Origin of the sequence: Streptomyces bambusae (assembly GCF_020532645.1) — a bacterium.
Taxonomy (GTDB): domain Bacteria; phylum Actinomycetota; class Actinomycetes; order Streptomycetales; family Streptomycetaceae; genus Streptomyces; species Streptomyces bambusae.
Genome location: NZ_JAJAUZ010000061.1, coordinates 1 through 41,542, shown reverse-complemented (window position 1 = coordinate 41,542; position 41,542 = coordinate 1). Strand labels below are relative to the sequence as shown.

Here is a 41,542-nt window from a genome sequence, read left to right as displayed (position 1 = left end):
GCACGGGGGTGCTCCGGGCCCGATCCGGCACCCGAATCGAAGGAAACCGGGGCATCGAACGCCGCTTTCCTCGTGGCCCGGCGCAGCGCGCGGAGCAGCGTCCCGCCCAGGGCCATGGTCAGGACGACCGTGAGCGCGGCCCGGCCCAGGTCCCAGCCGAGGGACGTGGCCGCGCAGTACGCGAGGAACCGGACCAGGTTCTCCGCCACCGGATCGCCCGGGTGGAAGGACACACCGGAGCCCATGCCCTGGAGCAGCACCCAGCCCTGGAGGTTCATCACCGTGCCGTACGCGAAGGAGCCCGCGAAGCCGTACGCCGCGAGCATCACCAGCTCCGTACGGCCGCGGATCCGGTCCGGGCCCGGCAGCAGGCCCGCGCCCAGGGCGAACCAGCCCAGCGCCAGCATCTGGAACGGCATCCACGGACCGACCCCGCCGGTCAGCAGGGCCGACGCGAACATGGTGACGGCCCCCAGGACGAAGCCGAAGCCGGGGCCGAGGACGCGGCCGCTCAGCACCATCAGGAAGAACATGGGTTCCAGGCCGGCGGTGCCCGCGCCCAGCGGGCGCAGGGCGGCGCCGACGGCGGCCAGGACGCCGAGCATCGCCACCGCCTTGGCGTCCATGCCGTTGTCGGCGATCGTCGCCACCACCACCGCGACCAGCAGCGGGAGCAGCGCGGCGAACAGCCAGGGGGCGTCCTGCGAGTGCGCCAGCCCGGACTGCCGGTCGGCGAGCAGGGGCCAGCCGAAGGCGGCGATGCCGATGAGGGTGACGAGGACCAGGGCGGCGGCCGCGCGGGGGCCGATGCGGACCGGGCGGCTCATGCGTCTGCCTCCGGTGGGACCGGGGCTTCCCGGCCGGCCAGGGCGGCGGCCACCTGGGAGACGGTGAGCCAGTGGCCGGGGGCGAGGATCTTGGCGACCTGCGGGGCGAAGGCGGGAGAGGAGACCACGACCTCGGCCGTCGGACCGTCCGCGACGATCTCCCCGCCGGCCAGGATCACCACGCGCTGCGCCAGCTCGGCGGCGAGCTCCACGTCGTGGGTGGCCAGCACGATGGAGTGGCCGGCGGCGGCCAGGCCGCGCAGCACCTCGACCAGCCGGGTCTTCGCGGCGTAGTCGAGGCCGCGGGTCGGCTCGTCGAGGAGCAGCAGGCCGGGGCGGCCGGTGAGGACGAGGGCCAGGGCGAGGGCGAGGCGCTGGCCCTCGGAGAGGTCGCGGGGGTGGGTGTCGTCCGGTACGCCGGGCAGCAGGGCGGACACCAGGTCGCGGCAGGTGCCGGGGGTGGCGCGGGCGTCCGCGTCGGCCGCCTCGCATTCGGCGGCGACGGTGTCGGCGTACAGGATGTCGCGGGGGTCCTGGGGGACGAGGCCGACGTGGTGGACCATGTCGGCGGGCGGGGTGCGGTGGGGGGCGCGGCCGGCCACCCGCACCTCGCCGGTGGTGGGCTCGATCATGCCGGCGAGGGTGGCGAGCAGGGTGGACTTGCCGGCGCCGTTCCTGCCCATGAGCGCGATGGTCTCGCCCTTGCCGATGGCCAGGGTGAGGTGGCGCAGGACCTCTGCCCTTCCTCGGCGGACGGTGATGTTCCTGGCGTGGGTCGCCGGGTCCCCCTGTACGGAGGGTGGGGGCGGGGGTGCGGTGCGGAGGCGGGAGAGGAGGGGGCGGCGGGTCGTGGGGGCGCTGCCGGTGGGGTGGGGCGGGTGGACGGCCGTGTGCACGGGGGCGCTTCCCCCGGACCCCCGCGCCTCAAAGGCCCGCGGGGCTGGGGTTTGCCCGACCGGGACCGGAAAGGCGTCCGACAGGCGCGCGCGCAGCGGGGCGGCTCGGCGGCGGGCGTCGCGGACCGAGAGGGGGAGGGGGGCCCAGTGGGCGAGGCGGCCGAGGGTGACCACCGGGGGGTGGACCGGGGAGACGGCCATGATCTCGGCGGGGGTGCCGAGGAGGGGAGTGGCGGCGGGGGCGGGGATGAGGAGGACGCGGTCGGCGTACTGGACGACGCGTTCCAGGCGGTGCTCGGCCATGAGGACCGTGGTGCCGAGGTCGTGGACGAGGCGCTGCAGGACGGCCAGGACCTCCTCGGCCGCCGCCGGGTCCAGCGCGGACGTCGGCTCGTCCAGGACCAGGACCTGCGGGTGCGGGGTGAGCACGGAGCCGATCGCCACCCGCTGCTGCTGGCCGCCGGACAGGCTCGCGAGCGGGCGGTCGCGCAGGTCGCCCAGGCCCAGCAGGTCGAGCGTCTCCTCGACCCGGCGCCGCATGACCGCCGGGGCCAGGCCCAGCGACTCCATGCCGTACGCCAGCTCGTCCTCGACCGTGTCCGTCACGAAGTGCGCGAGCGGGTCCTGGCCCACGGTGCCGACCACGTCGGCGAGCTCGCGCGGCATGTGGGTACGGGTGTCCCGGCCCGCGACCGTCACCCGGCCGCGCAGCGTCCCCCCGGTGAAGTGCGGGACCAGCCCGGAGACGGCGCCGAGCAGGGTGGACTTGCCGACCCCGGACGGGCCGACGAGCAGCACCAGCTCGCCCTCGGGGACGACCAGGTCCACGTCCTTGAGGGTGGGCGCGTCGGCACCGTCGTAGGTGACCGACACCCGGTCGAAACGGATCACGGGGATTCCTTGGCTGGGGCGGGCGGCAGCGGGGCGACGAAGGCGGGGAGCAGGCCGATGAGGATGCCGGCGGCCGGCCACAGCGGCAGGCCGGGCGTGACCAGCGGCACCACCCCGGGCTGCAGCCCGGCCGGATCGAGGCTGCCGGCCCGGATCAGTACGGCGGCCACGGCCGCGCCGGACCCGGCCACCAGCCAGGACCGGAGGCCCCACCGGTCGGGGCGGTAGCGGGTACGGATGCTGCGCCGGCCGCCGAGGCGGAGCCCGGCCAGCGCGAGGACCAGGCCGCCGACCAGGACCGGCGTACCGAAGCGGGCGCCGTCGGCGGCGAGCAGGCCGTACGTGCCGGCGCACATGCCGAGCAGGCCGCCGAGGGTGAGGAGGTTGGTGGTGTGCCGGACCGCGGGCGGGACCGCGGCGGTCCGGCCGTAGCCGCGGGCGTCCATGGCGGCGGCCATCGCGACGGATCGTTCGAGGGCGCCCTCCAGGACCGGCAGGCCGATCTGGAGGATCGCCTTCACACCGCCGGTCGGGCGGCCGCGCAGCCGGCGGGCGTTCCGCAGCCGCACCACGTCCGCGACCATGTTCGGCGCGAACGTCATCGCGACGACCACCGCCACGCCCGCCTCGTACAGGGCGGCCGGCAGGGACTTCAGCAGCCGGGCCGGGTTGGCGAGCGAGTTCGCGGCGCCGACGCAGATGAGGAGGGTGGCGAGGCGGATGCCGTCGTAGGCGGCGAAGACCAGCTGCTCGGCGGTCACCCGGCCGCCGAAGCGGACACCCTGGGCCCAGGCGGGCAGGGGGACCTCGGGCAGGGTGAAGAGCAGGTGGGTGCCGGGGATGGGCGAGCCGAGCACCACGGAGAACACGAGCCGCAGCCCCAGGACGAACAGTCCGAGCTTGACGAAGGCGCCGTACGAGCGGGCCCACGGCGCGTCGGTCCGCCGGGCCGCGACGACGTACCCGGCCACTCCGATGATCATGCCGAGCAGCAGCGGGTTGGTGGTCCGCGAGGCGGCCGTGGCCAGCCCCAGGGCCCACAGCCACCAGGCTCCGGCATGCAGCGCATTGCTCCGGCTCGCTTCGGGGGCGGACCATCGCCCGGCCCGGCGCCCGCCGTTCCCGGCTCCGCCGGTGGGGGTGCCCGGGGCCGGGCGGGGCGCGCGCGTTCCGCCCCGACGGGCCTTCACGTACAGGTCGGGCGGCAGGACGTCGCGGCCGTCCCGGGCCGGGGCGCCGGGCTGGGGCGGCTGCGCGGCGGTGGGTGCGGGGGCGCTGCCCCCGGACCCCTGCGCCTCAATCGCCGGCGGGGCTGGGGATGTGCCGGGCGGGGCCGGGGATGTGCCGGGCGGGGTTGGAAATGCGCCGGGCGGGGGTGGGGTGGGGGGTTGGGCCGGGGTGGTGGTGGGGTGGGTCATCGGGAGCGGCGGCGGCGGGATTGCCAGACGGCGGCTGCGGCCAGGGCGGCGAGGGCGGCCAGACCGACGGGCAGGGTGAGGGAGGGGCCGCCGTCGGACTGCTTCGGGGAGGCGGTCGCGGCGGGGCGGTCGGAGACCTGCTCCGCGCAGCCCTGCCGCGGGTAGCCCGAGATCGCGCACAGCAGGGCCGCGCTGTCGTAGCGGAGCGGCTTCGCCACCGCGGCGAGGGCATCGGCGGCCGTCGCGGACTCGTCGACCGTCGCGCAGGCGGTACGGGGCGCCGGCTGCGGCGGGGTCTCGCCGGACGGGGCGTCCGCGGCCGTGCCGAAGTCGACGACCAGGGCGATCCGCTTGTGATCCGCCCGTTCCGGCACGGCCGCGCAGATCTTCGCGAAGTCCGCCGCCGCCCGCGGCTGCGCCGCCTTCGCGGAGTCCTCGCTCACCGCGAACCGGAACCCGACGGTGTCCCCGTCGGCGGGCCGGAGCTGGGCCGGGCCCTGGGTGGCGTACGTCCAGGTGCCGGCGCCGCCCTCCCAGAAGGACCAGTACCGGTACCCGGCCGCGGCGGCCGTCCCCGTTCCCGGCAGGGCCGCCAAGACCCCGGCCAGGAGCAGCACGGCCGCCGCGCGCAGCCGTCGGGTCACGGCTGCTGCCGCTTCCGGCGGCCGCTCAGCAGGATGCCGATGCCCACACCGGCCGCGCCGCCGGCGCCGACGATCCACCAGACCTTCCCGTCGCCCGTCTCGACCGTGTCGTTCTCGTCGCCCGCCGTGCCGGACGCCGACACGGCCTCCGGACCCTGCGCGCCCAGCTGCCTCACCAGGTCGGTGCCGCCGAACGCCCGCGGGTCGGCGCCGCCGGCGTGCGCGGCCAGGATGAGCTGCGCGTAACCGGCCGGGCCGGCGGTCTTCGCCCAGGCGGCGGAGTTCTTCTCCAGCCAGGCCAGCGGCTTGGCGGCGGCCGCCTTGTGGCCGCCGGCGGCCAGCGCGACGACGGCGTCGGCGGTGTTGCCGTAGTCCGGCTGGTCGGTGGCGCCGGGCATGGCGGACATCAGGTGGTCGCCGGTCTTCGCCATGGTCGTGGTCAGGTAGTCGGCGGCGCCCATCGCGGACTGCGCGGCGTCCTTCGGACCGCGCTTGCAGGCGATCGGCTTCGACGCGACCGGCACGTCCGTCTTCGGGGGCGCGACGACCAGGCCCTTGCCGAGCACGCCCAGTGCGGCCGCGGCGGTCGCGTCCGCGTTGGCGGCCAGCTTGCCCTTCTTGTCCGGCTGGTACGCGAAGGCGCCCATGTCGGCGGCCTTGGACACGCCGTCCTGCACGCAGGCCAGCTGGAGCACGGTCAGCGCCTGGTAGGGGCCGTTGTCCTTCTTCGAGCGGACCGACTCCGGCCGCTCGCCGGCCGCGGCGAGGGCGCCCACGACGATCGCGGTGGAGTTGGCGTCGCTGGGCGCGCCCGGGCCGGGGCTGTAGGCCCAGCCGCCGTCCTCGTTCTGCACGGACTTCAGCCAGGCGACGGCCTTCTTGACGGCGGCGTCGTGGCCGCCGAGCGCGGCGAGGGCCTGCACGGCGGCGGCGGTCGCGTTCGAGTCGGCCATCGCCTTGGCGTCGCAGGGCTTCGCGGGGGCGGCGCGGAACGCGGTGAACGAGCCGTTCGCGCACTGCTGCCCGGCCAGCCAGTCCACGGCCTGGCCGGCCGGCTTGAGGCCGACGGTGTCCTGGGCGAGGAAGGCCAGCGACTGGCGCCACACGCCGTCGTACGTCGGGTCGCCCTGCCCGTACAGGCCGGACGGGATCACCGGGGCGGGGGAGGGTGCGGCGAAGGCGGCGGGGGCGGCGGCCACGCAGAGCACGGCGGTTGCGGCGAGCGCGGCGGCGCTGCGGCGGACGGTCATGGCGGGCGATGCCTCTCCTGCTGGGGAGCGGAGCGGGCACGCGGGAGTACCGGGCTCCGGCTCCGTACTCCTCGACGGTGCCGGCCACCGGGACCGGCGGCGCGAGCCGTGCACCTCCGCGCCGGGCATTCCGGCTCGCCGCCCGGGGGGCGGCTCACGGCTGCGGGTCAGCGCCGGTTTCCCACCGGTCTTCCCCCGGAGCGGAGTGTTGACGACCGCCCCACTCTACCGGCCCGTAACGCCCGCCTCCCAGCCCCCGGGCTTACCTCGCGCGCCCGGGGCGGCCCTGCCCCGGGCGCGGGGACGCGGTCAGACCGCCCGGTAGCGGACCGGGTCGGTGCCCGGGACCGGCTCGGCGCGGCCCAGTTTCACCAGGCGGCGGAGATGCGCCTCGGCCTCGGAGACGGCGATGTTGCGGGAGCCGTACGGGATCTGCGCCCAGGGGCGGTTCCACTCCATGCGTTCCGCCAGGCCCCACGGGGTGAGCGGGTCGCGCAGCAGGCGCCACAGGTCTTCGAGGCGCTCCTCGTGGTGGGCGAGGAGCTCCCGGACCCGGGCCGGGGCGTCGGTGAAGGCGTGCTGGTGGGCCGGGAGGACCTCGGCCGCGCCGAGCCGGCCGATCCGCTCCAGGGAGTCCAGGTAGTCGCCGAGGGGGTCGGTGACCTGGACGACCCCGTTCTCGTCGGGGGCCTCGTACAGGCCGATGTGCGGGGAGATGCCGGGCAGCAGGTGGTCGCCGGAGAACAGGCGGCCGTTGCCGGGCAGGTTCGCCGGGTGCGCCTCCTCCAGGTGCAGGCAGACGTGGCCGGGGGTGTGCCCGGGGGTCCAGACCGCCCGCAGCCGCCGCCCGGCCAGCGGCAGCAGGGCGCCGGGCTCGATCTCGCGGTCGGGCAGGGCGGCGCGCAGCCCCGGCAGGGTCCGCATCCGGCCCGTCTGCCGGGCGGCGCGCAGCGGGGCGAGGTGGTCCTCGGGGGCGCCGGCGGCGGCGAGCTTGTCGCCGAGGTAGTCGAGCCAGACGGCCGGCTCGGCGTCCCTGGTGCGCCGGACCACGGCCGCGTCGGCGGCGTGCATGGCGATCCAGGCGCCGGACTCCTCGCGGACCCGGCCGGACAGGCCGTGGTGGTCGGGGTGGTGGTGGGTGATGACCACGCCGTGCACGTCCCCGGGGCTGAGGCCCAGCGCGCCGAGGCCCGCGACCAGGGTGTCCCAGGAGTCGGGGTCGTCCCACCCGGTGTCGACGAGAACCGGCCCGCGGTCGGTGTCGAGGACGTGGACGAGGGTGTGGCCGAGCGGGTTGTCGGGGATGGGCACGCTGATGGCGTGGACCCCGCCGCCGTGGTCCCGTACCTCTCCCGCCCGCGGCGGTGCGTCCGCGCCCTGCGGTGCTCGTGGTTCCTCCGGCATGGCAGCCCCCTGTTCTGGATCGTGCACGGGACCACCGTAACGAGAACTCGTTCCAGTGGTAGCCCAAGTCGACCATCCCGTGCGGGTTCTGACCAGTCGTCGGATGGGGTCGCCGGGATCGGGGTCCGGGCGTTCCGTCCGGGCCGTGGACTCCTGGAACTAGAACTGGTATCAGTTCTGAAACAGCGTCAGGGAAGATCCGGGGCGGCCGCAGGAGGCATCAGCCATGACCGAGTTCGTGGAACACGGAAAGCTGTTCATCGGCGGGGAGTGGGCCGATCCCCTGGGGACGGAGACCATCGAGGTCGTCTCGCCGCACACCGAGCAGGTCATCGGGCGGGTCCCGCACGCCTCCCGGGAGGACGTCGACCGGGCCGTCGCCGCCGCCCGGCAGGCGTTCGACCAGGGGCCCTGGCCGCGGATGGGCCTCGACGAGCGGATCGCGGTGGTCACCCGGATCAAGGACGCGATCGCCGTCCGGCACGAGGAGATCGCCCGCTCGATCAGCTCCCAGAACGGCTCCCCGTACTCCTGGAGCGTCCTGGCCCAGGCCCTCGGCCCGATGATGGTCTACGACGCCGCCGTCACCGTGGCCCGCGAGTTCACGTACGAGGAGTACCGGCAGGGCGTGCTCGGCCCGATCGTGGTGCGCCGGGAGCCGGTCGGCGTGGTCGCGGCCGTCGTGCCGTGGAACGTGCCGCAGTTCGTCGCCGCCGCCAAGCTCGGACCGGCGCTCCTCGCCGGCTGCTCGGTGATCCTCAAGCCGTCCCCCGAGTCGCCGCTCGACTCCTACCTGCTCGCCGAGATCGCCGCCGAGGCCGGGGTGCCGGAGGGCGTGCTGTCCGTGCTGCCCGCCGACCGCGAGGTCAGCGAGTACCTGGTCGGGCACCCCGGCGTGGACAAGGTCGCCTTCACCGGGTCGGTCGCCGCCGGCAAGAGGGTCATGGAGGTCGCCGCCCGCAACCTCACCCGGGTCACTCTGGAACTCGGCGGCAAGTCCGCCGCCGTGATCCTCCCCGACGCCGACCTCGCCACCGCGGTCCCCGGGCTCGTCCAGTCCGCCTGGGTGAACAACGGGCAGGCGTGCGTGGCCCAGACCCGCATCCTCGCCCCGCGCAGCCGCTACGACGAGGTCGCCGAGGCCCTCGCGGCGGCCGCCGGCGCACTGGTCGTCGGCGACCCGCTGGACCCCGCCACCCAGGTCGGCCCGCTGGTGGCCCGGCGGCAGCAGCAGCGCTCCCTCGACTACATCCGGCTCGGCCAGGAGGAGGGCGCGAAGGTCCTCGCCGGCGGCGGGGTGCCGCGCGGGCAGGAACGCGGCTGGTACGTCGAACCCACCCTGTTCGGCGACGTCGACAACGGCATGCGGATCGCCCGCGAGGAGATCTTCGGCCCGGTCGTCTGCCTGCTGCCGTACGGCACCGAGGAGGAGGCGGCGGCCATCGCCGACGACTCCGACTACGGCCTCAGCGGCAGCGTCTGGACCGCGGACGTGGAACACGGCATCGACTTCGCGCGCCGCGTGCGCACCGGCACGTACAACGTCAACACCTTCAGCCTCGACATGATGGGCCCCTTCGGCGGCTACAAGAACAGCGGTCTGGGCCGCGAGTTCGGCCCCGAGGGCCTCGGCGAGTACCTGGAGCACAAGATGATCCACCTGCCGGCCGGCCACCAGCCCGGGGCGGGTGCCTGATGGGGGACCGCTGGCACGTCGAGGTGGACCGCGGCGTCTGCATCGGCTCGGGCATGTGCCTCACCCACGCACCGGGCGGCTTCACCCTCGACTCGGCCCGCCAGTCGCACCCGGTGACCCCCGACACCGACGCCAGCGAACCCCTCCTGACGGCCGCCGAGAGCTGCCCGGTCGAAGCCATCCTCATCACCCTCCGCGACTCGGGCGAACCGGTGTTCCCGCCGGAGGAGTAGCCGCCACCCCTGCCGCACGCCCGTGCTGAGCCCGCCGGCCCGCCGGCCCGCCCGGCCCGTGTGCCACACTCCTGCGACACCCCGGACGCATCTGTTCCGGGGGTTCGCAAGGGGTGGAAGCGCATGTACGGCATGAAATGGGCGGCGCCGGCCGTCGGAGCGGTCCTGCTGCTGGCGGGCTGCAGCGGTGGCGGCGGGGCCGCCGAGGGGGGCGGCAAGGAGACGGCGGCCGCCACGAAGAGCGCGTTCGGGCGGAAGACCGTCCAGGGCGAGATCAACGACGCCACGAAGGCCGCCGGGCTGCCCGACAGCGGGCGGCCGAAGGGCGAGCTGCCCGCCTCCGCACCCGCTTCGGCCACGGCGAAGGAGAAGCTGACGTACCGGGCGCTGGCGTGCACCGCGCCGTGGCAGTGGCTCGACATGGGCCTGCCCGGCGAGAAGGCGGTGGACCCGGCCAAGGCGTACGACAAGGCCGTCGCCGAGCTCACCGCACGCGGCTGGCAGGACGAGGGCCGCAGCGAGACGAAGCCGGACCCGAAGAGCACGTCCGTGCAGACCGTGCTGACCAAGCAGGGCTGGACCCTGTACGCACGCCACCACGCCTTGAAGTCGATGCACTCGGTGTCCTTCACCGCCACCGAAGACGCCTGCATGCGCGGTTTCACGCCGAAGGAGCAGGAGCAGCTGCTGGAGGAGGAAGGCCGCGCCCCGGGCACGGGCGCCGGCACGGCCGACTGACGCCCCGCACGGCCGGCTGACGCCCGCACGAGCCGGCGGCCGGGAGGAACCGGCCGCCGCGCCTCACCCCGGCCGCTGGGATCCGGCCTTTTCCGGAGCGGTCAGTTCGATCAGCCGGCACACCGTCTCGATGTCGATCTTCACCTGTGCGATCGACGCCCGCCCCGACAGCCAGGTGATCAGCGCCGAGTGCCAGGTGTGCTCGATGACGCGGACCGCGGACAGCTGCTCCGCGGTCGGCGGCCCGTCCAGGCCCATCGCGTCCAGGATGATGGCCGTGGTCAGCCGGGACACGGTGTCCACCTCCGGGCTGACGCTGCGGTCCGCGAACGTCAGCGCCCGGACCATCGCGTCCGCGAGGTGCGGCTCCCGCTGCAGCGCCCGGAACGCCCGCATCAGCGTCTCCGCGACTCGCTCCGAGGGGTCCTCACCGGCCGGCGGGCGCTTGCGCAGCGTCGTGTGCATGTGCTGGAGCTGGTCCTGCATCGTCGCCACCAGCAGGTGCACCTTCGACGGGAAGTACCGGTACAGCGTGCCCAGCGCCACGCTGGACGACTCGGCGACCTCCCGCATCTGGACCGCGTCGAAGCCGCCCCGGCTGGCCAGCTGCGCACTCGCGTGCAGGATCCGCCGCCGGCGCGCCTCCTGCCGCTCGGTCAGGGGCGGAGAGGCGGGGGTGACGGCCTTGGCTTCCGCTGTCATGTGTCCCATCTCTTCCGCGTGTCCGTGAGCTCCGGTGGCTCAGCATGGCAGGACCGCCGGTGGTGGCGCGAATCACCTGCTCCGCCTCTTACGGTGTGGTTTCCGGCCGGTAGATTCAATGCTCCGCGACGGATCAAGTCTGAAACTTGTTCTAGATTATCCGAGCGGTTACGCTCCGCCGAAAGTGCAGCGAGAAGGGGGCCGGGAGTGACCGCTGAGGCCATGGTGGAGAGCCCTTTCGCGGGTTCCGCCGCTGACGGCGACCGGCCGTTGCGCATCGCACTCCTCACGTACAAAGGGAACCCGTTCTGCGGCGGCCAGGGCGTCTACGTCCGGCACCTCTCCCGCGAACTGGCCCGCCTCGGCCACACCGTCGAAGTGATCGGCGCGCAGCCCTACGCCGTCCTCGACGAGGTCACCGACGGAGTCCCCGGCGGCGGCCTGTCCCTCACCGAGCTGCCCAGCCTCGACCTGTACCGCCAGCCCGACCCGTTCCGCACGCCCGGGCGCGGCGAGTACCGCGACTGGATCGACGCGCTGGAGGTCGCCACCATGTGGACCGGCGGCTTCCCCGAGCCGCTGACCTTCTCGCTGCGCGCCCGCCGCCACCTGGCCGCCCGCCGCGGCGAGTTCGACGTCGTCCACGACAACCAGACCCTCGGCTACGGGCTGCTCGCCGACCTCGGCGCGCCCCTGGTCACCACCATCCACCACCCGATCACCGTCGACCGGCAGCTGGAGCTGGACGCCGCCAAGGACCGCAAGCGGCGCGCCTCCGTCCGCCGCTGGTACGCCTTCACGCGCATGCAGGCCCGGGTCGCCCGCCGGCTGCCGTCCGTGCTGACCGTCTCCGGCTCCTCGCGCCAGGAGATAGCCGACCACCTCGGTGTCCGCGACGACCGCATCCACGTCGTCCACATCGGCGCCGACACCGAGCTGTGGTCCCCGGACCCGGCCGTCGCCCGGGTGCCCGGCCGGATCGTCACCACCTCCAGCGCCGACGTCCCGCTCAAGGGGCTCGTGTACCTGATCGAGGCCCTCGCCAAGCTCCGCACCGAGCAGCCCGGCGCCCACCTCGTCGTCGTCGGCAAGCGCGCCGAGCGCGGCCCGGTCGCCAAGGCCATCGAGACGTACGGGCTCCAGGACGCCGTCCGGTTCGTCAAGGGCATCACCGACGCCGAGCTCGTCGACCTGGTCCGCAGCGCCGAGGTCGCCTGCGTGCCCTCCCTCTACGAGGGCTTCTCGCTGCCCGCCGCCGAGGCCATGGCCACCGGCACCCCGCTGGTCGCCACCACCGGCGGCGCGATCCCCGAGGTCGCCGGACCCGACGGCGAGACCTGCCTGGCCGTGCCCACGGGCGATGCCGGGGCGCTCGCCGGCGCCCTCGGCCGGCTGCTCGGCGACCCGGAGCTGCGCGCCCGCCTCGGCGAGGCCGGCCGGGCCCGGGTGCTGGAGAAGTTCACGTGGGCCAAGGCCGCCGAGGGCACCGTCGCGCACTACCGGGCGGCCATCGCCCGCGCCGGCTCCACCCGTACCACCGGCACCGCCCGCACCACCGGCTCCGCCCGCTGATCCGAGGCCCCAGGACCACCCCGCGATGACGCACCACCCCCACTCCCTCGACCGCGAAGGCAGGACCTCGTGCTGACCGTCGATTTCTCCCGGTTCCCGCTCGCCGCCGGCGACCGCGTACTCGATCTGGGCTGCGGCGCCGGCCGGCACGCCTTCGAGTGCTACCGGCGCGGCGCCCAGGTGGTCGCCCTCGACCGCAACGGCGAGGAGATCCGCGAGGTCGCCAAGTGGTTCGCCGCGATGAAGGAGGCCGGGGAGGCGCCCGCCGGGGCCACCGCCACCGCCATGGAGGGCGACGCGCTCGCCCTGCCGTTCCCCGACGAGTCGTTCGACGTCGTCATCATCTCCGAGGTCATGGAGCACATCCCCGACGACAAGGGCGTGCTCGCCGAGATGGTGCGCGTCCTGCGGCCGGGCGGCCGGATCGCCATCACCGTCCCGCGGTACGGCCCCGAGAAGATCTGCTGGGCGCTCTCCGACGCGTACCACGAGGTCGAGGGCGGCCACATCCGCATCTACAAGGCCGACGAACTCCTCGGCAAGATGGAGCAGGCCGGCCTCAAGCCGTACGGCACCCACCACGCGCACGGGCTGCACTCCCCGTACTGGTGGCTCAAGTGCGCCTTCGGCGTGGACAACGACAAGGCGCTGCCGGTCAAGGCGTACCACAAGCTCCTGGTCTGGGACATCATGAAGAAGCCGCTGGCCACCCGGCTCGCCGAGCAGGCGCTCAACCCCGTCATCGGCAAGAGCTTCGTGGCGTACGCGACCAAGCCGCACCTGCCCGCCGGCGCCGCCCAGTGAGCTCGCCCGGGCGTACCGAACACCTGGTCCTGCCCGGCGTGCTGACGGCCGACCAGGCCGCCGAGACCGTCGCCGGCATCCTCGCCGTCCAGCGCACGGACGGTGCGATCCCGTGGTTCCGCGGGCACCACCTCGACCCGTGGGACCACACCGAGGCCGCCATGGCCCTGGACGCCGCCGGCGAGCACGCGGCCGCCGAACGCGCCTACGCCTGGCTGGCCCGGCACCAGAACGCCGACGGCTCCTGGTACGCGGCCTACGCCGACCGGCCCGAGGGCGTGGACACCACCACCCCGCAGGACGGCGGCAAGGAGAGCAACTTCAGCGCGTACGTCGCGGTCGGCGTCTGGCACCACTACCTGGCGACCGGCGACGACACCTTCCTCGACCGCATGTGGCCGGTGGTCTACGCGGCCGTGGAGTTCGTCCTCGGCCTCCAGCAGCCGGGCGGGCAGATCGGCTGGAAGCGCGAGCCCGACGGCACCGCCGTCGCCGACGCGCTGCTGACCGGCTCCTCGTCCGTGCACCAGGCGCTGCGCTGCGCACTGGCCATCGCCGAGCACCGCGAGGAGCCGCAGCCGGACTGGGAGCTCGCGGCCGGTGCGCTGGCGCACGCGATACGCCGGCACCCCGAGCGGTTCCTCGACAAGGACCGCTACTCCATGGACTGGTACTACCCGGTCCTCGGCGGGGCGCTCACCGGCGCGGAGGCCAAAGCGCGCATCGAGGCCCGCTGGGACGAGTTCGTCGTCCCGGACCTCGGCGTCCGCTGCGTCCTGCCGAACCCGTGGGTGACCGGCGGCGAGAGCTGCGAACTGGCCCTCGCCCTCTGGGCGATGGGCGAGTCGGACCGCGCCCTGGACATCCTCCGCTCCATCACCCACCTGCGCGCCGACGGCGGCATGTACTGGACCGGCTACGTCTACGAGGACCGCGCGGTCTGGCCCGTCGAGCAGACCACCTGGACCGCCGGCTCCCTGCTGCTCGCCGTGGCCGCACTGGGCGGGGACGAGGCGACGACGGCCGTGTTCGGCGGTACGGAGCTTCCGGCAGGGCTCGATCCGGACTGCTGCGCAGGGGTCTGACGAAGGTCTGACCGGGGCAGGGTGCGGGGTGCCGCGCCGGTGCGCCAGCGGGGCGGTCCGTACGGGTGGCCCGAGTGGCGGGGCGTGGGGTGACGGGTGAACCTGCGGGGGACACCTCACTCCCCCGGAGGACACCGTGTCCATACCGTCCACACCCACGACCAACCGTTTCCGCCGCGGCATGACGGCCTTCGCCCTGTGCACCGCGCTGCTCGCGGGCGCCGCCGGGTGCAGCGACGCCGGCACGACCGGCGCCGGTGCCCGCGGCCAGGGCGGAGCGGTCGCGCTGTCCCTCGCCCCGGCGGCCCGCCCGGACCTCGTCGAGGCGGTACGGGCACAGGCCGCCACGGCCGCCTGGGAGGCGGAGGCCGAGGCCCTGGCGGCCGAGGCCGCGCCGACGGCCACGGCCACCACCGAACAGCGGCGGCTCGCCAAGACGCGCTTCGTCGCCAATGTGGGGCTGGCGGCGGGGGCGACGTACCAGTGGATCGTCAAGCCGTACAAGGCGGGCAAGTTCAAGAAGGGCACGAAGGGGCGCTGGCTCGCCCTCGGGAAGGCCGGGTTGGCCGGTGCGTTCGCATACAACCAGCTGAAGAGGGCGGTGCGGAACGCGGAGGCCGATCCGCTGCTGTCCAAGGCGCTCGCCCCGCTGACGGCCGGGATCGAGTCGCTGAAGGGGCTGGGGACGAAGCTGCGCAAGGGGCAGGTGGGGGACGCGGACATCTCGTCGCTCGAAGGCGTCATCAACGGAGTGAAGGATGCGGGCAAGAGCGCAGGTGCGGAGGTGGTGGACAAGGACGTCACCGTCGGCCAGTTGACCGGCGGCTGACGCCCCGGGGCTCCGCCCCGGACCCCGGTCCTCGAGCGCCGGATCACGAGCCTCGCCGAAGTCAGAGGGCCAGCTCGGCCAGGACGCGGAGGGTGTGGGGGTCGGGGGACGTGACCAGGAGGTCCGTGACGGGGGTGGCGCGCCAGCGGGCCAGGCGTTCGGCGATGCGTTCGCGGGGTCCCACCAGCGAGATCTCGTCGGCGAACGCGTCGGGGACGGCGAGGACCGCCTCTTCCTTGCGCCCGGCGAGGAACAGGTCCTGGATCCGCCGGGCCTCCGCCTCGTACCCCATCCGCCCCATCAGATCCGCGTGGAAGTTCCGCGCCGCATGCCCCATGCCCCCGATGTAGAAGCCGAGCATCGCCTTCACCGGCAGCAGCCCCTCCGCGACGTCGTCGCAGACCTTCGCCCGCACCATCGGGGCGATCATGAATCCGTCCGGCACCGCGGCGAGCGCGTCCTCGTACACGTCCGTCCGGGTGGGCGACCAGTACAGCGGCAGCCATCCGTCCGCGATCCGCACGGTCTGCGCGACGTTCTTCGGCCCCTCGGCCCCCAGCAGCACCGGCAGGTCCGCCCGCAGCGGATGCGTGATCGGCTTCAGCGGTTTGCCGAGCCCCGTGCCGTCCGCCCCCCGGTACGGGTGCGCGTGGAACCGCCCGTCCAGCGCCACCGGCGCCTCGCGCCGCAGCACCTGCCGCACCACGTCCACGTACTCGCGGGTCGCGGTCAGCGGACTGGCGGGGAAGGGCCGCCCGTACCAGCCCTCCACCACCTGCGGGCCGGACAGCCCGAGTCCCAGCATCATCCGCCCGCCGGACAGGTGGTCGAGGGTGAGGGCCTGCATCGCGGTGGCGGTCGGCGTCCGCGCGGCCATCTGGGCGATCGCGGTGCCCAGCCGGATCCGCGAGGTGTGCGCGGCGATCCAGGTCAGGGTGGTGAAGGCGTCCGAACCCCAGGCCTCGGCGGTCCACACCGAGTCGTAGCCGAGCCGTTCCGCCTCGGCGGCCAGGTCGAGATGGGCCGGCTGGGGGCCGCGGCCCCAGTAGCCGAGCGCGAGTCCCAGGCGCATGAGTCCCCTCCGTTGCACCGAATCTGACGGCCAGTCAGGGGACTGTAGGGCAACGGCCCCCAGCCCGGAAGGGCGGGGGGCCGTCGTCGCAGCGGGTGCGCGGGTCAGCCGCGCTGGATGTCCGAGGTGTCCTGGAGGACGCCGCGCCGGCCGTCCTGCGTCTGCGCGACCAGGGCGGCCGGGCCGCGCTGGTCCACCGCGAGGTACCAGGTGCCGGGGGCCAGCTCGGCGATCTGCGCGCCGGAGCCGTCCTCCGCGAACAGCGGACGGGCCGCCGGGACGGCGAACCAGAACGCCGCGAACTCCGCCGCCGGCGCGGGCTGCGCGGCGAGCGGGTCGTGCCCGCCCTGGGCGCCGGGCCCGCCGTGCTGCGGACCGGGACCGCCGTGCTGCGGGGCCGGGTCCTGCTGCCCGCCGAACGGAGCACCGGCCTGCTGGCCGCCGAACGGCTGCTGCTGACCGGGGTAGCCGTACCCGCCGGGCTGCTGCTGGCCGGGCTGTCCCGGCTGGCCGCCGAACGGGGCCGCCGCGGCCGGGGCCGGAGCCGGCAGCAGCGGGCCCTTCAGGGCGGGCACCTTCGAGCCGAAGAGCGTCGCGCCGGTCAGCGCCAGCGTGGCGAGGAAGGCCAGGATGGCGCCCGCGCCCAGGCCGCCGTTGTCCGGGCTGAGGATCAGCGACCACAGCGAGGACCAGGTCGCGGCCACCACCAGCACCGTGCCCCACGCGGTCATCGGCAGGCCGAGCAGCTGGCGGGACTGCGGCTGGAAGCGCGCGGCGAGCAGCAGGCCGGTGCCGATGAAGCCCAGCAGGAAGATCGACGGGAGGACCAGGAAGAACGCGTCGGTGTCCCAGGCGCTCGGCATGTCGATTCCGTCGACGGAGTAGTAGTCGAGGAACGAGGCGATGAACAGCAACGCCGCTGCTCCGATCACCACGCCGTCGCCTCTTGTGAGGGAGCGGATGTTCACTTGGATGTCCTTCTCGTCGTCTCGTCGTCGTGGTGCCGCGGCCGCTGCCAGGGGCGGAGCGAGGCGGCAACCATGGTACGGATGCTCCCCGCGCCGAGTCGGCCGGGGGCGCCCGCCCCCGTCCAGGACTACCCGCCCAGGAACCCGACGATGCCGTCGGCGATGCCCTGTGCCGCCTTCTGCCGCCACTGCGGATCCGTCAGCAGGGCCGCGTCTTTGGCGTCACGCATGTTGCCGCATTCGATGAACACCTTGGGGCGTTTCGACAGGTTGAGGCCGCCGAGATCGCTGCGGACGACCAGTCCGGTTCCGCCGCCCACGTAGTTGGAGGGGGCGAGGCCGGTGGTGCGCAGGTAGTTCCCGGCGATGCGCTCGCCGAGTTCGCGGGACGGGCCGACGATGGCGGCGGTGTCCGCCGCCCCGCCCTTCACCTTGGCGGGGAGGATCACGTGGAAGCCGCGGTTGCCGGCGGAGGAGCCGTCCGCGTGGACGGAGACCACCGCGTCGGCGGCCGCCTCGTTGCCGATCCGGGCCCGCTCGTCGATGCAAGGCCCCCAGGCGCGGTCCGCCTCGTGGGTGAACACGACGCGGGCGCCCTGCCGTTCGAGGATCGTGCGGAGGCGGCGGGACACGTCGAGGCTGAACTCGGCTTCCTTGTATCCGGCGTTGGTGGTCGTGCCGGTGGTGTCGCACTCCTTGCGGGCGGTGCCGATGTCGACGAGCTGGTTGATCTCGCGGGTGTGCTGGAAGTTGGCGGGGTTGTGGCCGGGGTCCACGACGACGGTGCGGCCGGCGAGGGGGGCGGCGGGGTTCGGGGCGGCGGCGGTCGGGGTGGCGGGGCCCGGAGTGGCCGGGGCGGCGCTCGCGGATGCCGATGCCGATGCCGAGGCCGTGCCGGACGGCGGGGTCGGGGTGGCCGCCACCGGGCGCGGCTTGGCGTCGCCGGGGGCGGGCGGGGGTGCGGCGGTGCCGGCGGGCTCGGCGCTGCCGGTGAAGACCTGGGTGAGGACCCAGCCGGCCAGGCATACGGGGGCCAGGGCGGCCAGGGCGACCGTCAGGGTGGAGCGGCGCAGCAGCCGGGGCTGGTGGCGGCCGGGGGGGATGGAGGCGGTGGACTCCGGGGGCGGGGGGCTGTCGTCGTACGGCACGTCGCGATGCTAGTGCCGTGTGCCCGGCCCTGCCCCCCGTTACATCGGCCGGGGGCGCGTCCCCCTCGCCGGGGCTCCGCCCCGCCGCCCCTGGTCCTCAATCGCCGGACGGGCTGGTTGCCGCCCCCGCGGCGTCGGCCCGCCCCGGGGGACCCCCGCGCAGGGGCTCCGCCCCCACACCCCCGCGCCTCAATCGCCGGCGGGGCTTGATTTTCGCCCCGCCGGGTCGGCCCGCCGAGCGGCACCCACCTTTCGGGGCTCCGCCCCGGGGCTTTTGGCCCCGCCGGCGATTGAGGCGCGCGGGGTCCGGGGCGGAGCTCCGAGAGTCAGCCCCGCCGGCGATTGAGGCGGAGCGCTACAGGCCGGTCGTCGTGCGGCGGAGGACTCGGAGGGAGTCCGTCGCGGACGTTTCGGTGAAGGCGCCCGAGGCAAGGGCCCGGCAGTAGATGCGGTAGGGGGCCTGCCCCCCGTCCGCGGGGTCGGGGAAGACGTCGTGGATCACCAGCAGGCCACCGACGGCAAGGTGCGGCACCCAGCCCTCGTAATCCGCCGTCGCGTGCTCGTCCGTGTGGCCGCCGTCGATGAACACGAGGCCCACCGACCCGCCCCAGACCGCCGCCGCCTGCGGCGACCGCCCGACGACCGCGAGGACGTGCTCCTCCAGCCCCGCCTTGTGCAGCGTCCGCCGGAACGTCGGCAGCGTGTCCATCAGCCCGATCTCCGGATCGACCACGGAGGGGTCGTGGTACTCCCACCCCGGCTGCTGCTCCTCGCTGCCCCGGTGGTGGTCCACGGTCACCGCGACCACCCCCGCCTCCCGCGCCGCATCCGCCAGCAGCAGTGTCGAGCGCCCGCAGTACGTGCCGACCTCCAGCAGCGGCAGCCCCAGCGCGGCCGCCTCGGCGGCGGCCTCGTACAGGGCCAGCCCCTCCCGCAGCGGCATGAAGCCCTTGGCGGCCTCGAAGGCGGCAAGGGTCTCCGGCTTGGGTGCCATGGTCTCTCCCGGCGGGTGCGATGGGCGACGGCGCGTACCGCGCCTGACGTGGGCCCTCATGCTGCCCTACCCCCCGGTAATCCACCACGCCGGGTCCCGTCACCAATCTGACCTTCCGTCAGAATGGAACGTGTTCTACTCTGGCCCGCGACCGGCGACCGGACGCACGCGACATCGGGCGGGGATCCGTATGGGCATCGGAATCACAGCGGAGCAGCGGGAGTTGGCCGCAGCCGTACGCGGCTGGGCGGCCCGGACGGTGCCCCCCGAGGAGGTGCGCAAGCTCCTCGACAGCCCGCCCCGGACCGGCGTACGCCCCGGCTACTGGGACGCCATGGCCGCCCAGGGCCTGCTCACCCCGCACCTGGAGGACGGCGCCGGCCTGCCCGACCTGGCCGTCGTCGCCGAGGAGGCCGCCCGCGCCGCCCTGCCCGGCCCGTTCCTGCCGAACGCCCTGGCCGCCGCCGTCCTGGCCGGCGCCGGCGCCCCCGGCCTCGCGGCCGCGCTCGGCGACGGCAGCCGGATCGGGGCGGTGGCCCTGGCCGCCGGCACCCTGACCGCCGTCGCCGTCGAGGGCGGCGGACACCTCCTCGACGGCACCGCCCCGCCGGTCCTCGGCGCCGGCGAGGCCGACCTCGTCGTACTCGCCGCCGAGGCCGCGCACGGCACCCTCTGGTTCGCCGTCGACACCACCGCCCTCGACGTCCGCACCCACGACAGCGCCGACCCCACCCGCCCCACCGCCGAGGTCACCGCCCGCGGCGCCCTGGTGCCCGCGGACCGGCTGCTCGCCGTGGAAGGCGCCCTCGTCCGCGATCTGGCCTGCACCGTCTTCGCCGCCGACGCCTGCGGTACCGCCGCCTGGGCCCTGGAGACGGCCGCCGCCCACGCCAGGGTGCGCGAACAGTTCGGCAGTCCGATCGGCCGCTTCCAGGGCGTCAAGCACCTGTGCGCCGACATGCTGGTCCGCCTCGAACAGGCCCGCGCCCTCGCCTGGGATGCCGCCGCGGCCGCCGATCCGTCCGCCGGCGAGCCGCCCGAGGTCCGCGGCCTGGTCGCCGCCCTCGCCGCCGGCACCGCCCTCGATGCCGCGTACGGCTGCGCCAAGGACTGCATCCAGATCCTCGGCGGCATCGGCTTCACCTGGGAGCACGACGCCCACATCCACCTCCGCCGGGCCCTCGTCGCCCGGCAGCTCCTCGGCCCCGGCGACGGCCACCGCACCCGCGCGGTCCGGCTCGCCGCGGCCGGCGCCCGCCGCGAGCTGCGCCTCGCACTGCCCCCGGAGGCCGACCGGCACCGCGCGCAGGCCCGTACGGCCGCCGCCGCGGCCGCCGGACTCGACCCGGCCGCCGCCCGTCGGGCCCTCGCCCCCACCGGCTACGCCGCCCCCCACCTGCCCCCGCCGTACGGCCTCGGCGCCGGCCCCGTCCAGCAGCTCGCCGTCCAGCAGGAGCTGGCGGCCGCCGGGGTCAAGGTCGCCGACCTGGGCATCGCCACCTGGGTCGTCCCGTCCCTCCTCGCCTACGGCACCCCCGCCCAGCGGGACCGCTACCTCGGGCCCACCCTGCGCGGCGACCTGCTCTGGTGCCAGCTGTTCTCCGAACCCGGCGCCGGCTCCGACCTCGCCTCCCTGCGCACCCGCGCCGAACGGCTGCCGGACGGGCGGTGGCGGGTCAACGGGCAGAAGGTGTGGACGAGTTCCGCGCACACCGCCGACCACGGCATCCTGCTCGCCCGCACCAACCCGGACGCGCCCCGGCACCTCGGGCTCACGTACTTCGTCGTCGACATGAAGCACACCGCCGGGATCACCGTCCGCCCGCTCAAGGAGATCACCGGCGAAGCCCTCTTCAACGAGGTCTTCTTCGACGACGTCCTGCTCCCCGCCGACGCGGTCGTCGGCGACGTGGACGGCGGCTGGCGGGTGGCGCGCCACACCCTCGGCAACGAGCGGGTCCACATGGCCGACCAGATGACCTTCTCCACCGGCCTCGAAGCGCTGATCGCCCGGGCCGGCGCGCTGGACGGCGCCCACCGGGCCCGGATCGGCGCGCTCGCGGCCGAGGCGCACGCCCTGGCCTGCATCGGGCTGCGCACCACCCTCCAGCAGGTGTCCGGACTGGAGCCGGGGGCGGGCGCGTCGATCCGCAAGCTGGTCCAGACCCCGCACCAGCAGCGGACCGCCGAGCTGGTGCTCGAACTGCTCGGGCCGGCGGGCGCGGTCTGCGAGGGGGCGGGGGAGCGGGCGGTGCACGGGATGCTCATGTCCCGCTGCCTGACCATCGCCGGCGGCACCACCCAGGTCCAGCTGAACGTCGTGGCCGAGCGGATCCTCGGCCTCCCCAGGGACTAGGAGTCGTACATCGTGAAGTCGTACATCGTGGGCGTCGGCATGACGAAGTTCGAGAAGCCGGAATCGAGGGACTGGCAGTACTGGGACATGGCGAAGGAGGCCGGACAGGCGGCGCTCGCGGACGCCGGGATCGGGTATGGGCAGGTCCAGCAGGTGCCCGTGGGCTACTGCTTCCAGCCGTCCACGGCCGGGCAGCGGGCGGCGTACGAGCTGGGGCTGACCGGGGTGCCGGTCTACAACGTGAACAACAACTGCGCCACCGGCTCCACCGCCCTGATGACGGCCCGGCAGCTCGTCGAGGGCGGGATCGCGGACTGCGTGCTCGCGCTCGGCTTCGAGAAGATGAAGCGGGGGGCGCTGGGCGGCGCCACGGACGGGGGCGCCCGCGGCGGAGCCGCTGAAGATCTCGGCAAGACCTCGCCGGTGGCCCGGCACTACGGAGTGATGGCGGCCCGGCACGGCTTCGACATGACCCCGCCCACGGCGCAGATCTTCGGGAACGCGGCCCGCGAGCACATGGAGCGGTACGGGACCACAGAGGAGCAGCTGGCGGCGGTCGCCGCGAAGAACCACCGGCACTCGGCGGACAACCCGAACGCGCAGTTCCGCGACGTCTACACGGTCGAGGAGGTCCTCGCCGCGAAGGAGATCCACCGGCCGCTGACGAAGCTGCAGTGCTCGCCGACGTCGGACGGGGCGGCGGCGGCCGTGGTGGTGTCGGAACGGTTCCTCGTGCAGCACGGTCTGCACGGGCGGGCCGTGGAGATCGCCGCCCAGGCGATGACCACCGACACGGGGGAGTCCTTCGCGTCCGGGTCGTGCATCGACGTCGTCGGACGGCCCATGTCCGCGGCGGCGGCCCGCCAGGTGTACGAGCGGTCCGGGCTCGGCATCGAGGACGTCGACGTGATCGAGCTGCACGACTGCTTCTCCGTCAACGAGCTGCTGACGTACGAGGCGCTGGGGATGTGCGGGGAAGGCAAGTCGGGGGAGCTGGTGTCGTCCGGCGGGACGACGTACGGCGGGCGGTGGGTCGTCAATCCGTCGGGCGGCCTGATCTCGAAGGGGCACCCTCTCGGTGCGACCGGGCTTGCGCAGGTCGCGGAGCTGACCTGGCAGCTTCGTGGCGAGGCCGGTGCGCGGCAGGTTGCCGGTGCGCGTGTCGCCCTGGCGCACAACATAGGCCTCGGCGGCGCCGCCGTCGTCACCCTCCTCCGCCACCCCTGACCCCGCCCTGGGGGGCTGCTTCTCGGGGCTCCGCCCCGGACCCCGGTCCTCAAGCGCCGGACGGGCTGGTTTCCCCCTGGCGGAGTGGACCTGCCGAGCGGGTCCCCCCCGGCAGGGGTCCGCCCCCGCACCCCCGCGCCTCAAACGCCGGCGGGGCTGTTTTCGGCGGACGGGCGGGGATGTGTCCTCTGCCTGTGGGCTGGATGGTGCGGGGGCAACTTCCAGCCCCGCCGGCGTTTGAGGCGCGGGGTCCGGGGCGGAGCCCCGGTTCGGGAAGGCCCCGCGGGGTCACGGCCCCGCGGGGGGCGACAGGGCAGGGTCGACCGTGGTCTCGCCGGTCAGGGCGCGGTGGATGGCTGTGGTCAGGTCCGGGACGGGACCGTCACGGAGGACCACTCCGGCCGCACCCGCGGCCAGCGCGGCCGATACCAGGCCCGGCCGCGCCGAAGTCGCCAGCACCAGGACCCGGCATTCCGGCACCGCCTCCGCCAGCGCCCGCACCGAGCCGACGTCATCGACCAGCGCCACGTCCGGACAGGCCAGCACCGCCACCCCTTGGAGGTCCTCCCCGCCCCCCACCTGCGCCACCACGGACAGCCCCGGCTCCATCCCCAGCAACACCGCCAGCGCCCCGTCCCCCGGCGCCAGCAGCACCCGTACCGACCTGCCGGGACGGTGGTCCCGAGGCATCTCGTCCATGCGCCGAACATAGCCCCGGCACCGCCGGCCGGCGACCGGAAGGCACCCCGCACCCGACCCATCTGACGCGATGTCAGCACTCTTCCCAAGTGCCGGACCGTGCGTTATACATTCCCCACCGGCACCTAGAACGCGTTCTAGATCCGGCCCGGAAACGACCTCGGCGCAGCCGACGGTGCGGACGGCCGCGCCGAGGTCTCCCAGACCCGAGAACCCCCGAGGAGCAGCATCCCGATGCCGATCGATGCCGCCAGGGCGCTCGCCGCCGACCCCCGCCGGAGCGAGATCCGCTGGGACCACAAGGACATCCAGCTCTACCACCTCGGCCTAGGCGCCGGCCGCCCCGCGACCGACCCCGACGAGCTGCGCTACACCCTGGAGTCCAAGCTCCACGTGCTGCCCAGCTTCGCCACCGTCGCCGGCGCCGGCATGGCCATGCTCGGCGGCCTCGGCGCGCCCGGCATCGACGTCGACCTCGCCGCCGTCCTGCACGGCGGTCACTCGATCGAGCTGCACCGGCCCATCCCCGTCAAGGGCGAGGCCGTCTCGCACTCCAAGGTCGCCGCGGTCTACGACAAGGGCAAGGCGGCCGTCGTCGTGCTCCGCTCCGAGGTCGCCGACGCCGACGGCCCGCTGTGGACCAGCGACGCCCAGATCTTCGTCCGGGGCGAAGGCGGCTTCGGCGGCGAACGCGGGCCCTCCGCCCGCAGCGAGGACCCCGACCGCGCCCCGGACCGCACCGCCCTGCAGCCCGTCCGCGAGGAGCAGGCCCTGCTCTACCGGCTCTCCGGGGACTGGAACCCGCTGCACGCCGACCCCGAGTTCGCCAAGCTGGCCGGCTTCGACCGGCCGATCCTGCACGGCCTCTGCTCGTACGGCATGACCCTCAAGGCCGTGGTCGACACCGTCCTCGGCGGCGACGTCTCCCGGGTCCGCTCGTACCGCACCCGCTTCGCCGGGATCGCCTTCCCCGGCGAGACGCTGCGGATGCGGATGTGGGAGTCCGAGGGCCGCGTCCAGGTCGCGGTGACCGCCGTCGAACGCGACGACGCCCCGGTCCTCGCCGACACCGTCGTCGCGTACGCGTAATCCCACCCTCAGCACCCGCAGCAGTTCGAGAGGAGCCGCACCGTGCGCGCAGCACTGCAGAGCGAGATCGGGCAGGACAAGCTGGAGGTCGTCGACGACATCGAGGCCGTGGGCTTCGGTCCCGGGAAGGTGAAGATCCGGATCCGGGCCACCGGCCTGTGCCACTCCGACCTGTCCGCGATGAACGGCGTGCTGCCCCAGCCGGCCCCCTTCGTCCCCGGTCACGAGGGCGCCGGCGAGATCGTCGACGTCGGCGACGGGGTCACCGGCGTCAAGCAGGGCGACCGGGTCCTGGTCTGCTGGCTGCCCGCCTGCGGCCAGTGCGCCTCCTGCAAGCGCGGCCAGGGCCACCTGTGCCTGGCCGGTTTCGTGAACGCCGGCACCCCCAACTTCCGGCGCGCGGGCGGTGAGATCTTCGGCTTCGCCGGGACCGGCACCTTCGCCGAGGAGGTCGTGGTCGCGGCGGGCTGCGCCGTGCCGATCCCGGACGACGTGCCGTTCGACATCGCCGCGCTGATCGGCTGCGGCGTCACCACCGGCCTCGGCGCCGCGATCAACACCGCCAAGGTGGAGGCCGGCTCCTCGGTCGCCGTCATCGGCTGCGGCGGCGTCGGGATCTCCACCATCCAGGGCGCCAAGGTGCAGGGCGCGGCGCAGATCGTCGCCGTCGACCCGGTGGCCTCGCGGCGCGAGGCGGCCCTGCGGTTCGGGGCCACCGAGGCGGTCTCCCCGGAGGCGTTCGCCGACGCCAAGCAGCGGATCACCGCCGGCGAGGGCTTCGACTACGTCTTCGAGGTCGTCGGCAAGTCGCAGACCGCGCAGACCGCGTACGAGATGACCCGGCGCGGCGGCACCCTGTGCGTGGTCGGCGCGGGCGCGCTGGACGACAACTTCGCCGTCAACATGTTCTCGCTCTTCTTCGACGAGAAGCGGATCCTGCCCTCCCTGTACGGCGGGGGCGACGTGATCCGTTCGTACGAGCGGGCCATCGCGCTGTGGCGGGCCGGGCGCATCGACCTGGAGGGCCTGATCACCCACCGGGTGCAGCTGGCCGAGATCAACGACGCGCTGGACCAGATGCGGACGGGGACCGCCCTGCGCACGTCCATCTCTCTCTGACGGGTGCCGTCCGCACGGAGCCGGCGCCGGCCGCCGTCCGCTCTCCGCCCTCCGTCTTCCTCCAACCGCAAACCGAGAGGGACCTTGATGTCACTGCCACTTGAGGGGCTGTCCGCCGTCGTCACGGGCGCGGGCCGCGGGCTCGGGCGCGCCGAGGCGGTCGAACTCGCCCGGCTGGGCGCGAGCGTGGTCGTCAACGACTACGGGCAGCCGGGCCGGGACGGCACCGGGGAGGCCTCGGCCGCGCCCGCGGAGGAGGTCGTCGCCGAGATCCGCGCGGCGGGCGGGCAGGCCGTCGCGCACCTCGGGGACGTCGCCGACTTCGAGCAGGCGCGGGAACTGGTCGCGCTGGCGGTGGACACGTTCGGGAAGCTGGACGTCCTCGTGAACAACGCGGGCATCCTGCGGGACCGGATGGTCTTCTCCATGTCGGAGGACGAGTGGGACTCGGTGATCCGGGTCCACCTCAAGGGCCACTTCAACACCACGCGGTTTGCGGCCGCGCACTGGCGGGAGCGCTCGAAGGCGGCCGGCGGGCCGGTGTACGGGCGGATCGTGAACACGTCCTCCGAGGCGTTCCTCGGCGGGTCGGCGGGGCAGCCGAACTACGCGGCGGCCAAGGGCGGGATCGTCGGGCTCACCACCTCCACGGCGCTCGCCCTCGCGAAGTACGGGGTCACGGCCAACGCGATCTGTCCGCGGGCGCGCACGCGGATGACGGAGGACGTGTTCGCCGGCTTCCAGGAGCCGGCGGAGGGAGCGCTCGACGCGCTCGCTCCCGAGCACGTGGCGCCGCTCGTCGGGTACCTGGCCTCGCCGGCCGCGGCGCGCGCGAACGGGCAGCTCTTCGTGGTCCACGGCGGGATCGTCGTGATCATGGAACGGCCGAAGGTGGCGGCGAAGTTCGACACGGCGAAGGAGTCCTTCTCCTACGAGGAGCTGGACGGGCTCCTGACCCCGCACTACGCGTCCCGCCCCGCGGCGGAAACCTTCGCCGCCCCCGAAGTCCTCGGCCTCCGCCACGCCTGACCCCCGCCCGGCCTCCACCCCGAGGCCCCGCTCCGCGCCTCAAATGCCGGCCCGGTGCGGCCGAAGTTCCGGCAGGGGCAAAGCGAGCCCGTCCGGCGTCTGAGGACCGGGGTCCGGGGGCGGAGTCCCGAATGCAGGCCTTGTCCAAGTCCCCCAGGTCAGGCGGCTGCCTGCTCCTCCGCCGGGGACACCGGCGGGGCGGGGCGGCGGTGCCGGCCCCGGGCGGGCGCGGCCAGGTCCTCGGCCGTGGCAGAGGAGCCCCGGTGGCGGCCCCCCGCCGCTCCAGCCGCCTCCATCGTCTCGGTCGTCACATCAGACATGCGGGAAGTCACTCCGAATCGTTCTCACTCCGCCCGCGCCCCCCATGACGCAACGGATCCCCCGGCCCGCCATCCCATCACACGCGACGCGCCGTCAGAAGTATCGGGGTGCCCACTGACAGTGGCCAAAGGGTTTCCACCGCGCCGTGTCGCGGCGCAGCGGCCGTCACCGCCGGGTCAGCGGCGCCTGCTGCAACGGCACCGGCCGCGCCACGGTCGGCCGGGGGGCCACCTTCACCACCGGCGGCGCCTGCGGCACCGTCAGGTGGACCACCCCGCACGGCACCTCCGCCGTCGCGTACGGCAGGCACAGCACCCCCGCAGCCGTCCACCGCCCGGCCCCGCCCAGCCAGCCCGCCGGCGCCGGCAGCCGGAACAGGTGCCGGTCGGCGGGCCGCCACAGCCCCAGCTGGTCCCCCTCCAGCCGCAGCGCCACCGCACAGTTCTCCGGCATCAGGATCTGCCCCGGCTGCACCGCGAACGGCACCGCCCCCGACCCCTCGCCCTTCAGGCACTCGGGGAACCGCACCGGCCGCGCACTCCCCAGCACCCCCCACCCCAGCCGCGGCGACCCCGGCGCATCGGACCGGATCAGCAGCAGCCCGCTGTCCGGATCCGCCAGCAGCAGCCGGTCCTCGCTGTCCTCGGCGATCTGCAGCAGCGGGGTCACCTCCCCGCCCCGCCCCAGGTCCACGGCCACCGCCTTGGTGCGGCTGCCCTGCTCCCGGTCCAGCGCCAGCAGCAGCCCCTCCCGGTCCAGCCAGACCCCGCCCGAGCAGCGCCCCGGCACCACCGCGAGCCGCCGCGGCCCGGTGCCCGCACAGGTCAGCCGCCACACCTCGGCGGTCTCCGCCCGCACCGCCAGCGCGTAGGCGGCCGCCCCGTCCGGAACCGGCGGCAGCAGCGTCACCCGCTCGTAGCCCGCCGCCTCGAACCCGCCCAGCGGCAGCTCGCCCGTACGCGGCCCGGCGGCCGTGCCGCCCGTCGGGTACAGCAGGGCGAACGCGTGCCGGTCGGCCACCCGCCGGTGGATCAGCACCCGCCCGTCGGACAGGGCGAGCACCTCGCTGTCCGGCTCCTCCGGCTGCCCCAGCGGCAGCGGGACCGCGTACGGCTCCGGTCCGTCCAGCGTCCACCGCTCCGGGAAGCGGGCGTCCACGGCCCCGGCGAGCCGGGCGGCGTACGAGCCGTCGGCGGCGATCGCGAGTGCGGGGGCGGGCGCGTACGCGGGCGCAGCGGCGGGTGTCACGGCGGGATCGATGGCACAGGCTGTCATCGGTGCGTCACCTCCGGTGAGGAAGCTAGTTTTCGCACTTCCTGCCGAACAACAACTGCACCTTTCCTTCACACGTACGGGTGGCCGCCCGGCGATTCGCGTGTGAGAAGGGAGGCGCCTGTGCTGCGGGCGGCAGCAGGCCGCCGGGACAGGCCAACGGCCCCACGGACGGTAGCCTTGCCTCCGTGCCCCGCCTCTCTGAAGTCATCGCCGCGCTCGACGCCCTCTGGCCCCCCGCCCGGGCCGAGGAGTGGGACGCCGTCGGCACCGTCTGCGGTGACCCCGACGCCGAGGTGTCCCGGGTCCTCTTCGCCGTGGACCCGGTCCAGGAGATCGCCGACGAGGCGGTGAAGCTGGGTGCCGACCTGCTGGTCACCCACCACCCGCTCTACCTGCGCGGCACCACCACCGTCGCGGCCTCCACCTTCAAGGGCCGGGTCGTGCACACCCTGATCAAGAACGACATCGCGCTGCACGTCGCGCACACCAACGCCGACACCGCCGACCCCGGCGTCTCGGACGCCCTCGCCGGCGCCCTCGACCTGCGCATCACCGGCCCGCTCGTCCCGGACCCGACGGACCCTTCGGGCCGCCGCGGTCTCGGCCGGCTGTGCGTCCTCGACCACCCCGAGACCCTGCGCGAGTTCGCCGCCCGGGCCGCCGCCCGGCTGCCGCGCACCGCCCAGGGCATCCGGGTCGCCGGCGACCCCGACGCACCGATCCGCACCGTCGCGGTCAGCGGCGGCAGCGGCGACAGCCTCTTCGGCCGGGTCAGGGCGGCGGGCGTGGACGCCTTCCTCACCGCCGACCTGCGCCACCACCCGGTGTCCGAGGCCCGCGAGACCAGTCCGCTGGCCCTCGTCGACGCCGCCCACTGGGCCACCGAGTGGCCCTGGTGCGAGCAGGCCGCCGCCCAGCTCGACGCCGTCTCCGAACGCCACGGCTGGGGCCTGCGCACCCACGTGTCGCGTACGGTCACCGACCCGTGGACGGCGCACGCGCCGTCCGAACCCTCCCCGATTTCCCCTTCTTCTCTCTAGGAGCCCCCAACTGAACGCCGAGCCCGCCGACCAGATCCGACTTCTCGACGTCCAGGCGCTGGACGTCCGGCTGTCGCAGCTCGCCCACAAGCGCAAGTCGCTGCCCGAGCACGCCGAGCTCGACTCCCTGAACAAGGACCTCAGCCAGCAGCGCGACCTGCTCGTCGCCGCGCAGACCGAGGAGAGCGACACCCAGCGCGAGCAGACGAAGGCGGAGCAGGACGTCGACCAGGTGCGCCAGCGCGCGGTCCGCGACCAGCAGCGCCTGGACTCCGGTGCGGTGAGCTCGCCGAAGGACCTGGAGAACCTGCAGCGCGAGCTCACCTCCCTCGCCAAGCGCCAGGGCGACCTCGAGGACGTCGTCCTGGAAGTCATGGAGCGCCGCGAGTCCGCCCAGGAGCGCGTCGCCGAGCTGACCGAGCGGGTCTCCGCCCTCCAGGCGAAGACGGACGACGCCACCGGCCGCCGGGACGCCGCGACCGCCGAGATCGACGACGAGACCGCCAAGGTCTCCAAGGACCGCGAGCTGGTCGTCGCCTCCATCCCGGCCGACCTGATCGCCCTGTACGAGAAGATCCGCGTCAAGCAGGCCGGCATCGGCGCCGCCAAGCTGTACCAGCGCCGCTGCCTGGGCTGCCAGATCGAGCTGGACATCGCCGAGGTCAACGAGGTCAAGGCGGCCGCCGCGAACCAGGTGGTCCGGCACGAGAACTGCGGCCGCATCCTGGTCCGTACGGCCGACTCGGGCATCTGATGCCCCGTTTCGTCGTCGAGGCCGACGGCGGGTCCCGGGGCAACCCGGGGCCCGCGGGCTACGGGGCGGTGGTCCTCGACCCCGCCACCGGCGAGACGCTGGCCGAGCGTGCCGAGTACATCGGCGTCGCGACGAACAACGTGGCCGAGTACAAGGGCCTGATCGCCGGACTGGAGGCGGCCGCCGAACTGTCGCCGGAGGCCGTCGTCACGGTCCGGATGGACTCCAAGCTCGTCGTCGAGCAGATGTCGGGCCGCTGGAAGATCAAGCACCCCGACATGAAGCCGCTCGCCGCGGAGGCCGCACGCATCCTGCCCCGCTCCCAGGTGTCGTACGAGTGGATCCCGCGCGAGCGCAACAAGCACGCGGACCGGCTCGCCAACGAGGCCATGGACGCCGGCCGGCAGGGCCGCCGGTGGGAGCCCTCGGCGTCCACCGCCGCCCTCGACTCCGGTGCGGCCCGCAGCCTGGCCGTCCCGCCGCCGGCCGGCCCGGTGGGCGACGCCGCCGCGGGGGCCGCGGCCGCCCGCGCCGCCCTGGCCGCCGCCCGTACGGCGGCCCCGGCCCGCGGTGCGCACGCCGAGGACAGCCTGTTCGCCGACGACACCTTGTTCGCCGAGGAGCCGGAGACGGCCCCGGAGCCGGAGGCGGCCGCCCCGTCCGCGGGCTGGTCCGGACCCGACCTCGGCACGCCCGCGACCTTCGTCCTGCTGCGGCACGGCGAGACGGCCCTGACCCCGGAGAAGCGGTTCTCCGGGAGCGGCGGCAGCGACCCCGAGCTGTCCGCGGCCGGGCTGCGCCAGGCCGACGCGGTCGCGGCGGCGCTGGCCGCCCGCGGCACCGTCGAGGCGATCGTCAGCTCCCCGCTGCAGCGCTGCCGGCAGACCGCCCAGGCGGTCGCCGACCGGCTGGGCCTGCCGGTCACCGTGGACGAGGGGCTGCGCGAGACGGACTTCGGCGCCTGGGAGGGGCTGACGTTCGCCGAGGTCCGCGAGCGGTACCGGGCCGACCTGGACGCCTGGCTGGCCTCGCCGAAGGCCGCCCCCACCGGCGGCGGCGAGAGCTTCGCAACCGTCACGCGGCGGGTCGCGGCGGCCCGGGACCGGCTGCTGGCCGCCCACCGCGGCCGCACGGTGCTGCTCGTGACGCATGTCACGCCGGTCAAGACCCTGGTCCGCTTGGCCCTGGGCGCCCCGCCCGAGTCGCTGTTCCGGATGGAGCTGTCGGCGGCTTCGCTGTCGGCGGTCGCGTACTACGCGGACGGCAACGCCTCGGTCCGGCTGTTCAACGACACCGCCCACCTCCGCTGACCCGGCCTCAAACGGAATCCCGGCCGCGGACTGCACGAGCAGTCCGCGGCCGGGTCCGTACGTCCGGCCGGCCGGAAAACGCCCTTACTCGTGGCTCGCACGTGTGTGCACCATGCGGGGGTTCGCGACGCCTTCACGTCGCCCCCGCATCCACCCCACCGAAGGGATCCGCATGACCCGCATGCGCGCGCTCGCCGTGCCCGTCCTCGCCGCCGCCCTGGGCCTGGCCACCGCGACGACCGCCGGTGCCGCCGCCACGCCCACCATCACCAAGGCCGAGTACGACAAGGTCAAGCTCGGCTCGTCGGTCACCACCCTGCACACCGCGGCCGGCCGCGGCGCGTGCAAGCTGATCGACGACACCACGAGCGGCGGCGTCCGGGTCAAGATCTACAAGTGCAAGGGCGACAAGCCCTTCAGCCAGGCGGACTTCGTGTTCGCCAACAACAAGCTGGAGGCCCGCAGCCAGGTCCTCCTGGACGGCGGCAAGTCCAACGGCCTCATGACCAAGGCCAAGTACCGCAAGATCACCGCCGGCAAGACCATCGCGCAGATGCACGAGATCGCCGGCAAGGGCACCTGCATCCGGGTCGGCCAGAGCGAGGTGCAGGGCTACAAGGTGGCCTCGTACGACTGCGACCAGGCCCGTCCCGCCGGCGCGGCCTCGTTCCTCTTCGAGAACGGCAAGCTCACCACCCGCGCCCAGAGCGGCCTGCGCTAGCAGCGGATCCAGGCGGGAACGGGGCGGAGCCCGGCGGAAGGCGGCAGACGAGTCGGCCTGTACGCCGGGTTCTGTCACCCGGTGACCTCGCGGTCGCCGGGGAGACGGCCATCCATCTAGGACCGGTGTTGCCACCGGCCTCGTGCGGTCTACCCGCGGACTCGGGCGGGCAGCCCTCGATCGTCCGCGCAGAACCGTCCGGAGACGGTTCCTCTTGACCTTGCTCCGGGTGGGGTTTACCTAGCCGCCTGGGTCACCCCAGGCGCTGGTGGTCTCTTACACCACCGTTTCACCCTTACCGGGGGCCGAAGCCCCCGGCGGTCTGTTTTCTGTGGCACTGTCCCGCGGGTCACCCCGGGTGGGCGTTACCCACCACCCTGCCCTGTGGAGCCCGGACGTTCCTCGGCGGAACCCTTGCGGATCCCGACGCGGCCGCCCGGCCGGCTCGTCTGCCGTGGTGACCATGCTACCCGGGCCCGCGGCGCCGCTTGACCTTGCCGCAGCGGCAACGTTTCTACTGGGCCCATGAGGAGCTGGACGCCGATCCGGCCCGGCAGGAGGCGGCGATCCGGGAGCGGCGGCAGCGGCCGGCCGCGCTCCGGCAGGCTGGCGGCGACGACGCCGAGGCGGTGCCGCCCGCGCCGGCCGCGCTGATCGGCCGGGCGCCCGCCACGGATTCCCCGGCGGCCGCCAAGGACCGCGAGCACCTGCTGCTGCTCGACACCCGCGGCGCCGGCGGCCCGGAGCTGTACGAGGCCCGGAGGGCCGGCTGGTGCAGGTGGACGGGGACGGGGTGCTGGACCTGGTCGTCGGCAGCCGGACCACGGTGACGGTCGGACTCGCCCGCCCCCTGCCGGTGGTCCGGCCGCTGGGCGCCCGCGTCGAGGCCCGGGTCCTGCGGTTCCACGCGGACGATCCGGCGGCCCTGGTGGCCGGGGTGCGGGCCGGGCTCCCGGCATGACGAAGGGGCTCGGCGCGCTGCCGGAGCCCCTTCGGGCCGTGCCTACAGCGGCGTGTCCGGTGCCAGGGCGGCGGCGATGCGGCGCCCGATCACCTGGGCCTGGTTGCCCTCGGGCGCGTCCGCCTTCTTGGTGACGGACACCGCGATGGCGAGCCGCTCGGACGGCAGGTAGGCCTGGAGCGCGGCGTAGCCCGAGAACGACGGGTTCTGGACCACCCAGCCGTTGACCACGAGGACGCCCAGGCCGAAGTGCTGCGCCTTCGTCTGCGGGATGCAGACCGTGTCGGGGCACGTGCGGGTGGGGCGGCCGAGGCCGACCGTGCCCGGGTTCAGGAACGTCCGGTACGAGCGGGCCGACAGCAGCTCACCGCGGCCGATGGCCTCCGCGGACCGGGCCACGTCGCAGATGTGGCTGGTGATGACGGCACCCGGCGCGGTGGTCCACGACGGGTTCCAGAACGTCGACTCCTCGTAGAAGCCGCGGTCCGACGTGAACGCGTGCAGGACCGGACGCGGAATGTCCGGGGTGAAGTTGTTCTGCGTGTTCTTCAGCCCCAGCGGTCCCCAGACCCGCTCCTTGAGGAGGCGGTCGATCCGGGTTCCGGTGATCTTCTCCAGCGCGGCGCTGAGCAGCACGTAGTTGGCGTGCGAGTAGCTCCAGTTGGTGCCCGGGTCGTACCAGAACGAGTGGCTGTACGGGTACGCCAGCAGGTCCTGCGGCGTCCAGTGGCGGAACGGGTGCGCGGTCAGCTCGGCCAGGAAGTCCGGGTCGGTGACGTAGTCGTGCAGGCCCGAGGTGTTCGAGGCCAGCATCCGCAGGGTGATCTCGTCGGCCCGCGGCAGGTCCGGCAGCCACTGCTCCACCGTGTCGTCGAGGCGGAGCTTCTTCTCCTCGGCCAGCTGGAGGAGGAGCGTCCCGATGTGCGAGAAGACCACCGAGCCGGCCCGGAAGTGCATGTCCGGCTCGGCCGGCACCTTCGTCATGGACTCGCCGAGGGCCTCCGTCAGCACCTCCTTCCCGTCGAGCGTCACCTTCAGCTCCACGGACTTCAGGTGCAGCTCGGACTTGGCCTTGCGGGCGATGGCCAGCACCTCGCGGGCGTCCCGGCCGAGCGGACGCTCGGTCCGCACGCAGTCCTTCTTGCCGGAGCCGGAGCCGGAGCCCGAGCCGGCGGCCGGGCCCGGTGCGGCGGCGGTGGCGCTCTGGACGGTGAGGGCGAGGAGGGCGGCGCAGAGCAGCGCCGTACGGGTCCGGCCGCGCCGGCGGGCGGGGGAGGCGGTACGCGTCATGCCCTGCACTATGTCGGGATGATCCGCCTGATCCGCCCGAACACACCGCAAACCGGTCAGGAGCCCCCCGTACGCCCCTCAGACCGGGGCGAAGAGGATCTTGGCGGTGCCCGGGTCGGCACGGGTGAGGCGGACCCGGATCCGCTCGCCCAGCGGCAGCAGCCCGTCGGCGGCCTCGATCCGGCCCACCACCGCCGGCTCCTCCAGGTGGACCGTGCCGATCCGCGGCTCCCGCTCCTTCACGTCGATCACCGTCGCGTCGAACACCTCGCCCACCCGGTCCTTCAGCACCGCCGCCTCGACCAGGTCCACGCACTCCCGCTCCACCGTGTTCGACAGCCGGGCCCCCTCCGCCATCTCCTGCGGCAGCCCGTCCAGTGCCGCCAGTACCCACTCCGGCGGCTCCTGCCCCGCGCACACCGCCACGCACAGCTCGCCCGCGTACCGGTCGGCCAGCCGCCGCAGCGGCGCCGTGCAGTGCGTGTACGGGGCCGCCACCGCAGCGTGCACCGACGGCTCCGGCACCGCGCCGTCCCGGAACACCGTGTAGCCCGCGCCGCGCAGCAGGGCCGTGCACTCCTGGAGGAACGCCGCGTGCTTCGGCAGCCGCGGATCGAGCCCGCGCACCAGTTCCGCGTACGGCACGTGGTGCGGCCAGGCGATGCCCAGCGCCTGCGCCGCCCGGCGCAGCCGGCCCACCGCACCGTCCGGGGCCGTCGGCAGGGTGCGCAGGACGCCCGTACCGGACGCCAGCATCATCTCGGCCGCCGCCATGCCCGTCATCAGGGACATCTGCGCGTTCCAGCCGTCCGCGGCCAGCGGCGCCCGGTAGGCGAGCACGAAACCGCCGTCCACGGCCGTGACCTCCTGCTCCGGCACGTTCAGGGACACCCCGCCGCGCTCCGCCTCCAGCGCCTCCCGCAGCTGCCCGACCTCCCGCAGCAGCGCCAGCGGCTCCGAGGCGTTCCCGCCGTCCAGGGCGTGCTGCACCCCGGTGTAGTCCAGCTTCGCCCGGCTGCGCACCACCGCCCGGCGCACCTCCGCGGCCTCCACCCGGCCGTCCGCGTCCAGGTCGTGCCGCCACACCAGGGCCGGGGCGGCATGGTCCGGCAGCAGGCTCGCCGCGCCCTCCGACAGCACCGCCGGGTGGAGCGGGACCTTGCCGTCCGGGAAGTACAGCGTCATCACCCGGCGGTGCGCCTCGCCGTCGAGCGCCCCGCCGGGGGCGACGAACGCGGCCACGTCCGCGATCGCGTAGTGCACCCGGTAGCCGCCGCCCGGCCGCCGCTCCAGGTGCAGGGCCTGGTCCAGGTCGACCGAGGAGGGCGGGTCGATCGTGAAGAACGGGATGTGCGTGGCGTCCTCCGCGGGCAGCCGCGGGTCCTGGGCGGCCCACTGCGCCTCCTCCAGGACCGCCGCCGGGAACTCGCCCGGCACGTCCAGCTCCGCCCGCAGCGAGCGCAGCGCCTCCCGCAGCGGGGCCGCCGCTGCGCCGGTCATGTGCATCTGACGGCGTGGCATGTACCCGAGCGTAGGGGCGGGCGCCCCGACCGGCACGGCGAGAGCCGGTCCGGACCGCGGATACGCTCTTTACGGGGGCCGCACCCCTCGCCCGAACGTACCGAAGGAGAACCCCCGTGCTCGTGCTGCTGCCGCCGTCCGAAGGAAAGGCCGCCGGCGGCCCCGGCGCGCCCCTCAAGCCGGAGGGGCTGTCGCTGCCGGGGCTGGCCGCCGCGCGTGCCGCCGTCCTCGACGAGCTGGTCGAGCTGTGCCTGACCGACGAGGAGCGGGCCCGCGAGGTGCTCGGCCTCAGCGAGGGCCTGCGCGGCGAGGTCGCCAAGAACGCCGAGCTGCGGACCGCGGGCGCGCGGCCGGCCGGCGAGATCTACACCGGGGTGCTGTACGACGCGCTGGGGCTGGCCGGTCTGGACGCGGCGGCCCGGGCCCGGGCGGAGGACTCGCTGCTGGTGTTCTCGGGGCTGTGGGGGGCGGTGCGGATCGGTGACGCGATCCCCTCGTACCGCTGCTCGATGGGCGTGAAGCTGCCGGGGCTGGGGGCGCTGGGGGCGTACTGGCGGGGCCCGATGGCCGCGGTCATGCCGGAGGCGGCGGGCGACGGGCTGGTGCTCGACCTGCGGTCCTCGGCGTATGCGGCCGCCTGGCGGCCGAAGGGGGAGGTGGCGGGCCGCACCGCCACCGTGCGCGTGCTGCACTCCCAGGTCGTCGACGGGGTCGAGAAGCGGTCCGTGGTCAGCCACTTCAACAAGGCGACCAAGGGGCGCCTCGTCCGCGACCTCCTGACGGCGGGCGCGGACCCCGCCGGCCCTGCCGAGCTGCGCACGGCGCTGCTGGATCTCGGCTACACGGTCGAGGGCGAAGCCCCGGCGAAGGCGGGCCGCCCCTGGGCCCTCGACGTGGTCGTCACCGAGATCCACTGACGCCCAAAGCCCCGGGGCTCCGCCCCCGACCCCGCGCCTCGAACGCCGGCGGGGCTGAAGGCCGGGGCGGAGACCCGGCGGTCAGCGGGTGACGGGCCAGGGGGCGGGGTCGTGGTCGGACCGGTCGGCGTGACGCGCACAGGCGTCGGTCAGGGTTTCCAGCAGCGTCAGCGGGTCCGGAAGCGCATGTTCCGGACCGCGGACCCAGTCCACGGCCAGATCACCGGGCAGCCGCGCCGGCGGCACCAGCACGTAGCTGCCCCGGCAGTGCCACCGCAGCCCCGGATGCTCGTCCATCGTCTCGGGATGGCAGTCCAGCTCGCACGGCCACCACTCGTCCTCGTCCTCCGGCGTCCCCCGGGTCGCCGTGAAGAACAGCATCCGCGCGTCCCCGGCCACCCCGCCGGACTCCGCGACCGGCCCGACCTCGACGCCCGCGTCCAGCAGCCGCTCCAGCGCACTGCGTCCCGCCTCCAGCGGCACGTCCAGCACGTCGTGGACCATGCCCGTGGCGGTGATGAAGTTCGCCTGCGGCTGGTTGCGCGCCCACCGCTCGACCTGCGCCCGGTCCGTCGTGGACTGCGTCTGCCAGGCGAAGGACAGGGGGTGCCGGGCCGGGGTCGGACAGCCGATCCGTTCGCACGAACACCGGTAGCCCACCGGATGCGCGGCCGGCGCCAGCGGCAGCCCGGCGGCGGCGACGGCCCGCAGCAGCGCCTCGCGCTCGCGGCCGGGATCGTCCGCGGCCGGCTGCCGAAGCCCCCGCAGCCACTGCGCGAACCTGCCCTGCACGCCGCGTTTCGCGCGGCCGGATTCGGACCCCATGTATCCCCTCACCTCACCGTTGCCCCGGCAGACCAAACCATGGTCCCACCATCCTGCGCCCCGGGTGACCGCACTTCCCAACCGGAGGGCCCGCAGAGCCGCATGTGAGGCGAAAGTCATGTCCTGAGGCCACGGAGCACCTGGTCCACGAGCGCATCGGCGTACGCATGGCTCAGCGGGGCGGTCCGCAGCAGCCAGCGGTGCGTCAGCGGGCCCAGCAGCATCTCCACGGCCAGCCGCACGTCCGCGTCCGCTGCGATCTGCCCCGCGGCCGCCGCCGACCGCAGCCGCTCCTCGTACATGCCCAGCTGCGGCATCAGCAGCTGCTCCGTGAACCGCGCGCCCAGCTCCGGATCGGTCGCCGCGGCCGCCGTCAGCGCCCGCGCCGACGCGTCGTACGACGCGTCGGCCATCTCGTCAACGGTGGCCCGCAGCACCAGCTTCAGGTCGGCCGCCAGGTCTCCGGTGTCGGGGAAGCCGGCCCAGCCGCCCTCCTCGGCGGCCGACCCGGCCAGCGCCAGCGAGGCGTCCAGCAGCACGGCGGCCTTCGACGGCCACCAGCGGTAGATCGTCTGCTTGCCGACCCCGGCGCGGGCGGCGATCGCCTCGACGGTCAGCTTGTTGTAGCCGACCTCGCCGACGAGGGCGAGGGCGGCGTCGAGGATCGCACGGCGGGACCGCTCGCTGCGCCGGGTGGCGTCGGGAGCCTTCGCGGACCCGCCGGTACGGGCGGAACCGCGGCCGGCCGCCGGTCCGGTCGGCGGGGCGGTGATCGGGTCGGACATCGGGTCGGGCATGGCGGAAAACCTAGCGCAACGCTTCGGACAGCTCTTCGACGGGCAAACCACCCGATCAGTTCAGTACAGCGGAGCCCAGAGGAGAGACGATTCTCTTCCCAGCACCACCCGTCCCTCCCGGTGCTTCCCGGTCCGTGTCGTGAGGAGCCTTACGTGCACCGAGACGCAACACCCCGCCGCTACCTGATGTGCCCACCCGCGCACTTCAGGGTCAGCTACTCCATCAACCCGTGGATGGATCCTGCCAAGCCGGTGGACCTTCAGCTCGCCCAGACCCAGTGGGAGGACCTGAGGGACCGCTACCGCGCCCTCGGGCACACCGTCGAGCTCCTCGACGCCCGCCCCGGCCTGCCCGACATGGTCTTCGCCGCCAACGGCGCGACCGTCGTCGACGGCCGGGTGCTCGGCGCCCGCTTCGCCTACGCGGAACGGGCCGCCGAGGCCGAAGCCCACCTGGAGTGGTTCCGCGGCCACGGCTTCACCGAGGTCCACGAGCCCTCGCACATCAACGAGGGCGAGGGCGACTTCGCCGTCACCGCCGGCTGGCTGCTCGCCGGGCGCGGCTTCCGCTCCAGCCCGCTGTCGCACGACGAGGCCCAGGAGTTCTTCGGGCGCCCGGTGATCGGGCTCGACCTCGTCGACCCGCGGTACTACCACCTCGACACCGCGCTGTGCGTGCTCGACGGCGACGAGATCATGTACTACCCGGACGCCTTCTCGCCCGGCAGCCGCGCGGTGCTGCGCCGGCTGTTCCCCGACGCGCTGATCGCCTCGTCGGCCGACGCGGCGGCCCTCGGCCTCAACGCCGTGTCCGACGGCCGGCACGTACTGCTGCCGCAGGCCGCCACCGGTCTCTTCGGGCCGCTGCGCGACCGCGGGTTCGAACCGATCGGCATGGACCTCGGCGAACTCCTCAAGGGCGGCGGCAGCGTCAAGTGCTGCACGCAGGAGCTGCGCCCGGCCGTGTAGACCGGCCGCCCGGGCGGCGGGCCCGGCGGGCAGCCGGGCCGCCCCGGAGGGCGCGGCCGCGGGGGAGCCCCCCCCCCTCAGTCCGCGTCCTCCGGGGGCCAGGAGTCGCCCCACTCGGCGTCCCGGGCCGCCTTGTACAGCGCGCCGTGCCGCTTGGTGACGGTGGCCCGGGTCAGGCCCTCGGACTCCGGCCCGCACAGGTCCAGCAGGACCAGGCCCTTGCGGATCTGCGGCCTGCGGGTGATCCGGGCCGCCGCCGGGGCGGCCGGCAGCCGGGTCGCCGCCACGTAGCTGAACTTCTCGTCCTCGTACGCCAGCGTCCCGCCCTTGATCCGGCGGTGCAGGGAGCTGCGGCTGACCCGGGCGGAGAAGTGGCACCAGTCCTCGCCGACCGCGATCGGGCAGGTGCCGTCGTGCGGGCACGGCGCCGCGATCCGCAGGCCGGCGGCGATCAGCCGGTCTCGGGCCGCCCGGATCCGCAGGTAGCCGTCGGGGGTGCCGGGCTCGATGACGACGACGGTGCCCGCGCGGGCCGCCGCCTCCGCGACGACCGCCTCGCGGCCCTCCTCGGTCAGCTCGCCCAGCACGTACGAGACGGTCACCAGGTCCGCCTCGGGCAGTGCCGACCCGCTGCCGATGACGGCCTTGCGCCAGACCGCGCCGCGCAGCACGTCCGAGCCGGACGCGCCGGCCAGCTCCCGGCCCAGGGCCAGGGCCGGCTCCGCCCAGTCGAGGACGGTGGTCTCGCGCGGCCCCTCCCAGGTGGCGTCCACGGCCCAGGTCGCCGCGCCGGTGCCGCCGCCGACGTCCACGTGCGAGGCGGGCGCCCAGTCCGGCAGTGCGTCCGCCAGCCCGGCGAGGGCCGACCGGACCGCCTCGAAGGTGGCGGGCATCCGGTACGCGGCGTACGCGGCCACGTCGGAGCGGTCGCGCAGCACGGGCGCGTCGGTCGGGGTGTCGCCCCGGTAGTTGGCGATCAGCCGGTCCACGGCCTGCGCGGCCTGCTTCGGCGGCAGGCCGTCGAGGAGGCCGGAGAGCGCGGCGCGCAGGGCGTCGGCGGTGGGGACGGAGAGGTTCACCCCGGGATTTTATGTCCGGCCCGGCGGGCCCTCGCCCCGCGCCCGCTCTCACCTGGTGGAACGTCCCGGGTCAGGCCCGGCTTCTGCCGTACGGTGCGGCTCATGAACGCAAGCGGGAAGAAGATCGCGGTGGTCACCGGCGCGGGCTCCGGCATCGGACGGTCCGTCGCCCTGGAGCTCGCCGCCGCCGGCTGGTCCCTCGCGCTGGCCGGGCGGCGGGCGGAGCCGTTGCAGCGGACCGCGGAGGAGGCGGGCGGCGCGGACGTGCTGTGCGTGCCGGCCGACGTGAGCGTGCCGGGGGACGTGGACGGGCTGTACGCGGCGGTGCGGGAGCGGTTCGGGCGGCTGGACCTGCTCTTCAACAACGCGGGGACGTTCGGGCCGGGCGGGGTGCCGGTGGAGGAGCTCGGGTACGAGGACTGGCGGCGGGTCGTCGACGTCAACCTGACGGGGGCGTTCCTTTGTGCGCAGGGGGCGTTCCGGATGATGAAGGAGCAGGACCCGCAGGGTGGGCGGATCATCAACAACGGGTCCATCTCCGCGCACGTGCCGCGGCCGCACTCGATCGCGTACACGGCGACCAAGCACGCGGTGACCGGGCTGACGAAGTCCCTCTCGCTGGACGGGCGCCGGTACGGGATCGCGTGCGGGCAGGTCGACATCGGGAACGCGGCGACGGACATGACGGCCCGCATGCAGAGCGGGATCCTGCAGGCGGACGGCTCGATGGCGGCCGAGCCGGTGATGTCCGCGGCGGATGTCGCCCGGACGATCCGCCACATGGCGGAGCTGCCGCTCGATGCGAACGTCCAGTTCGCCACGATCATGGCGACCGCCATGCCGTACATCGGGCGCGGCTGACCCCGGGTGCTCCGCCGGCTGCCCACCGGGCGGGGCCCTCCCACGCCCTTCGTCGGCTGGCTGCCGGGCGGGGGCAATTCCAGCCCCTCCGGCGTTTGAGGAGCGGGGTTTGGGGCGGAGCCCCGAGGCAGGCCGGCTGCGCCGTCCCGGGGGGGGCGCCCCGGCCCCCCCGCGGCCCGCCCCCGGGGGGGGGGGGGTTGGGGGGGGGGGG

Annotated in this window: 40 protein-coding genes and 1 other RNA gene; 21 read left to right on the top strand and 20 right to left on the bottom strand. The window is 74.7% G+C overall.

What is annotated here, in order from left to right:
• From LG634_RS30505 to LG634_RS30480, 6 genes are all read right to left on the bottom strand, one after another.
• Window positions 1-827, bottom strand: an 827-nt coding sequence (locus tag LG634_RS30505) for an ECF transporter S component (protein ID WP_226738508.1), incomplete at its 3' end; no start/stop codon positions are given.
• Window positions 824-2,614 carry an ABC transporter ATP-binding protein gene (locus LG634_RS30500; RefSeq protein WP_226738506.1) on the bottom strand — a complete coding sequence of 597 codons (1,791 nt, stop codon included), beginning with the start codon at window positions 2,612-2,614 and terminating at the stop codon, window positions 824-826. The genes LG634_RS30500 and LG634_RS30505, both read right to left, overlap by 4 nt.
• On the bottom strand, window positions 2,611-3,804 hold the full coding sequence (locus LG634_RS30495; protein ID WP_226738504.1) for an energy-coupling factor transporter transmembrane component T: 1,194 nt from the start codon (window positions 3,802-3,804) through the stop codon (window positions 2,611-2,613). The genes LG634_RS30500 and LG634_RS30495 overlap by 4 nt, the downstream gene beginning before the upstream one ends.
• Before the next feature lie 224 nt (window positions 3,805-4,028).
• Entirely contained in the window at window positions 4,029-4,676 is a 648-nt protein-coding gene (locus LG634_RS30490; protein ID WP_226738502.1) for an SCO2322 family protein, read from the bottom strand.
• Window positions 4,673-5,926: an SCO2321 family membrane protein gene (locus LG634_RS30485; protein WP_226738500.1), complete on the bottom strand. Its 1,254-nt coding sequence runs from the start codon at window positions 5,924-5,926 to the stop codon at window positions 4,673-4,675. Before LG634_RS30485 ends, LG634_RS30490 begins: the two co-directional genes overlap by 4 nt.
• A 309-nt stretch (window positions 5,927-6,235) precedes the next feature.
• Window positions 6,236-7,330, bottom strand: coding sequence for a Strvi_7410 family MBL fold metallo-hydrolase (locus tag LG634_RS30480; RefSeq protein ID WP_226738511.1), 1,095 nt, complete (start codon window positions 7,328-7,330; stop codon window positions 6,236-6,238).
• A 226-nt stretch (window positions 7,331-7,556) separates the two neighbouring features.
• Here LG634_RS30480 and LG634_RS30475 point away from each other — a divergent pair, with 226 nt between their 5' ends.
• The 3 genes from LG634_RS30475 (at window position 7,557) to LG634_RS30465 (ending at window position 9,997) form a co-directional block, all read left to right on the top strand.
• A complete protein-coding gene (locus tag LG634_RS30475) occupies window positions 7,557-9,026 on the top strand; it encodes an aldehyde dehydrogenase (RefSeq protein WP_226738498.1) in 1,470 nt (489 codons plus the stop codon).
• Window positions 9,026-9,259 carry a ferredoxin gene (locus tag LG634_RS30470; RefSeq protein ID WP_226738496.1) on the top strand — a complete coding sequence of 78 codons (234 nt, stop codon included), beginning with the start codon at window positions 9,026-9,028 and terminating at the stop codon, window positions 9,257-9,259. Before LG634_RS30475 ends, LG634_RS30470 begins: the two co-directional genes overlap by 1 nt.
• A gap of 123 nt (window positions 9,260-9,382) precedes the next feature.
• Window positions 9,383-9,997: a hypothetical protein gene (locus LG634_RS30465; RefSeq protein WP_226738494.1), complete on the top strand. Its 615-nt coding sequence runs from the start codon at window positions 9,383-9,385 to the stop codon at window positions 9,995-9,997.
• A gap of 63 nt (window positions 9,998-10,060) precedes the next feature.
• Here LG634_RS30465 and LG634_RS30460 read toward each other — a convergent pair whose 3' ends face one another.
• Window positions 10,061-10,699, bottom strand: coding sequence for a TetR family transcriptional regulator (locus LG634_RS30460; RefSeq protein ID WP_226738493.1), 639 nt, complete (start codon window positions 10,697-10,699; stop codon window positions 10,061-10,063).
• Window positions 10,700-10,906: 207 nt separating this feature from the next.
• Between LG634_RS30460 and LG634_RS30455 the strand changes: the two genes are divergently transcribed.
• From LG634_RS30455 to LG634_RS30440, 4 genes are all read left to right on the top strand, one after another.
• Window positions 10,907-12,271: a glycosyltransferase family 4 protein gene (locus LG634_RS30455; RefSeq protein ID WP_308072709.1), complete on the top strand. Its 1,365-nt coding sequence runs from the start codon at window positions 10,907-10,909 to the stop codon at window positions 12,269-12,271.
• A gap of 69 nt (window positions 12,272-12,340) precedes the next feature.
• Complete coding sequence (locus LG634_RS30450; RefSeq protein WP_226738492.1) at window positions 12,341-13,075, top strand: class I SAM-dependent methyltransferase; 735 nt, start codon at window positions 12,341-12,343, stop codon at window positions 13,073-13,075.
• Window positions 13,072-14,160, top strand: coding sequence for a glycoside hydrolase family 15 protein (locus tag LG634_RS30445; RefSeq protein WP_226738490.1), 1,089 nt, complete (start codon window positions 13,072-13,074; stop codon window positions 14,158-14,160). The genes LG634_RS30450 and LG634_RS30445 overlap by 4 nt, the downstream gene beginning before the upstream one ends.
• Window positions 14,161-14,341: 181 nt before the next feature.
• Window positions 14,342-14,989, top strand: a complete 648-nt coding sequence (locus LG634_RS30440) for a hypothetical protein (protein WP_264203800.1) — start codon at window positions 14,342-14,344, stop codon at window positions 14,987-14,989.
• A gap of 61 nt (window positions 14,990-15,050) precedes the next feature.
• On the opposite strand, the gene LG634_RS30435 is transcribed toward LG634_RS30440, so the two are convergent.
• The 4 genes from LG634_RS30435 to LG634_RS30420 form a co-directional block, all read right to left on the bottom strand.
• The gene (locus tag LG634_RS30435; RefSeq protein WP_226738486.1) at window positions 15,051-16,061 is read right to left on the bottom strand and encodes an LLM class F420-dependent oxidoreductase; all 1,011 of its coding nucleotides are present in this window, start codon (window positions 16,059-16,061) and stop codon (window positions 15,051-15,053) included.
• Window positions 16,062-16,165: 104 nt separating this feature from the next.
• Entirely contained in the window at window positions 16,166-17,029 is an 864-nt protein-coding gene (locus LG634_RS30430) for a hypothetical protein (protein ID WP_226738484.1), read from the bottom strand.
• Window positions 17,030-17,157: 128 nt separating this feature from the next.
• Window positions 17,158-18,177: an N-acetylmuramoyl-L-alanine amidase gene (locus LG634_RS30425; protein WP_226738482.1), complete on the bottom strand. Its 1,020-nt coding sequence runs from the start codon at window positions 18,175-18,177 to the stop codon at window positions 17,158-17,160.
• 355 nt (window positions 18,178-18,532) lie between these two features.
• The gene (locus LG634_RS30420) at window positions 18,533-19,171 is read right to left on the bottom strand and encodes a class I SAM-dependent methyltransferase (protein WP_226738480.1); all 639 of its coding nucleotides are present in this window, start codon (window positions 19,169-19,171) and stop codon (window positions 18,533-18,535) included.
• Between the two features lie 190 nt (window positions 19,172-19,361).
• Between LG634_RS30420 and LG634_RS30415 the strand changes: the two genes are divergently transcribed.
• Together LG634_RS30415 and LG634_RS30410 are read left to right on the top strand one after the other, a co-directional pair.
• Window positions 19,362-21,527 carry an acyl-CoA dehydrogenase family protein gene (locus LG634_RS30415; protein WP_226738478.1) on the top strand — a complete coding sequence of 722 codons (2,166 nt, stop codon included), beginning with the start codon at window positions 19,362-19,364 and terminating at the stop codon, window positions 21,525-21,527.
• A gap of 12 nt (window positions 21,528-21,539) precedes the next feature.
• On the top strand, window positions 21,540-22,754 hold the full coding sequence (locus LG634_RS30410) for a lipid-transfer protein (protein WP_226738477.1): 1,215 nt from the start codon (window positions 21,540-21,542) through the stop codon (window positions 22,752-22,754).
• Between the two features lie 288 nt (window positions 22,755-23,042).
• Here the strand turns inward: LG634_RS30410 and LG634_RS30405 are convergent, their stop codons facing one another.
• Window positions 23,043-23,453 carry a response regulator gene (locus LG634_RS30405; protein ID WP_226738475.1) on the bottom strand — a complete coding sequence of 137 codons (411 nt, stop codon included), beginning with the start codon at window positions 23,451-23,453 and terminating at the stop codon, window positions 23,043-23,045.
• Window positions 23,454-23,687: 234 nt separating this feature from the next.
• Here LG634_RS30405 and chsH3 point away from each other — a divergent pair, with 234 nt between their 5' ends.
• From chsH3 to LG634_RS30390, 3 genes are all read left to right on the top strand, one after another.
• Window positions 23,688-24,542 (top strand): enoyl-CoA hydratase ChsH3, encoded by an 855-nt coding sequence (gene chsH3, locus LG634_RS30400; protein WP_226738473.1) that lies wholly within the window; start codon window positions 23,688-23,690, stop codon window positions 24,540-24,542.
• Between the two features lie 42 nt (window positions 24,543-24,584).
• A complete protein-coding gene (locus LG634_RS30395; RefSeq protein WP_226738471.1) occupies window positions 24,585-25,661 on the top strand; it encodes a Zn-dependent alcohol dehydrogenase in 1,077 nt (358 codons plus the stop codon).
• Window positions 25,662-25,748: 87 nt separating this feature from the next.
• Window positions 25,749-26,690 carry a 3-oxoacyl-ACP reductase gene (locus LG634_RS30390; protein ID WP_226738469.1) on the top strand — a complete coding sequence of 314 codons (942 nt, stop codon included), beginning with the start codon at window positions 25,749-25,751 and terminating at the stop codon, window positions 26,688-26,690.
• Between the two features lie 158 nt (window positions 26,691-26,848).
• On the opposite strand, the gene LG634_RS30385 is transcribed toward LG634_RS30390, so the two are convergent.
• Both LG634_RS30385 and LG634_RS30380 read right to left on the bottom strand, forming a co-directional pair.
• Window positions 26,849-27,010: a hypothetical protein gene (locus LG634_RS30385; protein WP_226738467.1), complete on the bottom strand. Its 162-nt coding sequence runs from the start codon at window positions 27,008-27,010 to the stop codon at window positions 26,849-26,851.
• A 166-nt stretch (window positions 27,011-27,176) separates the two neighbouring features.
• Complete coding sequence (locus LG634_RS30380; RefSeq protein ID WP_226738465.1) at window positions 27,177-28,286, bottom strand: hypothetical protein; 1,110 nt, start codon at window positions 28,284-28,286, stop codon at window positions 27,177-27,179.
• A 185-nt stretch (window positions 28,287-28,471) separates the two neighbouring features.
• Here LG634_RS30380 and LG634_RS30375 point away from each other — a divergent pair, with 185 nt between their 5' ends.
• The 4 genes from LG634_RS30375 to LG634_RS30360 all read left to right on the top strand — a co-directional run bounded on the left by LG634_RS30375 (window position 28,472) and on the right by LG634_RS30360 (window position 32,111).
• Window positions 28,472-29,326, top strand: coding sequence for a Nif3-like dinuclear metal center hexameric protein (locus LG634_RS30375; protein ID WP_226738463.1), 855 nt, complete (start codon window positions 28,472-28,474; stop codon window positions 29,324-29,326).
• A 10-nt stretch (window positions 29,327-29,336) separates the two neighbouring features.
• The gene (locus LG634_RS38340) at window positions 29,337-30,080 is read left to right on the top strand and encodes a zinc ribbon domain-containing protein (protein ID WP_308072712.1); all 744 of its coding nucleotides are present in this window, start codon (window positions 29,337-29,339) and stop codon (window positions 30,078-30,080) included.
• Window positions 30,080-31,390: a bifunctional RNase H/acid phosphatase gene (locus LG634_RS30365; RefSeq protein ID WP_226738459.1), complete on the top strand. Its 1,311-nt coding sequence runs from the start codon at window positions 30,080-30,082 to the stop codon at window positions 31,388-31,390. Before LG634_RS38340 ends, LG634_RS30365 begins: the two co-directional genes overlap by 1 nt.
• 172 nt (window positions 31,391-31,562) lie before the next feature.
• Window positions 31,563-32,111: a hypothetical protein gene (locus LG634_RS30360; protein WP_226738457.1), complete on the top strand. Its 549-nt coding sequence runs from the start codon at window positions 31,563-31,565 to the stop codon at window positions 32,109-32,111.
• A 44-nt stretch (window positions 32,112-32,155) separates the two neighbouring features.
• Here LG634_RS30360 and rnpB read toward each other — a convergent pair.
• An RNA gene (gene rnpB, locus LG634_RS30355) (RNase P RNA component class A) lies at window positions 32,156-32,559 on the bottom strand.
• 40 nt (window positions 32,560-32,599) lie between these two features.
• On the opposite strand from rnpB, the gene LG634_RS30350 reads away from it, so the two are divergent.
• Together LG634_RS30350 and LG634_RS30345 are read left to right on the top strand one after the other, a co-directional pair.
• Complete coding sequence (locus LG634_RS30350) at window positions 32,600-32,941, top strand: hypothetical protein (RefSeq protein WP_308072707.1); 342 nt, start codon at window positions 32,600-32,602, stop codon at window positions 32,939-32,941.
• Window positions 32,905-33,072, top strand: coding sequence for a hypothetical protein (locus tag LG634_RS30345; protein ID WP_372482520.1), 168 nt, complete (start codon window positions 32,905-32,907; stop codon window positions 33,070-33,072). The genes LG634_RS30350 and LG634_RS30345 overlap by 37 nt, the downstream gene beginning before the upstream one ends.
• A 42-nt stretch (window positions 33,073-33,114) precedes the next feature.
• Here the strand turns inward: LG634_RS30345 and LG634_RS30340 are convergent, their stop codons facing one another.
• Both LG634_RS30340 and LG634_RS30335 read right to left on the bottom strand, forming a co-directional pair.
• Entirely contained in the window at window positions 33,115-34,362 is a 1,248-nt protein-coding gene (locus LG634_RS30340) for a serine hydrolase domain-containing protein (RefSeq protein ID WP_226738455.1), read from the bottom strand.
• 78 nt (window positions 34,363-34,440) lie between these two features.
• On the bottom strand, window positions 34,441-35,883 hold the full coding sequence (locus LG634_RS30335) for an RNB domain-containing ribonuclease (protein WP_226738454.1): 1,443 nt from the start codon (window positions 35,881-35,883) through the stop codon (window positions 34,441-34,443).
• A gap of 116 nt (window positions 35,884-35,999) precedes the next feature.
• On the opposite strand from LG634_RS30335, the gene yaaA reads away from it, so the two are divergent.
• Window positions 36,000-36,800 (top strand): peroxide stress protein YaaA, encoded by an 801-nt coding sequence (gene yaaA, locus LG634_RS30330; protein ID WP_226738452.1) that lies wholly within the window; start codon window positions 36,000-36,002, stop codon window positions 36,798-36,800.
• Window positions 36,801-36,881: 81 nt separating this feature from the next.
• Here the strand turns inward: yaaA and LG634_RS30325 are convergent, their stop codons facing one another.
• Window positions 36,882-37,625, bottom strand: a complete 744-nt coding sequence (locus tag LG634_RS30325; protein ID WP_226738450.1) for a bifunctional DNA primase/polymerase — start codon at window positions 37,623-37,625, stop codon at window positions 36,882-36,884.
• Window positions 37,626-37,741: 116 nt separating this feature from the next.
• The gene (locus LG634_RS30320) at window positions 37,742-38,422 is read right to left on the bottom strand and encodes a TetR/AcrR family transcriptional regulator (protein WP_226738448.1); all 681 of its coding nucleotides are present in this window, start codon (window positions 38,420-38,422) and stop codon (window positions 37,742-37,744) included.
• 153 nt (window positions 38,423-38,575) lie between these two features.
• Between LG634_RS30320 and ddaH the strand changes: the two genes are divergently transcribed.
• The gene (gene ddaH / locus LG634_RS30315; protein WP_226738446.1) at window positions 38,576-39,391 is read left to right on the top strand and encodes a dimethylargininase; all 816 of its coding nucleotides are present in this window, start codon (window positions 38,576-38,578) and stop codon (window positions 39,389-39,391) included.
• Between the two features lie 77 nt (window positions 39,392-39,468).
• On the opposite strand, the gene LG634_RS30310 is transcribed toward ddaH, so the two are convergent.
• On the bottom strand, window positions 39,469-40,470 hold the full coding sequence (locus LG634_RS30310; protein ID WP_226738444.1) for a small ribosomal subunit Rsm22 family protein: 1,002 nt from the start codon (window positions 40,468-40,470) through the stop codon (window positions 39,469-39,471).
• A gap of 102 nt (window positions 40,471-40,572) precedes the next feature.
• On the opposite strand from LG634_RS30310, the gene LG634_RS30305 reads away from it, so the two are divergent.
• Entirely contained in the window at window positions 40,573-41,331 is a 759-nt protein-coding gene (locus LG634_RS30305; protein ID WP_226738442.1) for an SDR family oxidoreductase, read from the top strand.
• The last annotated feature ends 211 nt before the right edge of the window (window positions 41,332-41,542 follow it).

Coding starts and splice junctions, on each gene's coding strand:
- LG634_RS30335 (WP_226738454.1), bottom strand. CDS start 35,883: ATGCCACGCCGTCAGATGCACATGACCGGCGCAGCGGCGGCCCCGCTG.
- LG634_RS30470 (WP_226738496.1), top strand. CDS start 9,026: ATGGGGGACCGCTGGCACGTCGAGGTGGACCGCGGCGTCTGCATCGGC.
- LG634_RS30415 (WP_226738478.1), top strand. CDS start 19,362: ATGGGCATCGGAATCACAGCGGAGCAGCGGGAGTTGGCCGCAGCCGTA.
- LG634_RS30325 (WP_226738450.1), bottom strand. CDS start 37,625: ATGGGGTCCGAATCCGGCCGCGCGAAACGCGGCGTGCAGGGCAGGTTC.
- LG634_RS30460 (WP_226738493.1), bottom strand. CDS start 10,699: ATGACAGCGGAAGCCAAGGCCGTCACCCCCGCCTCTCCGCCCCTGACC.
- LG634_RS30420 (WP_226738480.1), bottom strand. CDS start 19,171: ATGGCACCCAAGCCGGAGACCCTTGCCGCCTTCGAGGCCGCCAAGGGC.
- LG634_RS30440 (WP_264203800.1), top strand. CDS start 14,342: ATGACGGCCTTCGCCCTGTGCACCGCGCTGCTCGCGGGCGCCGCCGGG.
- LG634_RS30405 (WP_226738475.1), bottom strand. CDS start 23,453: ATGGACGAGATGCCTCGGGACCACCGTCCCGGCAGGTCGGTACGGGTG.
- chsH3 (WP_226738473.1), top strand. CDS start 23,688: ATGCCGATCGATGCCGCCAGGGCGCTCGCCGCCGACCCCCGCCGGAGC.
- LG634_RS30305 (WP_226738442.1), top strand. CDS start 40,573: ATGAACGCAAGCGGGAAGAAGATCGCGGTGGTCACCGGCGCGGGCTCC.
- LG634_RS30480 (WP_226738511.1), bottom strand. CDS start 7,330: ATGCCGGAGGAACCACGAGCACCGCAGGGCGCGGACGCACCGCCGCGG.
- LG634_RS30390 (WP_226738469.1), top strand. CDS start 25,749: ATGTCACTGCCACTTGAGGGGCTGTCCGCCGTCGTCACGGGCGCGGGC.
- LG634_RS30475 (WP_226738498.1), top strand. CDS start 7,557: ATGACCGAGTTCGTGGAACACGGAAAGCTGTTCATCGGCGGGGAGTGG.
- LG634_RS30380 (WP_226738465.1), bottom strand. CDS start 28,286: ATGACAGCCTGTGCCATCGATCCCGCCGTGACACCCGCCGCTGCGCCC.
- LG634_RS30485 (WP_226738500.1), bottom strand. CDS start 5,926: ATGACCGTCCGCCGCAGCGCCGCCGCGCTCGCCGCAACCGCCGTGCTC.
- LG634_RS30365 (WP_226738459.1), top strand. CDS start 30,080: ATGCCCCGTTTCGTCGTCGAGGCCGACGGCGGGTCCCGGGGCAACCCG.
- LG634_RS30465 (WP_226738494.1), top strand. CDS start 9,383: ATGTACGGCATGAAATGGGCGGCGCCGGCCGTCGGAGCGGTCCTGCTG.
- LG634_RS30360 (WP_226738457.1), top strand. CDS start 31,563: ATGACCCGCATGCGCGCGCTCGCCGTGCCCGTCCTCGCCGCCGCCCTG.
- LG634_RS30340 (WP_226738455.1), bottom strand. CDS start 34,362: ATGACGCGTACCGCCTCCCCCGCCCGCCGGCGCGGCCGGACCCGTACG.
- LG634_RS30320 (WP_226738448.1), bottom strand. CDS start 38,422: ATGCCCGACCCGATGTCCGACCCGATCACCGCCCCGCCGACCGGACCG.
- LG634_RS30385 (WP_226738467.1), bottom strand. CDS start 27,010: ATGTCTGATGTGACGACCGAGACGATGGAGGCGGCTGGAGCGGCGGGG.
- LG634_RS30435 (WP_226738486.1), bottom strand. CDS start 16,061: ATGCGCCTGGGACTCGCGCTCGGCTACTGGGGCCGCGGCCCCCAGCCG.